Annotated in this window: 47 protein-coding genes and 1 pseudogene (1 of these 48 running past the window's edge); 29 read left to right on the forward strand and 19 right to left on the reverse strand. The window is 73.0% G+C overall.

The annotated features are described in order from the left end of the window. Nucleotides 1-140 precede the first annotated feature (140 nt). A complete protein-coding gene (locus tag ABZ312_RS35240; protein WP_500332010.1) occupies nucleotides 141-2435 on the reverse strand; it encodes a transglycosylase domain-containing protein in 2295 nt (764 codons plus the stop codon). 397 nt (nucleotides 2436-2832) lie between these two features. Between ABZ312_RS35240 and ABZ312_RS35245 the strand changes: the two genes are divergently transcribed. Next, entirely contained in the window at nucleotides 2833-3183 is a 351-nt protein-coding gene (locus tag ABZ312_RS35245) for a WhiB family transcriptional regulator (RefSeq protein ID WP_499604943.1), read from the forward strand. Here the strand turns inward: ABZ312_RS35245 and bagB are convergent. Together bagB and bagA are read right to left on the reverse strand one after the other, a co-directional pair. Then, a complete protein-coding gene (gene bagB / locus ABZ312_RS35250) occupies nucleotides 3165-4607 on the reverse strand; it encodes an ATPase BagB (protein WP_500439495.1) in 1443 nt (480 codons plus the stop codon). The genes ABZ312_RS35245 and bagB overlap by 19 nt on opposite strands. After that, on the reverse strand, nucleotides 4604-5584 hold the full coding sequence (gene bagA, locus ABZ312_RS35255; RefSeq protein ID WP_499513051.1) for a P-loop NTPase family protein: 981 nt from the start codon (nucleotides 5582-5584) through the stop codon (nucleotides 4604-4606). Before bagA ends, bagB begins: the two co-directional genes overlap by 4 nt. A gap of 71 nt (nucleotides 5585-5655) precedes the next feature. On the opposite strand from bagA, the gene sp36 reads away from it, so the two are divergent. From sp36 to ABZ312_RS35275, 4 genes are all read left to right on the forward strand, one after another. Next, nucleotides 5656-5817, forward strand: a complete 162-nt coding sequence (gene sp36 / locus ABZ312_RS35260; protein WP_450400653.1) for a Sp36 family protein — start codon at nucleotides 5656-5658, stop codon at nucleotides 5815-5817. Beyond that, nucleotides 5814-6278 carry a RidA family protein gene (locus tag ABZ312_RS35265; protein WP_500332008.1) on the forward strand — a complete coding sequence of 155 codons (465 nt, stop codon included), beginning with the start codon at nucleotides 5814-5816 and terminating at the stop codon, nucleotides 6276-6278. The genes sp36 and ABZ312_RS35265 overlap by 4 nt, the downstream gene beginning before the upstream one ends. A gap of 111 nt (nucleotides 6279-6389) precedes the next feature. Further along, on the forward strand, nucleotides 6390-7262 hold the full coding sequence (locus ABZ312_RS35270) for an NUDIX hydrolase (protein WP_500332007.1): 873 nt from the start codon (nucleotides 6390-6392) through the stop codon (nucleotides 7260-7262). Then, nucleotides 7259-8083: an MBL fold metallo-hydrolase gene (locus ABZ312_RS35275; RefSeq protein WP_500332006.1), complete on the forward strand. Its 825-nt coding sequence runs from the start codon at nucleotides 7259-7261 to the stop codon at nucleotides 8081-8083. Before ABZ312_RS35270 ends, ABZ312_RS35275 begins: the two co-directional genes overlap by 4 nt. Nucleotides 8084-8187: 104 nt before the next feature. On the opposite strand, the gene ABZ312_RS35280 is transcribed toward ABZ312_RS35275, so the two are convergent. Further along, nucleotides 8188-8862, reverse strand: coding sequence for a Crp/Fnr family transcriptional regulator (locus tag ABZ312_RS35280; RefSeq protein ID WP_431950174.1), 675 nt, complete (start codon nucleotides 8860-8862; stop codon nucleotides 8188-8190). 254 nt (nucleotides 8863-9116) lie between these two features. Between ABZ312_RS35280 and nth the strand changes: the two genes are divergently transcribed. From nth to ABZ312_RS35295, 3 genes are read left to right on the forward strand one after another with little or no spacing between them, the layout of a single operon-like run. Next, complete coding sequence (gene nth, locus ABZ312_RS35285) at nucleotides 9117-9938, forward strand: endonuclease III (RefSeq protein WP_500332005.1); 822 nt, start codon at nucleotides 9117-9119, stop codon at nucleotides 9936-9938. Next, nucleotides 9935-10615, forward strand: coding sequence for an NUDIX hydrolase (locus ABZ312_RS35290; protein ID WP_500332004.1), 681 nt, complete (start codon nucleotides 9935-9937; stop codon nucleotides 10613-10615). Before nth ends, ABZ312_RS35290 begins: the two co-directional genes overlap by 4 nt. Nucleotides 10616-10637: 22 nt before the next feature. Further along, on the forward strand, nucleotides 10638-11840 hold the full coding sequence (locus tag ABZ312_RS35295) for a MarP family serine protease (protein ID WP_500332003.1): 1203 nt from the start codon (nucleotides 10638-10640) through the stop codon (nucleotides 11838-11840). A gap of 41 nt (nucleotides 11841-11881) precedes the next feature. Here the strand turns inward: ABZ312_RS35295 and ABZ312_RS35300 are convergent, their stop codons facing one another. From ABZ312_RS35300 to ABZ312_RS35330, 7 genes are all read right to left on the reverse strand, one after another. Beyond that, a complete protein-coding gene (locus ABZ312_RS35300) occupies nucleotides 11882-12064 on the reverse strand; it encodes a hypothetical protein (protein ID WP_499513058.1) in 183 nt (60 codons plus the stop codon). Between the two features lie 94 nt (nucleotides 12065-12158). Next, a complete protein-coding gene (locus ABZ312_RS35305) occupies nucleotides 12159-13082 on the reverse strand; it encodes an alpha/beta fold hydrolase (RefSeq protein ID WP_499513059.1) in 924 nt (307 codons plus the stop codon). Between the two features lie 12 nt (nucleotides 13083-13094). After that, nucleotides 13095-13577, reverse strand: a complete 483-nt coding sequence (locus tag ABZ312_RS35310) for a phage holin family protein (protein ID WP_500332002.1) — start codon at nucleotides 13575-13577, stop codon at nucleotides 13095-13097. A gap of 52 nt (nucleotides 13578-13629) precedes the next feature. Next, a complete protein-coding gene (gene nhaA / locus ABZ312_RS35315; protein ID WP_500332001.1) occupies nucleotides 13630-15069 on the reverse strand; it encodes a Na+/H+ antiporter NhaA in 1440 nt (479 codons plus the stop codon). A 208-nt stretch (nucleotides 15070-15277) separates the two neighbouring features. After that, complete coding sequence (gene acs / locus ABZ312_RS35320; RefSeq protein ID WP_500332000.1) at nucleotides 15278-17281, reverse strand: acetate--CoA ligase; 2004 nt, start codon at nucleotides 17279-17281, stop codon at nucleotides 15278-15280. Nucleotides 17282-17430: 149 nt separating this feature from the next. Further along, complete coding sequence (locus ABZ312_RS35325; RefSeq protein ID WP_500331999.1) at nucleotides 17431-19725, reverse strand: SulP family inorganic anion transporter; 2295 nt, start codon at nucleotides 19723-19725, stop codon at nucleotides 17431-17433. Between the two features lie 197 nt (nucleotides 19726-19922). Beyond that, nucleotides 19923-20903, reverse strand: coding sequence for an ATP-binding protein (locus ABZ312_RS35330; protein ID WP_500331998.1), 981 nt, complete (start codon nucleotides 20901-20903; stop codon nucleotides 19923-19925). A gap of 179 nt (nucleotides 20904-21082) precedes the next feature. Between ABZ312_RS35330 and ABZ312_RS35335 the strand changes: the two genes are divergently transcribed. Next, the gene (locus tag ABZ312_RS35335) at nucleotides 21083-21913 is read left to right on the forward strand and encodes a Fic family protein (protein ID WP_500439497.1); all 831 of its coding nucleotides are present in this window, start codon (nucleotides 21083-21085) and stop codon (nucleotides 21911-21913) included. 377 nt (nucleotides 21914-22290) lie between these two features. Here the strand turns inward: ABZ312_RS35335 and ABZ312_RS35340 are convergent, their stop codons facing one another. Then, a complete protein-coding gene (locus ABZ312_RS35340) occupies nucleotides 22291-23121 on the reverse strand; it encodes an HAD family hydrolase (protein ID WP_500331996.1) in 831 nt (276 codons plus the stop codon). Between the two features lie 543 nt (nucleotides 23122-23664). Here ABZ312_RS35340 and ssd point away from each other — a divergent pair. The 7 genes and pseudogenes from ssd to ABZ312_RS35375 all read left to right on the forward strand — a co-directional run. Next, on the forward strand, nucleotides 23665-24771 hold the full coding sequence (gene ssd / locus ABZ312_RS35345) for a septum site-determining protein Ssd (protein WP_500439498.1): 1107 nt from the start codon (nucleotides 23665-23667) through the stop codon (nucleotides 24769-24771). Next, nucleotides 24768-25922 carry a TadA family conjugal transfer-associated ATPase gene (locus ABZ312_RS35350; RefSeq protein ID WP_500331994.1) on the forward strand — a complete coding sequence of 385 codons (1155 nt, stop codon included), beginning with the start codon at nucleotides 24768-24770 and terminating at the stop codon, nucleotides 25920-25922. The genes ssd and ABZ312_RS35350 overlap by 4 nt, the downstream gene beginning before the upstream one ends. Further along, entirely contained in the window at nucleotides 25919-26827 is a 909-nt protein-coding gene (locus ABZ312_RS35355; protein WP_500439499.1) for a type II secretion system F family protein, read from the forward strand. The genes ABZ312_RS35350 and ABZ312_RS35355 overlap by 4 nt, the downstream gene beginning before the upstream one ends. Continuing rightward, nucleotides 26824-27600 (forward strand): type II secretion system F family protein, encoded by a 777-nt coding sequence (locus ABZ312_RS35360; protein ID WP_500358291.1) that lies wholly within the window; start codon nucleotides 26824-26826, stop codon nucleotides 27598-27600. The genes ABZ312_RS35355 and ABZ312_RS35360 overlap by 4 nt, the downstream gene beginning before the upstream one ends. A 20-nt stretch (nucleotides 27601-27620) precedes the next feature. Then, a complete protein-coding gene (locus ABZ312_RS35365; protein WP_499513071.1) occupies nucleotides 27621-27809 on the forward strand; it encodes a DUF4244 domain-containing protein in 189 nt (62 codons plus the stop codon). Then, on the forward strand, nucleotides 27796-28143 hold the full coding sequence (locus tag ABZ312_RS35370) for a TadE family type IV pilus minor pilin (RefSeq protein ID WP_499513072.1): 348 nt from the start codon (nucleotides 27796-27798) through the stop codon (nucleotides 28141-28143). The genes ABZ312_RS35365 and ABZ312_RS35370 overlap by 14 nt, the downstream gene beginning before the upstream one ends. Next, nucleotides 28140-28424, forward strand: a pseudogene (locus ABZ312_RS35375) (Rv3654c family TadE-like protein); the annotation flags it as partial. The gene ABZ312_RS35370 and the pseudogene ABZ312_RS35375, both read left to right, overlap by 4 nt. Nucleotides 28425-28459: 35 nt before the next feature. Here the strand turns inward: ABZ312_RS35375 and ABZ312_RS35380 are convergent. Then, on the reverse strand, nucleotides 28460-30865 hold the full coding sequence (locus ABZ312_RS35380) for a DEAD/DEAH box helicase (protein ID WP_500332110.1): 2406 nt from the start codon (nucleotides 30863-30865) through the stop codon (nucleotides 28460-28462). A 135-nt stretch (nucleotides 30866-31000) separates the two neighbouring features. On the opposite strand from ABZ312_RS35380, the gene bldG reads away from it, so the two are divergent. The 5 genes from bldG (at nucleotide 31001) to ABZ312_RS35405 (ending at nucleotide 36969) form a co-directional block, all read left to right on the forward strand. Beyond that, the gene (bldG, locus tag ABZ312_RS35385; protein ID WP_018562186.1) at nucleotides 31001-31342 is read left to right on the forward strand and encodes an anti-sigma factor antagonist BldG; all 342 of its coding nucleotides are present in this window, start codon (nucleotides 31001-31003) and stop codon (nucleotides 31340-31342) included. An 84-nt stretch (nucleotides 31343-31426) separates the two neighbouring features. After that, nucleotides 31427-31921, forward strand: coding sequence for an ATP-binding protein (locus tag ABZ312_RS35390; RefSeq protein WP_499513074.1), 495 nt, complete (start codon nucleotides 31427-31429; stop codon nucleotides 31919-31921). A 310-nt stretch (nucleotides 31922-32231) separates the two neighbouring features. After that, on the forward strand, nucleotides 32232-34655 hold the full coding sequence (locus tag ABZ312_RS35395) for a sodium-translocating pyrophosphatase (RefSeq protein ID WP_500332111.1): 2424 nt from the start codon (nucleotides 32232-32234) through the stop codon (nucleotides 34653-34655). Between the two features lie 173 nt (nucleotides 34656-34828). Next, entirely contained in the window at nucleotides 34829-35395 is a 567-nt protein-coding gene (locus tag ABZ312_RS35400; protein ID WP_499513076.1) for a small secreted protein, read from the forward strand. Between the two features lie 56 nt (nucleotides 35396-35451). Then, complete coding sequence (locus tag ABZ312_RS35405; RefSeq protein WP_500332112.1) at nucleotides 35452-36969, forward strand: DUF7059 domain-containing protein; 1518 nt, start codon at nucleotides 35452-35454, stop codon at nucleotides 36967-36969. 67 nt (nucleotides 36970-37036) lie between these two features. Here ABZ312_RS35405 and ABZ312_RS35410 read toward each other — a convergent pair whose 3' ends face one another. The 3 genes from ABZ312_RS35410 to ABZ312_RS35420 form a co-directional block, all read right to left on the reverse strand. After that, complete coding sequence (locus ABZ312_RS35410; RefSeq protein WP_499513078.1) at nucleotides 37037-37300, reverse strand: TM2 domain-containing protein; 264 nt, start codon at nucleotides 37298-37300, stop codon at nucleotides 37037-37039. Between the two features lie 155 nt (nucleotides 37301-37455). After that, a complete protein-coding gene (locus ABZ312_RS35415; RefSeq protein ID WP_499513079.1) occupies nucleotides 37456-37866 on the reverse strand; it encodes a DUF2752 domain-containing protein in 411 nt (136 codons plus the stop codon). A 5-nt stretch (nucleotides 37867-37871) separates the two neighbouring features. Beyond that, nucleotides 37872-38285 (reverse strand): TM2 domain-containing protein, encoded by a 414-nt coding sequence (locus ABZ312_RS35420; protein ID WP_500332113.1) that lies wholly within the window; start codon nucleotides 38283-38285, stop codon nucleotides 37872-37874. Between the two features lie 275 nt (nucleotides 38286-38560). Between ABZ312_RS35420 and ABZ312_RS35425 the strand changes: the two genes are divergently transcribed. The 5 genes from ABZ312_RS35425 to ABZ312_RS35445 all read left to right on the forward strand — a co-directional run bounded on the left by ABZ312_RS35425 (nucleotide 38561) and on the right by ABZ312_RS35445 (nucleotide 49542). After that, a complete protein-coding gene (locus tag ABZ312_RS35425) occupies nucleotides 38561-38761 on the forward strand; it encodes a hypothetical protein (protein WP_500332114.1) in 201 nt (66 codons plus the stop codon). 161 nt (nucleotides 38762-38922) lie between these two features. Further along, nucleotides 38923-41799 carry a type I DNA topoisomerase gene (topA, locus tag ABZ312_RS35430; RefSeq protein ID WP_500332115.1) on the forward strand — a complete coding sequence of 959 codons (2877 nt, stop codon included), beginning with the start codon at nucleotides 38923-38925 and terminating at the stop codon, nucleotides 41797-41799. A 79-nt stretch (nucleotides 41800-41878) separates the two neighbouring features. Next, entirely contained in the window at nucleotides 41879-44923 is a 3045-nt protein-coding gene (gene tmk / locus ABZ312_RS35435; RefSeq protein WP_500439500.1) for a dTMP kinase, read from the forward strand. Nucleotides 44924-45519: 596 nt separating this feature from the next. Then, entirely contained in the window at nucleotides 45520-48771 is a 3252-nt protein-coding gene (locus ABZ312_RS35440) for an AfsR/SARP family transcriptional regulator (protein WP_500439501.1), read from the forward strand. Nucleotides 48772-48843: 72 nt separating this feature from the next. Then, the gene (locus ABZ312_RS35445) at nucleotides 48844-49542 is read left to right on the forward strand and encodes a DsbA family oxidoreductase (protein ID WP_500332118.1); all 699 of its coding nucleotides are present in this window, start codon (nucleotides 48844-48846) and stop codon (nucleotides 49540-49542) included. Between the two features lie 24 nt (nucleotides 49543-49566). On the opposite strand, the gene ABZ312_RS35450 is transcribed toward ABZ312_RS35445, so the two are convergent. Next, complete coding sequence (locus ABZ312_RS35450; RefSeq protein WP_500439502.1) at nucleotides 49567-51438, reverse strand: sigma-70 family RNA polymerase sigma factor; 1872 nt, start codon at nucleotides 51436-51438, stop codon at nucleotides 49567-49569. Between the two features lie 110 nt (nucleotides 51439-51548). Next, a complete protein-coding gene (locus tag ABZ312_RS35455; protein WP_500332120.1) occupies nucleotides 51549-52247 on the reverse strand; it encodes a TetR/AcrR family transcriptional regulator in 699 nt (232 codons plus the stop codon). Between the two features lie 294 nt (nucleotides 52248-52541). On the opposite strand from ABZ312_RS35455, the gene ABZ312_RS35460 reads away from it, so the two are divergent. Beyond that, the gene (locus ABZ312_RS35460) at nucleotides 52542-53921 is read left to right on the forward strand and encodes an NAD(P)/FAD-dependent oxidoreductase (protein WP_500360298.1); all 1380 of its coding nucleotides are present in this window, start codon (nucleotides 52542-52544) and stop codon (nucleotides 53919-53921) included. A 117-nt stretch (nucleotides 53922-54038) separates the two neighbouring features. Further along, nucleotides 54039-55688: an ATP-binding SpoIIE family protein phosphatase gene (locus ABZ312_RS35465; RefSeq protein ID WP_500332122.1), complete on the forward strand. Its 1650-nt coding sequence runs from the start codon at nucleotides 54039-54041 to the stop codon at nucleotides 55686-55688. Nucleotides 55689-55695: 7 nt separating this feature from the next. Here ABZ312_RS35465 and ABZ312_RS35470 read toward each other — a convergent pair whose 3' ends face one another. Then, a complete protein-coding gene (locus ABZ312_RS35470) occupies nucleotides 55696-56943 on the reverse strand; it encodes an MFS transporter (protein ID WP_500439503.1) in 1248 nt (415 codons plus the stop codon). A 116-nt stretch (nucleotides 56944-57059) separates the two neighbouring features. Between ABZ312_RS35470 and ABZ312_RS35475 the strand changes: the two genes are divergently transcribed. Then, nucleotides 57060-57341 carry the 5' portion of a MarR family winged helix-turn-helix transcriptional regulator gene (locus ABZ312_RS35475; protein WP_499513091.1) on the forward strand. It continues 282 nt past the right edge of the window, so 282 of the gene's 564 nt are visible here — the first part of the coding sequence; its start codon is at nucleotides 57060-57062; the stop codon falls past the right edge of the window.

Raw genomic sequence — 57341 nt, forward strand, 5'->3', positions numbered from 1 at the left:
CGGACGACGGAGAACAACGTGCCGCACTCCAGCATGATCAGCCCGCGCTCCTCCCACACCGCGCGCCGTATGCCGCGCTCGGCGGGCCGGGACCGATCGGTCCCGGCGCCCCTTCGGCGTCACGTCGTCTCCCGCGGGGCTCAGCCCGGCCCGGTGCCGCCCGTCTCGGGGGTGCCGGTCCCGGGACCCGTGGTGCCGTTGTTTCCGCCGCCGCGGCCGTTGCCACCGCCGGTGGTGAAGCCGTTGGCCCCGTCGCCGCCGAGGGTGTCGCCGCCGAAGATCCCGCCGAGCAGGCCGTCGTCGCCGCCGTTGCCGTTGCCGCCGTTGTCACCGCGGCCGTGGTGGTCGTCATCGTCGTTGCGCGGCTTCTCGGGATCCTTGATGGCCACCGTCGGCAGGCCGGGCGAGACGGTGCCGGCCAGGGCGCCGGACATCGCGTCCTTCCAGATCGGACCCGGGGTGTCGGCGCCGTAGACCTCGGCGTGGTAGTGGCCGCCGATGGTGATGTTGGTCATCCTGCGCTTGTGGGCCGGGTCGCCGACCCAGACGGCACCCGCCATGTCCGAGGTGTAGCCCACGAACCAGGCGGCGTACCGGAAGTCCGTCGTACCCGTCTTGCCCGCGCTGTCGCGGTCGCTGAGTCCGGCCTGCTGACCGGTGCCGTCCTCGACCACGCCCTTGAGCAGGGTGCTGATCGTGGAGGCGGTCTGCTCGGACATGGCCCGCTCGCACTCGGTCTTGGGCACCGGCAGCTTCTTGCCGTTCGCGTCGGTGATCGACTCGATGGCGACCGGGGTGCAGTACTCGCCCTTGTTGGCGAAGGCCGCGTAGGCGGCGGCCATCTTCAGCGGCGACATCTCGTTGACGCCGAGGGTGAAGGAGGCACCGAGGCCGAACTTCGTCCCGCCGGCGCGCTTGGTGATGCCGAGGGAGTTGACCATCCGCGTCACGTCGCACAGGCCGGCGTCGGCCTCCAGGGAGACGAAGTAGGTGTTGATCGACTTCGCCAGCGCCTCCCTCATTCCGTACGGGCCGACCTCGTCCTTCCTCTCGTTGGGCACCTTGTCCTTGCTCGTGTAGCGCTTGCCGTCGCAGTCGGTCACGTCCGGGTACGGCATCTCGTTCGGCGAGGGGTAGGACTGGGCCGTCGACATGCCCTTCTCCAGGGCGGCCGCGGCGGTGAAGGGCTTGAACGTCGAACCCGGCTGGTAGCCCGCGCCGCCGCCCATGTTCCGGTCGACGGAGTAGTTGATCTGGGTCTGGTTCTTCTTGAAGCCGTACGGGCGGGACTGGCCCATCCCGACGATCCTGCCCGTGCCCGGCTGGACCAGGGTCACGGCGGTGGCGACGTCGTCGCTCTTGTACACGTGCTGGCTGATCGAGTCCTGGACCGCCCGCTGCGCCTTCGGGTCGAGGGTGGTGCGGACGGTGAGGCCGCCCTGGTCCCAGCGCTTGGCGCGCTCGGCCTTGGTCTTGCCGAAGGCCTTGTCGCTGAGGAAGACCTGGCGCACGTAGTCGCAGAAGAACCCGGCACCGTTGACGGCGGTGATGCAGCCGTTCTTGGGCTCGCGGATCTTGAGGCCGAGCGGCTTCTTCTTCGCGGCGTCGGCCTGGGCCTGCGTGACGTCCTTCAGGTCGGCCATGCGCTGCAGCACCACGTCGCGGCGCTTCTTGGCCTCCTCCGGGTCGTTCACGGGGTCGTACCGGCTCGGCGACTGGACGAGGCCGGCCAGCAGCGCGGACTCGGTGAGCGACAGGTCCTTGGCGGACTTGCTGAAGTAACGCCGGGAGGCGGCCTCGACCCCGTAGGCCTGCTCGCCGAAGAAGGTGATGTTGAGGTAGTTCTCGAGGATCTTCTGCTTCCCCAGCTCCTGCTCGAGCTGGATGGCGTACTTCATCTCTTTGATCTTGCGACCGATGGTCTGCTGGGTGGCCTGCTGGACCTTGGTGGGGTCGTCGCCGGCCTCCTCGATGAAGACGTTCTTCACGTACTGCTGCGTCAGGGTGGAAGCGCCCTCGGAGACACCGCCCTCCTGGGCGTTCTTGTTGAGCGCGCGCAGGATGCCCTTGACGTCGATCGCGCCGTGCTCGTAGAAGCGGGCGTCCTCGATGGCGACGATGGCCTGCTGCATCGACTTGCTGATCTTGTCGAGCCCCACGACCGTGCGGTCGCGCGAGTAGACGTTCGCGATCAGGTCGCCCTTGACGTCCAGGATCCGGGTGCTCTGCGAGAGCGGCGGGCGCTTCAGCTCGCCCGGCAGGGAGTCGAAGCCGGCCGCGGTGCCCTTGGCGCTCAGTCCGAGCGCCCCCGCCGCGGGGAGGGCGATGCCGGCCAGCACCACGCCGGCCAGGACGCTGACACCCAGGAACTTGGCGGCCTGCTGAGCGGTACTGGTGCCGCCGCTGCTGGTGGGGCGCGATCGCTTGTGACCCATGGGGTGCAGCTTACGTTGCCATTCTTAAGACGTGGGCATGCTTGTTCGCCTACTCTGTAACAGACAGGCGCGAACACTGCGCACACGTCTGTCTTCCATCCTCACTCTTGTGGGTGATGAGAACTGCCCGAATTCCTGTCATATGCCAGCCATATGACCTGGATCTCAGGCCCCAGAAGTGGCGAGCTGACCGTTTTGCGGCAATTCGCCCGTTCTGCCGTCGGCTCACTCCGTCGGGTGATCTGCCGCGTACCCATAGTCCGTTCGGGCCATTCAAGATTGGGCCTGAAAGGGCTGTTGCGCCGTGCCCACCTTCCGTAACGTCCTCAACTGGCAACGGTGAATATGCCGCTTGCCGCCGTGGGGGAGCCTCGATTCGGGAGAGGACGGCGCCAGCATGAGCAGCTGGGTTACGGACTGGAGTACGCAGGCCGCGTGCCGCACGACGGATCCGGATGAACTTTTCGTCCAGGGAGCGGCCCAGAACAGGGCCAAGGCGGTGTGCACCGGCTGCCCGGTGCGTACCGAGTGTCTGGCCGACGCTCTGGACAACCGTGTGGAGTTCGGCGTCTGGGGCGGGATGACCGAGCGGGAGCGCAGGGCGCTGCTGCGCCGGCGTCCCACGGTCACCTCGTGGCGCAGGCTCCTGGAGACGGCGCGCACGGAGTACGAGCGCAGCACGGGTGTGCTCCCGCTCGACGACGAGGGCTACGACGGGGACTACGACGACTACGCCGCCGTCGGCTGACCCTGCGCGAGACGTTCGCCGATCGCGCGCAGGCCCTCGAGGTCGTGCACGTCGCCGGGCAGGGCCGCGACGTCCACCATGGGCACGTCCGGGTGCACCGAGACGAAACGCTCACGGGTGCGCCGCTCGCGCGCGACCAGCTGCATCCGTTCGGCGTGCAGGCGCAGCAGGCCGGCGGTGAGGCGGTCGGTGTCCAGCGGGTCCGTGGGCCGGCCCGCGGCGGGGTCCTGTGCGGGCACGGAAACGGTCGAGGAGCCGGTGGGCGATTCGGGAGAGCTGGTGTCCGCACTGTCCGTACTGGGGGTCCCTTCGCCGCCGTCGGCCGTACGGAGTCCAGCTTTCCCGCCGGGCTGATCCACAATGCCGACGCTTTGAAGATTTTCTGCGGATTCGTCAAACTCCCCGGTCAGCCGGGGAGTTGGCGGATATCCGGCGACAGGGGCGGCGTCGGAGGCGTCAGTCGCGTCAGCGGCATCCAGGTCGTCCAGGTCGTCCAGTGCCTCCGCCGCCGCCAGCGCCCGCTCCGCCGTGAGCTGCGCCGCCCCGCTGCCGTGCACACGGTTCAGCACCAGCCCGGCGAGCGGCATGTTCTCCGCCGCCAGCCGCTCCACGAAGTACGAGGCCTCGCGCAGCGCGTCCCGCTCCGGCGCGGCCACCACCAGGAACGCCGTCCCGTTCGCCTGGAGCAGCTTGTACGTGGCGTCCGCCCGGGAGCGGAAGCCGCCGAACATCGAGTCCATCGCCGCCACGAAGGTCTGCACGTCGCGCAGCAGGTGCGCGCCCATGACCTTGCTGAGCGTGCCGGTCATCATCGACATCCCGACGTTGAGGAACTTCACGCCGGCCCGTCCGCCGACCTTCGCGGGGGCCATCAGCAGCCGGATGAAACGCCCGTCCAGGAAGGACCCCAGCCGCTTGGGGGCGTCCAGGAAGTCCAGCGCCGACCGGCTCGGCGGGGTGTCGACGATGATCAGGTCCCACGCGTCGAGCGCGCGCAGCTGGCCCAGCTTCTCCATGGCCATGTACTCCTGCGTGCCGGCGAAGCCCGCGGAGAGCGACTGGTAGAAGGGGTTGTCCAGGATCGCCCGGGCCCGCTCCTGGTCCGTGTGCTGGAGCACGACCTCGTCGAAGGTCCGCTTCATGTCGAGCATCATCGCGTGCAGCTCACCGCCCGCGGACTCGTCGATCCCGGCCACCTTGCGCGGGGTGTTGTCGAGTTCCGTGAGGCCCATGGACTGCGCCAGCCGACGCGCCGGGTCGATGGTCAGCACGACGGCCTTGCGGCCGCGCTCGGCGGCACGGACGCCCAGCGCCGCGGCCGTGGTGGTCTTGCCGACCCCGCCCGAGCCGCAGCAGACGACGATCCGGGTCCTCGGATCGTCGATCAGCGGGTCGATGTCCAATACCGGACTCTCCAGGCTCATGCGACCCCCAGCCCCTGCTTCCGCAGATTTTCAGCCAATCTGTACAACCCGCCGAGATCGACCCCGTCGCCCATCAGTTCCAGCTCGTACGCGGGCAGCCCCAGCGCGGCCAGTTCCTCGCGCTGGGCCCGCTCCAGGGCCACGCGCTCCGCGTGCTCGTGCGCCTGCGCCAGCAGCGGGTCGACGAGCCGCTCCGCGAGGCCGCCGCGCCGCGCGCCGCCCAGCCCGGCCTGGGAGAGCGCCTTGGCGATCGCCGTGCGCTGCCCGTCGCGCGCCGAGGCCACGGCCGCGCCGTCCATCACCACCGGGCGCACCATGTTGATGACCACGGCCCCGGTCGGCAGCCCCGCCTCGCGCAGCTCGGCCACGCCGTCCACGGTCTCCTGGACCGGCATCTCCTCCAGGAGGGTGACCAGGTGCACCGCGGTCTCCGGGGACTTCATCACCCGCATCACGGCCTGCGCCTGATTGTGTATCGGGCCGAACCGGGCCAGCCCGGCGACCTCGTCGTTGACGTTGAGGAAGCGCGTGATCCGCCCGGTCGGCGGCGCGTCCAGCACCACCGCGTCGTACGACCGCCAGCCCGCCCGGTCCTTGCGGCGCACGGCCTCGCAGACCTTGCCGGTCAGCAGGACGTCGCGCAGTCCCGGCGCCACGGTGGTGGCGAAGTCGATCGCGCCCAGCTTCTTCAGGGCCCGGCCGGCCCGGCCGAGCTTGTAGAACATGTCGAGGTAGTCCAGCAGCGCCTGTTCGGCGTCGATGGCCAGGGCGTACACCTCGCCGCCGCCCGGGGCCACGGCGATCTTGCGCTCCTCGTAGGGGAGGGCCTCGGTCTCGAAGAGCTGCGCGATGCCCTGCCGCCCCTCCACCTCCGTCAGCAGTGTCCGTCGACCCTCGGCGGCGAGGGCGAGTGCCAGCGCAGCGGCGACCGTCGTCTTGCCGGTACCGCCCTTGCCCGTCACGATGTGGAGCCTCACACCTGCGAGCCTAACCAGTCGAGGGCGGGGCTACTCGGGGGCGGGGCTGTGCCAGGCATTACAGTCCCCTCATGACGAAGTGGGAATACGCGACCGTGCCGCTGCTGGTGCACGCGACGAAGCAGATCCTGGACACCTGGGGCGAGGACGGCTGGGAGCTCGTCCAGGTCGTGCCGGGCCCGAACAACCCCGAGCAGCTGGTGGCGTACTTCAAACGCGAGAAGAACGCGTGAGCGCGGTCGAGCAGCGGCTGGCGGAACTGGGGCTCGAGCTCCCCGCGGTGGCCGCCCCGCTCGCCGCGTACGTCCCGGCCGTCCGGTCCGGTGCGTACGTCTACACCGCGGGCCAGCTGCCGCTCGTCGAGGGCAAGCTGACCTGCACCGGCAAGGTCGGCGCCGAGGTCACCGCGGACGAGGCCAAGCAACTCGCCCGCACCTGCGCGCTCAACGCCCTGGCCGCGGTCCGCTCCGTCGTGGGTGACCTCGACCGCGTCAAGCGCGTCGTGAAGGTCGTCGGCTTCGTCGCCTCCGCCCCCGACTTCACCGGGCAGCCGGCCGTCGTCAACGGCGCGAGCGAGCTGCTCGGCGAGGTCCTCGGCGAGAAGGGCGTGCACGCCCGCAGCGCCGTCGGTGTGGCCGTCCTGCCGCTCGACGCGCCGGTCGAGGTCGAGATCCAGGTCGAGGTCGAGGACTGACGTCCCGCACCCCTCCGGCGGAGCCGTGCCCCGGCCACCGGAGGGGTACCCCGGGCCCGCCCGGCCCGGGCCCTATCGAACATCCCCGCGCAAGCGCATAGCATCCGCCACATGACCACCACGAACGGCCAGTGGTTCCCGGCGAGCTGGCCCGAGCGCATCCGCGCCCTCACCGCGGGCACCCTGGAGCCCGTCGTGCCGCGCCGTGCGGCGACCGTCCTGCTGCTGCGGGACGGCGACGGCGGCCCCGCCGTGCACCTGCTGCGGCGCCGGGCCTCGATGGCCTTCGCCGCGGGCGCGTACGCCTATCCCGGCGGCGGTGTGGACCCGCGCGACGAGCGCCCGGTGGCCTGGGCGGGGCCCCCGCCGCCGACCTGGGCCGCCCGGCTGGGCGAGGGCCTGGACCCCGCCGCCGCGCAGGCGATCGTGTGCGCGGCCGTGCGCGAGACCTTCGAGGAGTCCGGCGTGCTGCTGGCCGGGCCCGACGAGCGGTCCGTCGTCGCGGACACCACCGGCGAGGACTGGGAGGCCGACCGGCGCGCCCTGGTCTCGCGGGAGCTGTCCTTCGCCGACTTCCTGGCCCGCCGTTCCCTGGTGCTCCGCTCCGACCTGCTCGGCCCGTGGGCCCGCTGGATCACCCCGGAGTTCGAGGAGCGCCGGTACGACACGTGGTTCTTCGTGACCGCGCTCCCGCCCGGCCAGCGCACCCGCGACGTGTCGGGCGAGGCGGACCGCACGGTGTGGCTGCGGCCCGCCGAGGCCGTGGACGGCTACGACCGCGGCGAGATGACCATGCTGCCGCCGACGATCGCGACGCTGCGGGAACTGCTGCCGTACGACTCGGCGTCAGCGGCCCTGGCGGGTGCCGCGGACGGGCGCGACCTCACCCCGGTGCTGGCGCGGGCCGCGCTGGTGGGCGAGGAGATCGTGCTGACCTGGCCCGGCCACGAGGAATTCACCAAGCGCATGGGAGCCGCCGGATGACCTCGGCCCTTCAACCCGGCAAGCCCCGCGCGGAGGTCGGGGGCCGGGCGACCGCCCGCGCGGTGTGCGTGCTCGCGCCGAACCCCTCGCCCATGACGCTGGACGGCACGAACACCTGGCTCGTCTCCGAGCCGGACTCCGAACTCGCCGTCGTCATCGACCCGGGGCCGCTCGACGAGGGCCACCTGAACAACGTGGTCTCCACCGCGCACTCCCTCGGCAAGCGGATCGCCCTCACCCTGCTCACCCACGGCCACCCCGACCACGCCGAGGGCGCGGGCCGCTTCGCCGAGCTGACGGGGACGGCGGTGCGCGCCCTGGACCCGGCACTGCGCCTGGGCGAGGAGGGCCTGTCCGCGGGCGACGTCGTCACCACCGGCGGCCTGGAACTGCGCGTCGTGCCCACCCCCGGGCACACCGCGGACTCGCTCTCCTTCCACCTGCCCGCCGACCTGGCCGTGCTCACCGGCGACACCGTCCTCGGCCGTGGCACCACGGTCGTCGCCCACCCCGACGGGCGGCTGGGTGACTACCTGGACTCCCTGCGCCGGCTGCAGGCGCTCACGATGCACGACGGCGTCGCCACCGTCCTGCCCGGCCACGGCCCGGTCCTCGCCGACGCCCGGGGCGCGGTCGAGTTCTACCTCGCCCACCGCGCCCACCGCCTCGCCCAGGTCGAGACGGCCGTCGAGCGGGGCCTCGCGACCCCCTCCGAGGTCGTCGCCCACGTCTACGCGGACGTCGACCGCGCCCTGTGGCCGGCCGCCGAGCTGTCGGTGCGGGCGCAGCTGGACTACCTGCTGGAGCACGGGCTGATCTGACGTGCGGTGTGCCCGCCCGGCGCCCCCGCGCCCCGCGGACGCTGAGGAGACGCAAGAAGGGGCGCCCACCTCCGGGTGGGCGCCCCTTCGTCCGCGTACGGGCGTCAGCGCGAGCGCTTCGCCAGCCGCTCGACGTCCAGCAGGATGACCGCCCGCGCCTCCAGGCGCAGCCAGCCGCGGCCCGCGAAGTCGGCGAGGGCCTTGTTGACGGTCTCGCGGGAGGCGCCCACCAGCTGGGCGAGTTCCTCCTGCGTGAGGTCGTGGACGACGTGGATGCCCTCCTCGGACTGCACGCCGAAGCGGCGCGACAGGTCCAGCAACGCCTTGGCGACGCGGCCGGGGACGTCGGAGAAGACCAGGTCGGACATGACGTCGTTGGTGCGGCGCAGGCGCCGGGCGACGGCGCGCAGCAGCGCGGTGGAGACCTCGGGGCGGGCGTTGAGCCACGGCTGCAGGTCGCCGTGGCCGAGGCCGAGCAGCTTGACCTCGGTCAGCGCGGTGGCGGTGGCGGTGCGCGGGCCGGGGTCGAAGAGCGACAGCTCACCGATCAGCTCGCCGGGGCCGACGACGGCGAGCATGTTCTCGCGGCCGTCGGGCGAGGTGCGGTGCAGCTTCACCTTGCCCTCGGTGACGACGTACAGCCGGTCCCCGGGTTCCCCCTCGTGGAACAGCGAGTCGCCACGCGCGAGCGTGACCTCCGTCATGGAGGCGCGCAGTTCAGCGGCCTGCTCATCGTCGAGCGCCGCGAAAAGCGGTGCGCGCCGCAGAACGTCGTCCACGAGCTCTCTCCTTGTCGACATCGCTGGGTCGGTCCCCATCATGCCCGACAGCAAAACAGTGCGATCAATCACAAGTCTGTCTTATGTGCTCGTGTGATTGTGCTCCGGGGGTCCGTTTGGGGGCCGGATCGCGGCTCTCCAGGGCGATTGTCGGTGGTGAGGCTTAGGCTGGCCGGGTGTCCGATACGCCAAGTGCGCAGAAGAAACGGCAGGGTGGCGGGGCCAGGAGGGTGACCGCCGCCGCGGATTCCGCTGTGAGCGAACAGCCCGCCCGGGCGACCCCCGGCGGCCGCGCGCGGGCGTCCGGCAAGCCCGAGTCGCGGCTCGCGATGGTCCGCAGGGCCCGGCGGATCAACCGCGAGCTCGCCGAGGTGTACCCGTACGCCCACCCCGAGCTCGACTTCGAGAACCCCTTCCAGCTGCTCGTCGCCACGGTGCTCTCGGCCCAGACGACCGACCTGAGGGTCAACCAGACCACCCCCGCGCTCTTCGCGAAGTACCCGACGCCGGAGGACCTGGCGGCCGCCGACCCGGAGGAGCTGGAGCAGATCCTCCGTCCCACCGGCTTCTTCCGCGCCAAGGCGCGGGCGCTGCTCGGCCTGTCGGCGGCACTCCGTGACATCTTCGGCGGCGAGGTGCCCGGCCGGCTGGAGGACCTGGTCACGCTGCCCGGCGTGGGCCGCAAGACGGCCAACGTGGTGCTCGGCAACGCCTTCGGCGTCCCCGGCCTCACCGTGGACACCCACTTCCAGCGGCTGGTCCACCGTTTCGGCTGGACCGGGGCGAAGGAGCCGGAGAAGATCGAGCAGGACATCATGGCGATCTTCCCGAAGAGCGAGTGGACGATGCTCTCGCACCGTCTGATCTTCCACGGCCGCCGGATGTGCCACGCCCGCCGCCCCGCTTGCGGCGTCTGCCCGATCGCGCCGCTGTGCCCGTCGTACGGCGAGGGCGAGACGGATCCGGAGAAGGCGAAGAAGCTGCTGAAGTACGAGATGGGCGGTGGCCCGGGGCAGCGGCTCAAGCCGCCGCCGGGATTCCCGGGCACGGCGGCGCCGCCGCTGGAGGCGGAGTGACGCAGGCACGACCCGACATCGAGGACGTCACGGTCGACCGCGAGGGGCTGCCGTCCTGGCTCGGCCCGGTGGTCCGCGCGGTCGACGGCGTACGGCCCGAGCAGCTCAGCCGCTTCCTGCCGCCGCCGAGCGGCGGCCGTCCCTCCGCCGTCCTCATCCTCCTCGGCGCGGGGGCCGAGGGGCCCGAGCTGCTCCTGATGGAGCGGGCGGCCTCCCTGCGCTCGCACGCGGGGCAGCCCTCCTTCCCGGGCGGCGCGCTCGACCCGGAGGACGGCGACCCGGAGGGCGAGGGGCCGCTGCGGGCCGCGCTGCGCGAGGCCTGGGAGGAGACCGGCCTCGACCCGTCGGGGGTGCAGGTCTTCGGGGTGCTCCCGCGGCTCTACATCCCGGTGAGCGACTTCGTCGTGACGCCGGTCCTCGGCTGGTGGCGTACGCCGTCGCCGGTGGGAGCGGTCGACCTGGCCGAGACCGCACGGGTGTTCACCGTCCCCGTGGCGGATCTCACCGATCCCGCCAACCGGGCCATGGTGACGCATCCCAGCGGCTTCCAGGGGCCCGCGTTCCTGGTGCGGGAGGCCCTGGTGTGGGGTTTCACGGCGGGTCTGATCGACCGGATCCTCCACCACGCGGGCTGGGAACGACCCTGGGATCGTGCAAAGACGGTCCCGCTGGGTTGATCCTCCATGAGACGGTGTCCCGGTGAATGTGCTGGACATCGTGCTGCTGCTGGCCGCCGTGTGGTTCGCGATCGTGGGCTACCGCCAGGGATTCATCGTCGGCGTGATGTCGGTGGTCGGGTTCCTCGGCGGTGGTCTCGTCGCGGTCTACGTGCTGCCCGCGATCTGGAACGCGGTCACCGACAACGCTCAGCCCGGCACGGTGGCGGTCGTCGCCGCGGTGGTCCTGATCATCGTGTGCGCGTCGGTGGGCCAGGCCTTCACCACGCACCTCGGCAACAAGGTCCGTACGCACGTCAGCTGGTCTCCGGCGCGGGCGATCGACGCCATCGGCGGCGCCCTGGTGAACGTCCTGGCGATGCTGCTGGTCGCCTGGCTCATCGGCTCCGCGCTCGCCACCACGACCACGCTGCCCAGCCTCGGCCGTGAGGTCCGCTCCTCCCGGGTGCTGCTGGGGGTGGCGCAGGTCGTGCCGCGCGAGGCCAATAACTGGTTCGCCGACTTCAGTTCGGTGCTCGCGCAGAACGGACTGCCGCAGGTCTTCTCGCCGTTCGGCAACGAGCCGATCACCGCCGTCCCCGCCCCCGACCCGGCGCTCGCCGACAGCGCGGTCGTCGGCCGCGCGCGGCGCAGCATCGTCAAGGTCGTCGGCACCGCACCGAGCTGCGGCAAGGTGCTGGAGGGCACCGGCTTCGTCTTCGCGCCCCACCGGGTGATGACCAACGCCCACGTCGTCGGCGGCGTCGACAACCCGACCGTGCAGATCGGCGGCGAGGGCCGGGTGCACGACGGCAAGGTCGTGCTCTACGACTGGCAGCGCGACATCGCCGTCATCGACGTACCGTCCCTGGACGCGCCCGCGTTGTCCTTCAGCACCACCGACGCCGGGTCACGCGACGACGCCATCGTCGCCGGCTTCCCGGAGAACGGCGGCTTCGACGTGCGTGCCGCCCGGGTACGCGGCCGCATCCCCGCCTCGGGCCCGGACATCTACCACCGGGGCACCGTCGAGCGCGACGTCTACTCGCTGTACACGCTCGTCCGCCAGGGCAACTCCGGCGGACCGCTGCTCACCCCCGAGGGGCGGGTCTACGGTGTGGTGTTCGCCAAGTCCCTCGACGACGCGGACACCGGCTACGCCCTGACGGCGGACGAGGTCCAGCCGGACGTCCAGGCCGGGCGTACGGCGAACCGGCAGGTCGACACCCAGGGCTGTGCCCTGTAGGGCCTCCGGGGGAGCGGGCCGGTCGGCGAGGGGCCGGGCGGTCAGTCGCTGCGGGTATGCCTCAGCCGGGCGCCCACCCAGCGGGCGCGGCGCCTGAGGATGTGGGGAATGCCGAGGCGGGAGCCTCCGGACCGATGGTCCGGGGCCTGCGTCCCGGTGGTGACCCGCGCTCCGTTGGCGCGGCGGTCGCGTGACACGTCACGGTAGTCGTGCGTCCAGCCCATACCGAGCTGTCTGCCCGGGGTCCATGGTCGGTAACCGCCTGGCGCTCCATCAGTTGGCCTATGCGCCCGGCATTTGGCCGATCGTCATACTGGATTAACGGTCCGGTTCCGGGTCCTTGAGCCAGTTGACCAGCTCGGCCGAGAAAACCGCCGGATCCTCCTCGTGGGGGAAGTGCCCCAGCCCTTCGAAGAGCCGCCAGCGGTACGGCGCCTCCACGTACTCCCCGCTGCCCGCGGCGTGCCGGGACCGCATCGCTGGGTCGAGCGAGCCGTGCAGGTGCAGCGTGGGCACCCGCACCGGACGCTTCATGCGGCGGTTGAACTGGAAGCCGTCCACCCGGGCCAGCGAGCGCACCATCCAGCGGTACGGCTCGATCGAGCAGTGCGCCGTCGACGGGATGAGCATCGCCCGGCGGTAGGCGTCGACCGTCCCGTCCTCCGGCAGCCGGGGCCCCGACCAGTCCCGCAACAGCCGTCCCACCAGCGCCGCGTCGTCCGCGACCAGCTGCCGCTCCGGGACGAACGGGCGCTGGAACCCCCACACGTAGCCGCCGGCCGCGCTGTGCCGCAGGTCCGTCAGCATCGCCGAGCGCCAGCGCCGCGGGTGCGGCATGGAGCACACCGCGAGCCGCCGGACGAGCTTGGGCCGCATCGCGGCCGCCGTCCAGGCCAGGTAACCGCCGAGGTCGTGCCCGACCAGCGCGGCGTCCGGCTCGCCGAGCGAGCGGATCACGCCGGTGACGTCGAGCGCCAGGTTCGCGGGGTCGTAGCCGCGCGGTGTGCGGTCGCTGCCGCCCACCCCGCGCAGGTCCATCGCGACCGCGCGGAAACCCGCGTCGGCCAGCGCGGTCAGCTGGTGCCGCCAGGTCCACCAGAACTGCGGGAAACCGTGCAGCAGGAGCACCAGGGGGCCGTCGCCGAGCTCGGCGATGTGGAAGCGGGCACCGTTCGCGGCGACGTCCCGGTGGGTCCAGGGCCCGTCGATGCGCACCACCGGGGAACTATCAGCGACCGTCATGCCCCGAGCGTGTCACACCTTGGCCTCCACCGTGGCCTCCGTCGTGCCGGAGGGGGCGCTCCGGGGGTGCGGCTTGACGCCCTGCAGCACCGCCGCGGTCTCCTTCGCCGAGGCGATGCTGCGCTCCGGCTTCTTGATCTTCTTGAACTTCGAGCGCGCCATCAGGCCCAGCAGACCGGCCAGCACCAGGTACGCCGCGCCGACGATGAGGAACGACCAGGCGAGGCCGAGCCCCAGGTTGTGGATGCCGTACGCCGCCGCGAAGCTGAGCACCGGCAGCGAGAAGAGGGCCAGGATGCCGGCGGCGCCCACCGCGCCGCCGCCGATGCCGGCGCGCTTCACGTCCAGCCGCAGTTCGGCCTTGGCGAGGGCGATCTCCTCGTGGACCAGTTCGGACAGGTCCGCCGTCGCCGAGGCGAAGAGATGGCCGAGGCTGCGGCTTCCGTTCGGGCTCACGGTCACCCCCACGTTCACGGGCTCGTCCGCTGGGCTCATCGGGTCCTCCGTCGTCGTCATGGTGCGTCAGTCGTCATACGGGGCATTCGGGTTACCCCCTGATCATGCCCGACTCATCCTCGCCGGTGTCCCCGGAGCGCGCCACTTCCGCGAGCCTGCGGTGCTCGGCCGCCTTCGCCTCGTGGATCGCGGCCATGCGCAGGTGGAACTCGGGGTCCGCCCACTCGTAGACGTCCGGCACGCCGTCCCGGTCCTCGTCGCGCTCCTCGTGCTCACAGATGCGGCGGTACCTGTCGTTGCGGAGCTTGAGCAGCACCGCGGCGAGCACCGCCGAGGTGAACGAGCCGATCAGGACGGCCGCCTTGACCTCCTCGGTCAGCACCTGGTCGCCCTCGAAGGCCAGCTCGCCGATGAGCAGGGAGACCGTGAAGCCGATCCCGGCGAGCGTGGCGACGGCCAGGACGTCGGCCCACGCCAGGTCGGGGTTGAGCTCCGCGCGGGTGAAGCGCGCCGCCAGCCATGTGCCGCCGAACACCCCGACCGCCTTGCCGACGACCAGTCCCAGCACCACGCCCAGCGTCTCGGGGCGGCCGAACACCTCCGCGAGCGTGCCGCCGGCGATCGGCACCCCGGCGGAGAAGAGCGCGAAGAGCGGCACCGCGATCCCGGCCGAGAGCGGCCGTACGAGGTGCTCGATCCGCTCTCCGGGGGACTGCTCCTCGCCCTCGCGCCGGTGGCAGCGCAGCATCAGGCCCATCGCGACGCCCGCGATCGTGGCGTGCACCCCGCTGGCGTGCATCAGCGCCCAGTTGACGAGGGCGAGCGGCACGTACACGTACCAGCCGTGCACCTCGCAGCGCAGCAGCACCCGGAACAGCACGAGCCCGGCGAGGGCCAGGGCCAGCGCGACGAGGTTGATGCCCGAGGTGAAGAAGACCGCGATGATCAGGATTGCGAACAGGTCGTCCACGACCGCCAGCGTCAGCAGGAACGCGCGCAGTGCGGACGGCAGCGCGGTGCCGAGCACCGCCAGCACCGCCAGGGCGAACGCGATGTCGGTCGCCATCGGCACCGCCCAGCCCTGCAGGGAGCCGCCACCCGTGGCGTTGACCACCGCGTACACGACGGCGGGCACGGCCATGCCGCAGATCGCGGCGACGACGGGGAGCGCCGCCGCCGACGGACGGCGCAGCTCGCCCGCGACCAGTTCCCGCTTGAGTTCGATGCCGGCGACGAAGAAGAAGACCGTCAGCAGCCCGTCCGCGGCCCAATGCCCCACCGACAGGTCCAGGTGCAGCGCCCCGGGCCCGAAGCTGAAGGCGACGGTGGACCGGTACGAGGCGCTCAGCGGGGTGTTCGCCCAGACCAGCGCGACGACGGCGGCCAGCAGCAGGATCACGCCGCCCACGGTCTCCGTCCGCAGCGCGTCGGCGACGTACTTCCGTTCGGGGAGGGACATCCGGCCCAGGAAGACCGAACGGCGGCGGTTGGTCGCGGTCACGGGGGGTGGACCTCCGGTCGGGCTCGGCATGGCTGATCACCTTGCCGACCAGACTTCCCGGCACGCCCCGATCCACTGTCGCGTTCCCTACGCGCCCGGCAGCTTATCGGGTCGGCGCCGGAGGCTCCGGCGTTCTTCACATTACGGACAATCGCCGGGCGTCGCAGGGCCCCCGCACCCCCGGGGAACGGGGAAGAGGCCCCCGCAGGGGCCTCTTCGGTGCGGTGACGGGGACCGGTCAGTCCTCGCTCGCGGCGCTCGGGAGCTTCGTCTGGATGAGGTCCATGACCGTGGAGTCCGTCAGGGTGGTGACGTCCCCCAGCTCCCGGTTCTCGGCGACGTCGCGCAGCAGACGCCGCATGATCTTGCCGGAGCGGGTCTTCGGCAGCTCTGCCACCGTCAGGATCCGCTTCGGCTTGGCGATCGGGCCGAGCGTCTTGGCGACGTGGTCGCGCAGCCCGGCGATCAGCTCGTCGCCGTCCTCGGCCGCGGCGGTGCCGCGCAGGATCACGAAGGCGACGATGGCCTGGCCGGTGGTGGCGTCGGCGGCGCCGACCACGGCCGCCTCGGCGACCTTCGGGTGCGAGACGAGGGCCGACTCGACCTCGGTGGTGGAGATGTTGTGGCCCGAGACGAGCATGACGTCGTCCACCCGGCCGAGGAGCCAGATGTCGCCGTCCTCGTCCTTCTTGGCGCCGTCGCCGGCGAAGTAGCGGCCCTCGAAGCGGGACCAGTAGGTGTCGAGGTAGCGCTGGTCGTCGCCCCAGATGGTGCGGAGCATCGACGGCCACGGCTCGGTGAGGACGAGGTAGCCGCCGGAGCCGTTGGGCACCTCGTTGGCCTCGTCGTCCACGACGGTGGCGGAGATGCCGGGCAGCGCACGCTGCGCGGAGCCGGGCTTGGTCTCCGTCACGCCGGGCAGCGGGGAGATCATCATGGCGCCGGTCTCGGTCTGCCACCAGGTGTCCACGATCGGGCAGCGGCCGCCGCCGATGTGCTCGCGGTACCAGATCCACGCCTCGGGGTTGATCGGCTCGCCGACGCTGCCCAGGACGCGCAGCGAGGACAGGTCGAACTTGGCGGGGATGTCGTCGCCCCACTTCATGAACGTGCGGATCGCCGTGGGGGCGGTGTAGAGGATCGTGACCCCGTACTTCTGGACGATCTCCCAGAAGCGGCCCTGGTGCGGGGTGTCCGGGGTGCCCTCGTACAGCACCTGGGTGGCGCCGTTGGCCAACGGGCCGTAGACGATGTAGGAGTGGCCGGTGACCCAGCCGACGTCGGCGGTGCACCAGTAGACGTCGGTCTCCGGCTTCAGGTCGAAGACCGCGTGGTGGGTGTAGGCGGCCTGCGTCAGGTAGCCGCCCGAGGTGTGCAGGATGCCCTTGGGCTTACCGGTGGTGCCGGAGGTGTAGAGGATGAAGAGCGGGTGCTCGGCCTCGAAGGCCTCCGGGGTGTGCTCCGCGGACTGCCGCTCGACGATCTCGTGCCACCACACGTCGCGGCCCTCGGTCCAGGCCACCTCCTGGCCGGTGCGGCGCACGACGAGCACCTTCCCCACGCCGGCGGAGCGGGCGACCGCGTCGTCCACGGCGGGCTTCAGCGCGGACGGCTTGCCGCGGCGGTAGCCGCCGTCGGCGGTGATGACCAGCTTGGCGTCGGCGTCGGCGATGCGGGCGGCGAGCGCGTCGGCCGAGAAGCCGCCGAAGACCACCGAGTGCGCGGCGCCGACGCGGGCGCAGGCCAGCATCGCCACGACGGTCTCGGGGATCATGGGCATGTAGATCGCGACCCGGTCGCCGGCCGTCACGCCCAGCTCGGTCAGGGCGTTCGCGGCGCGGCTCACCTCGTCCTTGAGCTCGGCGTAGGTGATGGCCCGGCCGTCACCGGGCTCGCCCTCGAAATGGAGCGCCACCCGGTCGCCGTTGCCGGCCTCGACGTGCCGGTCGACGCAGTTGTAGGCGACGTTCAGGGTGCCGTCGGCGAACCACTTCGCGAACGGCGGGTTGGACCAGTCCAGGGTCTCGGTCGGCTCTTTCGCCCAGGTCAGCCGGCGGGCCTGCGTGGCCCAGAAGCCCAGTCGGTCGTCACCGGCCTGCTGGTAGGCCTCCGCGGTCACATTGGCACCGGCCGCCAGCTCAGCGGGCGGAGCGAACCGGCGCTCCTCCTTCAAAAGGTTGGCCAGGCTCTCGTTGCTCACGCCGTGCTCCTTCGCAGGGTGTCCTTTTGTGTCCCAGGCCATAGCTCACCAGCCGGAGGGGCGGGATGACAAGGGTTCGCGTCAAAAATTGGTTTAGACCTGTCACGGTGGAGCACCCGCACACGGGTCCGGCCCGCCGGCAGGTGCGCGGCGGGCCGGGACGGGCGGGCCGCCCGGTGCGGGCGGCCCGCTCAGACGGTGTCGAGCACCTCCGGCCGTACGGCGGCGAACGTGCCGGTCCCGGCGTCGAGGACGTAGGCCTGGGCCTCGGCGACGTGGAAGTACATGCCGTGCAGCTGGAGCGATCCCTCGGCCACCCTGCGGGCGACGCAGGCATGCGCCATCAGGTGGTCCAGCTGCTGAACGACGTTGACGAGGCAGAGCCGCTCGAGGTCGTCGGCGACCGGGCGGTCGGCGAGGGCGACCTCGCCGCGTCCGGGCCGGCCGGTCCGCTCCATTCGGGCGAGGCTCGGGCGGCCGTGCCGGAGCCAGCGGGCCAGCGGGGTCTGCGCCCCCGGCTCGTGGCCCGCCCCGCCCAGCAGCGCCTGCATGGCCCCGCACCCGGAGTGCCCGCACACGGTGATGCTGCCGACCTCCAGCACTTCCACCGCGTACTCGATGGCGGCGCCCACCGAGTCGCAGGAGGCGTCGGCGCCGGGCGGCGGCATCAGGTTGCCCACGTTGCGCACGGTGAACAGGTCACCGGGCCCGCTCGAGGTGATCATGCTGGTGACCAGGCGGGAGTCGGCGCAGGTGAGGAAGAGCTGGGTGGGTCGCTGCCCCTCGCGGGCGAGCCGCGCCAGCTCGTCCCTGACCAGCGGCGCCGTATTGCGCTGGAAGGCGCTGAGCCCGCCCACCAGCTGTCCGGCGGCACCCGCCTCGGTATCCGGTTTGGTGCAGTGGTGGTTGCGCCACGGCGTCCAGGGGCGGCAGGCGTGCGCGCTCGACGGGACCGTGATCGGGGTGCCCGACCGGCCCGTGAGGGTCGCCCAGCCGCCACGCGCCCGGTGACCCTCGCACCAGTGCTGCAGCGACTCGTACGCCGCGTGGTCCATGAAGGAGCCGTCCAGGGTGATCACGGCGCTGGCGCCGTCCGGTACCTCCGCCAGCGCCCGGGTCAGCCGGGGCACCGCGAGGAAGGTCAACTGCCCGCGTACGTGCACCTGGTGGACGCCGGACTCCTCCGCCACCGTGATCCGGGTGTGCGTCAGCCGGCGCAGCGACAGGAAGACGGCCACGGCGATGCCGGTCAGGACCCCCTCCAGCACGCCGAGCAGCAGCACCGCGCCGAGCGTCGCCGCGTAGACCGGGAACTCCCGGTGGCGCTGCACGTGCTTGATGTGCGCGAAGCTCAGCATCTTCAGCCCGACCACCATGACCAGGGCGGCGAGGGCTGCGAGCGGGATGTGCTCCAGCAGCCCGGCCAGCAGCCCGGCGCACAGCAGCACCCACACCCCGTGCAGCGTCGTGGCCCGGCGCGTCCGCGCGCCCGCGGCCACGTTCGCCGAGCCGCGGATGGCGCCGCCGGCCACGGGCAGCCCGCCGAGCAGGCCCGAGACGACGTTGGACGCGCCCTGCCCGAGCAGCTCCCGGTTGAGGCGGGCCGGGACGGTGTCCCCGGGCGCCCCGCGCCCGGAGCGCAGCTTGTCGATCGCCACCGCCGACAGCAGCGACTCCATGCTCGCGACCAGGGTGACGGTCAGGACGGCGGCGGCGATGCCGAGCACCGGCCCGTGCGGCAGCCCGGGGAGGGCCACTGTGTGCCAGGCGGGCAGGTCGACCCGCGGCACCACGATGGGCACGCCGACGGCGGTCGCCGCCGCGATGGCGGCGAGCGGTGCGGGGACCGTGCGCAGCGCCTTGCCGGCCCGCCCGGGCAGGCGCGGCCAGCCGACCAGCACGGTCACCGTCACTGCCGCGATCAGCAGCGCACCTGGATGCGGGGACGACAACTGCTGCGGCAGGGCGGCCAGGTTGCTGAGCGCCGAGCTGTCCGGGCGTGCGCCGAGCACGACATGGAGCTGGGCGAGGGCGATGGCGGCGCCGATGCCCGCCAGCATGCCGTGCACGATCGCCGGGCTGACGGCGAGTGCCGCCCGGGCCACCCGCAGGGCGCCCAGGGCGAGTTGGGCGAGCCCGGCCAGCACCGTGATGGCGCACGTGGTGCGCCAGCCGTAGCGCTGGACGAGCTCGGCGGTGACCACCACCAGGCTGGTGGCGGCCCCGCTGACCTGGAGCGGCGCACCGCCCATCAGTCCGGCGACGATGCCGCCGACCGCGGCGGCGATCAGCCCCGACTGCAGGGGGGCGCCGGTCGCCAGGGCGATGCCCAGCGACAGCGGGACGGCGATCAGGAAGACGGTGATCGAGGCCGACAGATCGTGCCGCCAGGCGGCGGTCCCGTCGTCGGCGCGGGGCGGTGGCGGCGGCAGGTCCTGCGGCGGGGCCTGCGACTGCTGCATCTGTGGTTCTGGCGTGGGCTGCATGTTCCCGTCTCCTCCGGGGCGGCGCGGCTGCGTCCGGCTGGTGCGCGTACGCGGTCGTGGTCACGGCTGGTGCGGCGGGTGCTCTCGACCTCGAAAGTCACGGAATGTGATTGCTTGATTACTCTCAAGAGTCAGTAAATGGAGAGTAATGCAGACAAAGGGTCCGTGGATGAGGATTCGCCCGAACGGGCGAACGATTACCCGGTGAGGGTGAACCGTTCGCCCAGGACGAAGCCCGGATCGACCTGGGAGGCGAGGTCCGCGCCGGTCCGCGCGTTGCCCCAGCTCTCCGCGTTCTTGAGGTGGAAGTGGACCATCTGGCGGGTGTAGCGCTCCCAGTCCCGCCGCTCGTACGTGGCGTCCGCGGCGTCGTGCATCGACCGCAGCGCGGCGCGGTTGGACTCCTCCAGTGCCGCGAAGCGCGGCGGGCGGCCCTTCTCCATGGCGCGGACCCAGTCCGAGTGCCGGACGGTGACCAGCAGGTCGTCTCCCACCTGCGAGCGCAGGAAGTCCACGTCGTCCGGGCCCTGCACCTTGTTGCCGACGACGTGCAGGGCGACCCCGAAGTCCCGGGCGTACTCCTTGTACTGGCGGTAGACCGCCACGCCCTTCCGGGTGGGCTCGGCGACCAGGAAGGTCATGTCGAAGCGGGTGAACATGCCGGAGGCGAAGGAGTCGCTGCCGGCCGTCATGTCGACGACGACGTACTCGCCGCGGCCGTCGACCAGATGGTTGAGGAACAGCTCCACCGCCCCGACCTTCGAGTGGTAGCAGGCCACCCCCAGGTCGGACTCGGCGAAGGGGCCGGTGACCATCAGCTGCGCCTCGCCGCCGTCGAGGGCGACGGGCCGGGCGCAGGCGGCGTAGACCGGGTTGTCCTCGCCGATCCGCAGCAGGCGGGAGCCCTCGCCGGGCGGTGTGGTCTTGATCATCGTCTCCGCGGACGCGATCCGCGGGTTGGCGCCGCGCAGGTACTCCTTGATCTCCGGGAGGTGGGCGCCCATCGCCGGGAGGGCGGCGGCCTCCTCCTCGTCGAGGCCGAGCGCCGGCCCGAGGTGCTGGTTGATATCGGCGTCGACGGCGACGACGGGGACGCGGGCGGCGGCCAGGTGGCGGATGAAGAGGGAGGACAGCGTGGTCTTGCCGCTGCCGCCCTTTCCGACGAAAGCGATCTTCATGTTCGTTAAGCGTAGTGACGGGGCACGTGTGCTGCCGCTTCCGCCGCCGTAGTTCACCCGTCGGTGGAGATCCGGGTCCCGTCCGGCCCCTCCGTCCGGCACGGCGGGGGGGTGCGGGCCCGCGTGACGATGCCCACTCGCCCACCGGGGCGACGCCGGGGGTGCGTAGGGTCGTGGCTATGGGTACGACAGCTGATCCGCTCGCCGTCCTCGGTTCGCTCCCCGGTGTCGCCGAGTCGGTGGACTCCGTACGGAAGGCCGTGGACCAGGTCTACGGCCACCGGGTGATGCGCCGCCGCTCCGACGAGGTGTCCTCGGAGGCGGCGCTGCGCGGCGCCCGCGGTTCCGCGGCGCTCGCCGGTGCCGACTGGGCGCTGGAAGAGGTGCGCAGGCGCAGCGACTTCTCCTCCGACGACGAGTCGCGCGCGGTGGGTGCCGCGCTGCGGCTCACCGCCGAGTCCGGCCAGTTGCTCTCCGTCTGGCGGCAGTCGCCGCTGCAGGCGCTGGCAAGGCTGCACCTGGTGGCGGCCGGTGGCATCTCACCGGACGAGACGGTCGGCCGGCCGCGGCAGACCGGCGAGAAGGTCGAGGAGCCGCTCCTGGACGTCGCCGAGTTCCCGCTGCCCGAACCCGCGGAGGTCGTCGCGCGGCTCGACGGACTCGCCGACCTCCTGCTGTCCGGCAGCGAGGCGCCGGCGCTGGTCGTCGCGGCGGTCGTGCACGGCGAGCTGCTGTGCCTGCGGCCGTTCGGCTCGTACAACGGCATCGTGGCGCGGGCCGCGCAGCGCGTCGTCCTCGTCGGGAGCGGTCTGGACCCCAAGTCCATCTGCCCGGCCGAGGTCGGGCACGCCGAACTCGGGCGCGCGGAGTACCTGAAGGCGCTGCGGGGCTACGTCTCCGGCACGCCCGAGGGCATGGCGGCCTGGATCTCGCACTGCGGGAAGGCCGTGGGCCTGGGCGTACGGGAGAGCGTGGCGGTCTGCGAGGCCCTGCAGCGCGGCGCCGCGTAGGGAGCGCCGGGGCGCGGGCCACGAGGTCCACGCGCACGAGGTCACGCGCACAAGGTTGCGGCGGCACCGCGCGGGTGCCGCCGCTGGCATGACCGTCGGGTTACCAGGCGTGCACGATGTTTGCCCATCAGGTCGGGAGCTTTGCCCGTCACCTGGTGCGGCCGGCCCGGTCAGCGGGTCTGCGTCGCGTGGGTTCCCAGCTGTCATGCTCGGTCCGTGGGGCCTGATTCGACGGGGTTCCTCGCGGAAGTCCGTGGTCACGCGGGCCGTACAACCTTTCTACTGCACCTTCGGGAGAACTGGAACCCCTCGCCGCAGTTCTTTGCATACGGGGTCTGATCAGCAGGATCTCCCCGAAGGGCGCGCACAGGTGCGTATCAGGACAGTGCGGGCCTGCGTCGGCGGGCCGCGTACCAGACGAGTCCCGCCGTGGCGGCGGCCGCGCCGACCGCGGCCAGTGCGAGGACGGGCCCCGAGGGCATCGTCAGCGCGGGCACGCGCTGGTGCAGCCGGACCGGACGGCTGAAGGTGAGCACCGGCCATTCGCGTGACGCCGCCTCCCGGCGCAGCCCGCGGTCGGGGTTGACCGCGTACGGGTGGCCGACCGATTCGAGCATCGGGACGTCGGTCACCGAGTCGCTGTAGGCGAAGGAGCGCTTGAGGTCGTAGCCCTCGACGGCGGCGAGCTCGGTGATGGCCCGCGCCTTGGCCGGCCCGTAGACGTAGTGCTCGATCCGGCCGGTGTAGCAGCCGTCCTTGACCGCCATCCGGGTGGCGATGACGTGGTCGGCGCCGAGCATTTCGCCGATGGGCTCCACGACCTCGGCGCCCGAGGCGCTGACGATGACGACGTCGCGGCCGGCCAGGTGGTGCTCCTCGATGAGGGAGGCGGCCTCGTCGTAGATGATCGGGTCGATCAGGTCGTGGAGGGTCTCGGCCACGATCTCCCGCACCTGCTGCACATTCCAGCCACGGCACATGTCGGAGAGGTACTTTCGCATCCCCTCCATCTGGTCGTGGTCGGCGCCGCCGAGCAGATACACGAACTGGGCGTACGCGGTCCGCAGCACGGCGCGGCGGTTGATGAGGCCGCCTTGGTAGAACGGCCTGCTGAACGCCAAGGTGCTCGACTTGGCGATCACCGTCTTGTCGAGATCGAAGAACGCGGCGGTGCGCGCCGGCAGGTGGTTTTCCACGAGGATGAGCATAGGGACCCACCATTCGGCGTAAGCTCCTGCGCGTGGGTTTGCCTGAGAAGGCCTTCGGGTACACCATGGAAGTCACGGATCGTTCGCGACCGTGCTAACCCGGTCTGGCTCCTCCCCCCCCGAGTCGGACCGTGGGGACGACCCCCGCTCTCCCCCCCGGCGGGGGTCGTCGCATGTCCGGGGGCATATTCAGGCCATGAGTCCGGACGCGCCCGGCATGTGATCGGCCCCCTGCGGCTTCCGCGGGGGGCCGGTCTTTTTCTTCGCTTGGCTACGTTGAGTGACGGATCACATTCGTTGTGCTGCTCAGGGGGAAGCCACTCGCGCGGGTGGTGGAGTTATCCACAACGGCCTGGTTATCCACGGATTACCACCAAGATCATCAAGTTACGGCGACTCGCGAGACTCTGGCGGCAAATGCCGCGCCGGAGATGTGTGCGGTGCATGTGCCCGATACCGACGGGACGGGCCGGAGCGAGCGAGGGGGACGCCGAGGTGGCCGAATCATTCAACGGTGAAACAAAACGAGCGCGTGACGGGCGGGTGCCCGGGCGGGCATCCGCATGGCCGCGCGGAAAGGACGATCCGGGCGGCGGCCCGCTCATCGTCACCGAGGACGCGGCCCTGTTGGACGACCTGCTGCGCCTGTGCGCCGCGGCGGGTGCGGAACCGGAGGTCGCCTTCGGGGTCCCGCCAGCGCCGGGCAGCTGGGAGGGGGCGCCGCTGGTGCTGGTCGGCGCCGCGGACACCCGCCGCGTACCCGGCACGGCACGCCGCCGCCGGGGCGTGCTCCTGGTCGGACGGGATCTGGACGATCCGGACGTGTGGCGCCGCGCCGTGGAGGTCGGCGCCGAGCACGTCGCCTTCCTGCCCGACGCCGAGACCTGGCTGGTCGACCGGATCGCCGACGTGGCGGAGGGCGCCGTCGACCCGGCCCTGACGATCGGCGTCGTGGGCGGCCGCGGCGGCGCGGGGGCCAGCACCCTGGCCTGCGCGATGGCCGTCACGGCCGCCCGCTCCGGGCGCCGCACGCTGCTCGTCGACGCCGATCCGCTCGGCGGCGGGCTGGACGTACTGCTCGGGGCCGAACGGGTGGGCGGGCTGCGCTGGCCCGACCTCGCCGAGTCGCGGGGCCGGGTCAACAGCGGGGCGCTGGAGGAGTCGCTGCCCCGCACGCACGCCCTGAGCGTCCTCAGCTGGGACCGTGGCGACACCGTCGTCATCCCGCCGCAGGCCATGCGGTCGGTGATGGGCGCCGCCCGGCGGCGCGGCGGGGTGGTCGTCGTCGACCTGCCGCGCCGCATGGACGAGGCGGTGGCCGAGGCGCTCGCCCAGATCGACGTCGGGCTGCTGGTCGTCCCCGCCGAGCTGCGCGCGGTCGCGGCCGCCGGCCGGGTCGCGTCCCGGATGGCCATGGTGCTGCGGGACCTGCGTGTGGTCGCCCGCGGCCCCTTCGGCTCGGGGCTCACCGACGAGGCGCTCGCCGAACTGGTCGGGCTCCCGCTCGCCGGTGAGCTGCCGACGGAGCCCGGCCTGCCCGCCGCCCTGGACGGCGGCGAGGCACCGGGCGGCAGCGGCCGGGGCCCACTGGCCGGGTTCTGCTCGGCCTTCCTCGCGGCGGCGCTGCCCGGCGGGAGCGTGGCCGCATGAGCGCCGACGTCATGACGCCCGCCCTGCTCGACGCCGTGCGGCTGCGGCTGGCCGCCTCCGGTGACGAGCCCACCCCGGCCGGCGTGGCCGCCGCGCTGCGGGCACAGGGCCGGCTGCTGGGCGACACCGAAGTGCTCGACGTGGTGGCCGCCCTGCGCTCGGAGATGGTCGGCGCCGGGCCCCTGGAGGGGCTGCTCGCCGAACCGGACGTCACCGATGTGCTGGTGAACGGGCCGGACGAGGTATGGGCCGACCGGGGCGCCGGACTGGAGCGCACCGAAGTGCGGTTCGCGGACGCGGCGGCCGTGCGCAGGCTCGCCCAGCGGCTCGCCTCCGCGGCCGGACGGCGGCTGGACGACGCCCGGCCCTGGGTCGACGCCCGGCTGCCGGACGGCACCCGGCTGCACGCGGTGCTGCCACCGGTGGTGGTCGGCGCCCCGTGCCTGTCCCTGCGGGTCGTCCGCACCCGGGCCTTCGCCCTGGACGAACTGGTGGCCGCGGGCAGCATGGACGGCGGCACGGCCGCCCTCCTGCGGGCGGTGCTGGACGCCCGCCTGTCGTACCTGGTCTCCGGCGGCACGGGCTCCGGCAAGACCACGCTGCTGAGCTGCCTGCTCGGCCTCGTCCCGCCGGGCGAGCGCATCGTCCTCGCCGAGGACTCCGCCGAGCTGCGGCCGCGCCATCCGCACGTCGTCCGGCTGGAGACCCGGCCCGCCAACCAGGAGGGCGCCGGGCTGGTCACCTTGCGGGACCTCGTACGGCAGGCGCTGCGCATGCGGCCGGACCGGCTGGTGGTCGGCGAGGTGCGCGGGCCCGAGGTCCTGGATCTGCTGGGCGCCCTCAACACCGGCCACGAGGGCGGCTGCGGGACGGTCCACGCCAATGCCGCGGGTGATGTGCCCGCCCGGCTGGAGGCGCTGGGCGCCGTGGCGGGCTTGGACCGGGCCGCGCTGCACAGCCAGTTGGCGGCCGCCCTGTCGGTGGTGGTGCATCTGGTGCGGGACCGCTCGGGGCAGCGGCGGGTCGCCGAGATCCACGTCCTGGAGCGCGGGCCGGACGGGATCGTCGGCACGGTGCCGGCCCTGTGCGGTGGTGAACGCGGCCCGGGATGGGGCCGGTTGGCCGCACTCTGCGCAAGGGGGCGGTCATGAGCGCCGCGGTGCTCCTCGCCACCCTGTGCGCGGGCACCGCCGCCTGGGTGGCGTGTGCGGGGGGCGAAGTCCTGCGTAGGGCAAGGACGTTGCTCAGTGGCGCCTCTGGGGCCCGCGGGATGGCCGGCGGGCTCCTGGGGCCGGGCGGCCTCGAAACCCGCCTCAGCGGGCTGCTGGAGCCGTTCCGGGTGCGGTACGGCTGGCGCCTCGGCCGCGAAGTGCTGTTCCTGCCGGGCGGGTTGGTCGCGGGACTGGCCGCCGGGTCGGCGCTGCCGGTCCTGCTCGGGGCGGCCGCGGTGCCGTTCGCCGGGCGGTGGATGCGCGGGCGGGAGCGGCGCGCCACAGCGGAACGGCGGGCCCTGGCGGTGGGCGCGCTGTGCGCGGCGGTCGCCGGCGATCTGCGGGCAGGACTTGCACCGCCCGCCGCACTGGCCGGTGCGCTGGGCCGCGAGGGCTGGCCGGAGCACCCCGGACTGTCGGACGCGGCGCTGCCGTTGCTGGCGGCCGCCCGTTTCGGCGGTGACGTGCCCGCGGCGCTGCGGTCGGCCGCCCGGCTGGAGGGCGCCGAGGGGCTCTCCGGTGTCGCCGCCTGCTGGCAGGTGGCGGTGGACGGCGGCGCGGGGCTCGCCGACGGCCTGGACCGGATCGCGGCCGCCCTGCGTGCCGAACGCGACCAGCGGGAGGACCTGAGGGCCCAGCTGGCGGCACCCCGCTCCACCGTCGCGCTGCTGGCCCTGCTGCCCGTCTTCGGGCTGGTCCTGGGCGCCGGTCTGGGTGCCGATCCGGTGGGCATCCTGCTGCGCACACCCGCGGGGCTGGGCTGCCTGGCCGCCGGCGGGCTTCTGGAGTGGGCCGGGCTCGCCTGGGCCGCGCGCATCGTCCGGACCGCGGAGGGCGGGTCATGAGCGGCGACGCCGTCCACAGGCTGGGGATCGTCGTGGCCGTCGCTGCCACCGCCCTGTGCGTCGCGGGCGCCCTCGCCGCCACCCGGAGGGAGCGCGCCGCGCGGCGCAGGCTGCGGTTGCTCCTGGGCACGGCACCGCCGGCCCGGCGCGGCCGCGGATGGCCGGGCACGGCCTCCGCCCGGGAGTGGGCGGCGGTCGCCGGGGTCGTCCTGGGTGCGTTCGCCCTGGTCGGCGGAGTCCCCGGCGCGGTGGCCGGGCTCGGCGCCGCGTACGCGCTGCGCCGACGGCAGCGGCGGCCCCGGCCCGCCGGGCCCGCGGACCAGGCCCGGGCCGCGCGGCAGCTGCCACTGGCGGCGGATCTGATGGCCGCCTGTGTCGCGGCCGGAGCCGGGCCCCGCGAGGCGGCCGAGGCCGTCGGGCCGTCGCTGGGAGGGCCGCTCGGCGAGGCGCTCACCCGCGCCGCCGCCGAGCTCCGCCTGGGTGGCGACCCCGTGCAGTGCTGGGGCCGGCTGGACCGGCTCGGCTGCCGGGAGCTCGCCCGGTGCATGGAGCGCGCCACCACGACGGGAGTGCCGCCGGTCGAGGAGATCGCGCGGCTCGCCGCCGGCTGCCGCGCCGAGCACGCCCGTTTCGGGGCGGCGCGGGCCCGCCGCGCCGGAGTGCTGATCACCGCCCCGCTGGGGCTGTGCTTCCTGCCGGCCTTCCTCCTCGTGGGGGTCGCGCCGGTGGTGATGGGACTGGCGGGGGCGATCCTCGCCGGCACGACGATCTGAAGGGGGATCCCATGCGAGTCATGCGTTGTCTGAGGAAGCTGAGCCGCCGGTGCCGCACCGGCGAGGGCGGGATGACCACGGCCGAGTACGCCGTGGGCACGCTGGCGGCCTGCGGTTTCGCGGCCGTGCTCTACAAGGTGGTCACCTCGGGCGCGGTCAGCTCCGCGCTCAGCGGGCTCATCAAGCGGGCCCTCGATGTGGCGTTCTGAGCGCCGCCGTGACGCCGGCTATGTCACGGCGGAGGCGGCGGTGGTCATCCCGTCGCTGGTGTTCCTCACGGCGCTGCTGCTGTGGGGGCTGGCCGCGGCGGCCGCGCAGATCCGCTGCGTCGACGCCGCACGGGCCGGAGCCCGTGCGGCGGCTCGCGAGGAGCCGGACGGCGCGGTGCTGCGGGCGGCCCGCACGGCGGCTCCCGCCGGGGCCGCCGTCTCGGTCCGCCGGGGCGGAGACCTGGTCCGGGTCACGGTCGAGGCCCGCTCCCTGTCCCTCACCCTCCACGGTGAGGCGGTCGCCGCCGTGGAGGGAACGGGGGAGGGGCCGTGAGCCGCCGGCGAGCGAGCGACCGGGGCTCCGCGACGGTCTGGACGGCCCTCCTGGGAGCGCTGCTGGCGCTGGCCGCCTGCGCCGTGCTGGCCTTCGGCGCCGCCGTCGCGGCACGGCACCGCGCGGGGGCCGCCGCGGACCTCGCGGCGCTCGCCGCTGCGGACCACGCCCTGCGCGGAGGCGCGGAAGCCTGCGCCGTGGCCGGACGGGTGGCGGCCGCCCAGCACGCCCGGCTGGTCCGCTGTGCCGTCAGCGGTGAGATCGCCGACGTCACGGCCGCGGTCGGGCCCGCCCGGGTCCGCTCCCGGGCCGGGCCTCAGGACTCCGGATCCGGGGCGGGCGCCGGTACGGCGGGGACGGGCTCCGACGGGCCCTCCGTCGCGAGGAGCACGTCGAGCAGGCGTACCGCGGCCTGCTTGTCCAGCGGGTCGTTGCCGTTGCCGCACTTGGGCGACTGCACGCAGGAGGGGCAGCCGAACTCGCACTCGCAGGAGGCGATCGCCTCGCGGGTGGCGGTGAGCCAGCTGCGGGCGGTGCGGAAGGCCCGCTCCGCGAAGCCGGCGCCACCGGGATGGCCGTCGTACACGAAGACGGTCGGCAGTCCGGTGTCCTGGTGGAGCGGCACGGAGACCCCGCCGATGTCCCAGCGGTCGCAGGTGGCGAAGAGCGGGAGGAGGCCGATGGAGGCGTGCTCGGCGGCGTGGAGGGCGCCGGGCAGCTCCTCGGGGTGGATATCCGCCGCGTCGAGCTGATCGTCGGTGACCGTCCACCACACGGCACGGGTGCGCAGGGTGCGGGGCGGCAGGTCCAGCTTGGTCTCGCCCAGCACCTCGTTGGTGATCAGCCGTCGACGGAGGAAGGAGACGACCTGATGGGTGACCTCGACGGAGCCGAAGTGGAGGCGGGCCTCGCCCCACTCCTCCACCAGGTCCTCGTCGAGGACGGAGATCGCCGTGGTGTCGCGGGCCATCGTCGAGTACGGCGGGTCGGCCCGCTCCACCAGCGCGACGGAGTCCTCCAGGTCCAGGTGCCGGACGAGATAGGTGCGGCCCTGGTGCAGGTGGACCGCGCCCTCGTGGACGGTGGTGTGCGCGGCGCCCGCGTCGACGGTGCCGAGCAGGCGCCCGGTCCCCGCCTCGACGACCTGGACGGGCTTGCCGCCCTCGCCGCGGATGTCGGTGAGGTCGGCGGCCCGCTCCCGCCGCGTCCAGTACCAGCCGCCGGTGCGGCGCCGCAGCAGTCCGCGGCGCTCCAGCTGGGGCAGCAGCGCGGCGGTCTCGGGCCCGAAGAGCTCCAGGTCCTCCTCGCCCAGCGGCAGCTCTGCCGCGGCGGCGCACAGGTGCGGGGCGAGGACGTAGGGGTTGTCCGGGTCCAGCACGGTCGACTCGACCGGGCGGCGGAAGAGCGCGTCCGGGTGGTGCACGAGGTAGGTGTCCAGCGGGTCGTCGCGGGCGATCAGCACCGCCAGCGCCCCCTGACCCGAGCGTCCCGCACGACCTGCCTGCTGCCACAGGGAGGCCCTCGTGCCCGGGTACCCGGCCAGGAGCACGGCGTCGAGCCCGGAGACGTCCACACCCAGCTCCAGGGCCGTCGTGGAGGCCAGTCCGAGGAGCCGCCCGGTGTGCAGGTCCCGCTCGATGGCCCGGCGCTCCTGGGGCAGGTAACCGCCCCGGTAGGCGGCGACCCGGCGGGTCAGCCGGCGGTCGATCTCGGCGAGGCGTTCCTGGGCGATGACGGCGATCAGCTCGGCGGCCCGCCGGGAGCGCACGAAGGCGACCGTGCGGGTGCCGTCGAGCACCAGGTCCGTCAGCAGGTCGGCGGCCTCGGCGGTGGCCGTGCGGCGCACCGGGGCGCCGTGCTCCCCGCTGAGCTCGGTGAGCGGGGGCTCCCACAGGGCGAAGGCGACCTCGCCGCGCGGTGAGGCGTCCTCGGTGACCTCGGCGACGGGCACGCCCGTCAGCCGGGTGGCCGTGGCGCCGGGGTCGGCGGCGGTCGCGGAGGCGAGGAGGAAGACGGGATCCGCCCCGTAGCGGGCGCAGACACGCCGCAGCCTGCGTATGACCTGGGCGACGTGCGAGCCGAAGACGCCCCGGTAGGTGTGGCACTCGTCGATCACGACGTAGCGCAGCTGCCGGAGGAAGGAGGACCACCGGGAATGGCCCGGGAGGACACCCAGATGGAGCATGTCGGGGTTGGTGAGCACGTAGGTCGCGTACTGGCGGACCCACTCGCGCTCCTCGAACGGCGTGTCGCCGTCGTAGACCGCCGCGCGCACCGCCTTGCCCAGCGGGGCGGCGAGTTCGGCCACGGCACGCCGCTGGTCGGCCGCCAGGGCCTTGGTGGGCGCCAGGTAGAGCGCGGTGGCGCCCCGGCCGTTCGGCGCCTCGGAGCCCTCCACGAGGGCGCTGAGGACCGGCACGAGGTACGCCAGGGACTTGCCGGAGGCCGTCCCCGTGGCGACCACCGCGGAGGTGCCGGCGAGGGCGTGGGCGGCCACCTGTGCCTGGTGCTCCCACGGCCGCTCGATGCCGGACGCGCGGACCGCGTCGATCACCTCCGGGCGGATCTGATCAGGCCAATCGGCATGGCGACCCGCCCGTGGGGGCAAGTGCTCCGTATGGGTGATGCGCGCGGCCCTGCCCGCCCCCGTGGCAAGCCGCTCCAGGAGGGCGACGGGGGAGGTGCGGCCGTGCGCCGACTGCGGAAGATGATCCTGAGCCATCGGCACTCAGTGTGTCACTGGCATGACGGACAATCGCCGTAAGGCGTCGTGCATGCCCGCTGGTAAGTGATTGAATGCCATCGCGGCTGCCGATCCATGGGGGGCGACCGCTCGATGCAAGGTGCTGGAGGATCCGTGGACCTGTCCCTGTCGACTCGAACCGTCGGCGACCGTACGGTCGTCGAGGTCGGCGGCGAGATTGATGTGTACACCGCACCCAAGCTGCGCGAGCAGCTGGTGGAACTCGTGAACGACGGTAGCTACCACCTGGTCGTGGACATGGAAGGCGTGGACTTCCTGGACTCGACGGGGCTGGGCGTGCTGGTCGGCGGGCTCAAGCGGGTTCGCGCGCATGAAGGCTCGCTGCGCCTGGTGTGCAACCAGGAGCGCATTCTCAAGATTTTCCGTATCACCGGCCTGACCAAGGTGTTCCCCATCCACACCTCGGTCGACGAGGCCGTCGCGGCGACCGACTGACGTTCGGCGCCGGACCGAGGGGCTCCGGGCGACGCCGACGCCCGGGCCCCTGTGTTGCCCGCCCACAGGCACGAGGGGGAGGCCATGCCCACCGTAGAACTGCTCTTCAGTGCACTGCCGGAGCACGTCCGCACCGCACGACTGGTGGCGGCTGCGGTAGCCCGCAGGGCAGGGGTGGACGAGGCTGTCCTCGACGAGGTCCGGCTCGCCGTCGGTGAGGCGTGCAGCCGGGCCGTCGGGCTGTACCGCAGCAGTGGTGCGGACCGTCCGGTGCGGGTGGTGCTGACCGAGGAGGAGAAGAAGTTCTCCATCGAGGTCGGCGAGAAGTCCCCCGAGGCGGACGAACGCCCCGCCGACGCCGCCAGTGTGCCCTCGGCGCGTGGTGACAGCCCCGCCGAGCACTCCGAGCCGCTTCCCGACGGCTCGCCCTCCTCGTCCGACTCCTCCGAGGCGGAGGACGAGGGCCAGATGGGTCTGGCCGTCATCAGCGGCCTCGTCGACGACGTCGAGGTCTTCTCGGGAGAGTACGGCGATGTCATCCGGATGAGCTGGCCGCTGAACCCGGCCGCGCTCTCCTAGCCGCCCAGCCCCCCTTCACGCACTCCTGCCGAGCTGCCTGCGCGCTTCTGCCGCAGGTCGTCTCGGCGTGCGCGGATTCACCCGGTGGTTGATCCACTTACACGGTGACTGTTCACCTTTTCCGGTGATATCTGCGGGCGATCTCCTTTGCTATATCCCCGGCGGCGGCGAATTTCGTTTCCTGCGCCCTGTTTTGATCTAGTTCGGCTCCCTACAATCCGTCCATCTTTGCTCAGCTCACAAGCCTGAGCGTCGTGGCTGCTATGTCGCCGGAGCCGCGCGCCCACGTGCCAAACGTCAAGGAGGACGAATGGCGGGGCCACTTACCCCTCACCTGCAGGACATCGCCCAACCGCTTGCCGCATCACCCGTACTGACCGACGGCAACCGCAATCTCGTGCTCGTCATCGTGGTGGTGGCACTGGCCGCCCTGGTGCTCGCCGTGGTGCTGGTACGTCAAGTGCTCAGTGCCGACGAGGGCACCGACAGCATGAAGAAGATCGCGGCTGCCGTGCAGGAAGGTGCAAACGCCTACCTCGCACGGCAGTTCCGCACTCTGGGAGTCTTCGCGGTCGTCGCGTTCTTCCTGCTCATGCTGCTGCCCGCGGACACCACGTCGCAGCGCATCGGCCGAAGCGTGTTCTTCCTGGTGGGCGCCGGCTTCTCGGCGGTCACCGGCTACATCGGCATGTGGCTGGCGGTGCGCAGCAACGTCCGCGTGGCCGCAGCCGCACGAGCCGCGACCCCGGCGCCGGGTGAACCCCCGGCGGACCTGACGACCGTCTCGCACCGCGCGATGAAGATCGCCTTCCGCACCGGCGGCGTGGTCGGCATGTTCACCGTGGGCCTGGGGCTGCTGGGCGCCTCCGTCGTCGTGCTGGTCTACAAGGCCGACGCGCCCAAGGTGCTGGAGGGCTTCGGCTTCGGCGCCGCGCTGCTGGCCATGTTCATGCGTGTCGGCGGCGGCATCTTCACCAAGGCCGCGGACGTCGGTGCCGACCTGGTCGGCAAGGTCGAGAAGGGCATCCCGGAGGACGACCCGCGCAACGCCGCCACCATCGCGGACAACGTCGGCGACAACGTCGGCGACTGCGCCGGCATGGCGGCCGACCTGTTCGAGTCGTACGCCGTCACCCTGGTGGCCGCGCTCATCCTCGGCAAGGTCGCCTTCGGCGACTCCGGCCTGGCCTTCCCGCTGCTGATCCCTGCGATCGGCGTGCTCACCGCCATGGTCGGCATCTTCGCGGTGGCCCCCCGCCGCAAGGACCGCAGCGGCATGACCGCCATCAACCGCGGCTTCTTCATCTCCGCGGTGATCTCGCTGGCGATGGTGGCCGTCGCGGCGTTCGCGTACCTGCCCTCGACGTACGCGGAGCTGGCCAACGTGCCCGGCGACATCGCCTCACACGGCGGTGACCCGCGCATCCTCGCGCTGGTCGCGGTCGCCATCGGCATCGTGCTGGCGGCGCTCATCCAGCAGCTCACCGGGTACTTCACCGAGACCAGCCGGCGCCCGGTGCGGGACATCGGCAAGACGTCGCTGACCGGGCCCGCCACCGTCGTCCTGTCCGGCATCTCCGTCGGCCTGGAGTCCGCGGTGTACTCGGCCGTCCTCATCGGCCTCTCGGTGTACGGCGCCTTCCTGCTCGGCGGTGCCTCGATCTGGCTCGCCCTGTTCGCCGTGGCGCTGGCCGGCACCGGTCTGCTCACCACCGTCGGCGTGATCGTGGCCATGGACACCTTCGGCCCGGTCTCCGACAACGCCCAGGGCATCGCCGAGATGTCCGGCGACGTCCACGGCGAGGGCGCCCAGGTGCTCACCGACCTCGACGCGGTCGGCAACACCACCAAGGCGATCACCAAGGGCATCGCCATCGCGACCGCCGTGCTCGCGGCGACCGCGCTGTTCGGGTCCTTCAAGGAGGCCGTCGACACCGCGGTGCGGGAGGCGAACATCTCCGCCGCCGACCTCAGGTGGCTGGACCTGGACATCTCCCAGCCGAACAACCTGTTCGGCCTGCTGCTCGGCGCGGCCGTCGTCTTCCTCTTCTCCGGACTGGCCATCAACGCCGTCTCCCGGTCGGCGGGTGCGGTGGTCTTCGAGGTGCGCCGGCAGTTCCGCGAGCACCCCGGGATCATGGACTACACCGAGAAGCCCGAGTACGGGCGCGTCGTGGACATCTGCACCAAGGACGCGCTGCGCGAGCTGGCCACCCCCGGTCTGCTCGCCGTGCTCGCCCCCATCGCCGTCGGCTTCTCCCTCGGCATCGGAGCGCTGGGCTCCTACCTCGCCGGAGCCATCGGCGCGGGCACGCTCATGGCGGTCTTCCTCGCCAACTCCGGTGGTGCCTGGGACAACGCCAAGAAGCTCGTCGAGGACGGTCATTACGGCGGCAAGGGCAGCGAGGCCCACGCCGCGACCGTCATCGGCGACACCGTGGGCGACCCGTTCAAGGACACCGCGGGCCCGGCCATCAACCCGCTGCTGAAGGTCATGAACCTGGTGGCGCTGCTGGTCGCCCCTGCGGTGGTCCAGTTCTCCTACGGCGACGAGGCCAACCTCGGCGTGCGGATCGGCGTCGCCGCGGTGTCCCTGGTGGTCATCGTGGGTGCCGTCTACATCTCCAAGCGTCGCGGCATCGCGGTCGGGGACGACGAGGGCGCCGACGCCGGCCACGACGACACCGAGACCACGAAGCGATCAGCCGACCCGAACGCGACGGCCACGGTCTGACGTAGTGAGAGCTCATCTCGGTACGGCGGCGGGCGTCATCCTCCGGGGTGGCGCCCGCCGCCTGCGGGCACGTCAGATGCATCACCCTCTTCTTGGTTCATAAGGGGCAATAGTGGGCGCATCGAGTGGAAGCGATGTGGCCCGCGGACAGGAGCCGTGTAGGTTCCGGGGCCGTGAACACCAAACTCGCGGCTGCGCTGTCCGTCACGGCTGTGATCCTCGCGACGGGGTCGCTGTCGGGATGCGGCGACGGCGGTAACGAAAAGCTCGACGCCTGGGCGAAGACGGTCTGTGACCAGGCGTCCGCCCAGGTCAAGAAGATCAACGACGCGAACACCCACATCAGCAACACCCCGAGCAACGCCAAGCCGCAGGACGTCCGGAGTGCCGACTCCACGGCGTTCGGGCAGATCTCGGAGGCCTACAAGGCGCTCGCCGGGATCGTCGGCAAGGCCGGCGACCCGCCGGTCGACGACGGCACCAAGCTCAAGCAGGACGCGGTCAACGACCTCAACTCGCTGTCCACCGCCTACGCGAACCTGCGCAAGCAGGTCGACGCGCTGCCCGTCTCCGACCAGGCGAAGTTCGCCGACGGGCTGAAGGGCGTCTCCGACAACCTGGCCAAGGTCAGCAAGAGCGGCGAGCAGGCGCTCGACACGCTGCGCCAGGGCGAGGTGGGCCGGGCCATGGCGAAGCAGCCCGGCTGCCAGGACTCCGGCGCGAAGCCCTCGAAGTCCTGACCGTTCGAGGGCGGGTGGGGCCCGCCGGGCGCCCCGTCGCGGGTGACAATGGCAGCGTGAGTACGCAGCCGCCCCCGCAGCCCCTGCCCGCCCCCGACCGCGCCGACCGCCTCCGCGACGCGCTGCGCGCCGCGGCCTTCACGGCCGACGGCTGCCTCGACCTGCTCGGGGCGACCGCCTACGCCGCGCTCTCGCGGGCGGAGACCGTACCCGCCCTGCGCGCCACCCGCGGCGGCAGCCCGCTGGAGAGCCTGGTGCGGCTCTTCCTGCTGCAGCAGCCAGTCCCGTACGCCCGGCTGCGCGACGTGCTGCCCCTCGACGCGGCCCTCGAGGACGGCTGGCTCGTCCGGGACGGCGACGAGGTGCGCGCCACCGTGGACGTCCGCCCCTACGGGGGCGACGGCGGCGAGGACTGGTACATCGTCTCCGACCTCGGCTGCGCGGTGGGCGGCGCCAACGGCATCCGCACGACGCCCGGCGTGGACCGCGCGGACCTGGTGCTCGGCGTCGGCGGTGCGTCGACCACGCTCGCCGGGATCACCGTCCGCACGCCCGTGGCCCGGGCGCTGGACCTCGGCAGCGGCTCCGGCGTCCAGGCGCTGCACGCCTCCCGGCACGCCACCCGGGTCACCGCGACCGACCTCAACCCCCGCGCCCTGCACTTCACGCGGCTCACCCTCGCCCTGTCGGGCGCGCCCGAGCCGGACGTCCGGCAGGGCAGCCTCTTCGAGCCGGTCGGCGACGAGCGCTACGACCTGATCGTGTCCAACCCGCCGTTCGTCATCTCCCCGGGCAGCCGCTTCACCTACCGCGACGGCGGCATGGCCGGCGACGACCTGTGCCGGACCGTCGTCCGGCAGGCCGCCGACCACCTCACCGAGGGCGGGCACCTGCAACTGCTCGCCAACTGGGAGCACGCCGAGGGCGAGGACTGGCGCGACCGTGTCGGCGCCTGGGTACCCGCGGGCTGCGACGCGTGGATCGTGCAGCGCGAGGTGCAGGACGTCACGCAGTACGCGGAGCTGTGGCTGCGCGACGGCGGTGACCACCTGGCCGGGCCCGAGGCGTACGCCGCCCGCTACGACGCGTGGCTGGACGCCTTCGAGCAGCGCAAGACCAAGGCCGTGGGCTTCGGCTGGATCACCGTGCGCAGGAGCGGCTCCGACCGTCCCGTCGTCACCGCCGAGGAGTGGCCGCACCCGGTCGAGCAGCCGCTCGGGCCGCACATCGCGGCCTGGTTCGGCCGCCAGGACTTCCTGCGGGCCCACGACGACGCGGCGCTGCTCGACGAGCGCTTCAGGCTGGCGGACGAGGTGGTGCAGGAGCAGGTGGGCCTGCCAGGCGCCGAGGACCCGGAGCACGTCGTCCTGCGGGCGAACCGCGGCATGCGGCGCGCGACGAGGGTGGACACGGTCGGCGCGGGCTTCGCGGGCGTCTGCGACGGGACGCTGACGGCCGGTCGGATCCTGGACGCCATTGCCCAGTTGCTGGGCGAGGACCCGGTGGTGCTGCGGGACCGTACGCCGGAAGCGATCCGGCTGCTGGTGGAACAGGGCTTCATCGAGCCGGTGTGAGCGGGAACGCGGCGGCCCGCCTCCGCAGCGGAGAGCGGAGGCGGGCCGCCGGGGTGCGTCGCGGGGATCAGCCCTGCAGGACGCGGCCCTTGGAGTCCGTGCGGTCCTTGCTGGTGAAGAAGAGGATCGCGTCGATCAGGGCCCAGAAGCCGAGGCCACCGCAGGTCAGGAGCTGGGCGATGGCCATGCCGGTGTGGCCGGTGTAGAAGCGCCCGATGCCCAGACCGCCCAGGAAGAGCTGCAGAAGACCAGCGGTGATCTTCGACTTGTCGGACAGCGGACGGCCGGCCGCGTCGTAGCCGTGCGGGGCGTCAGTGGTGGGCGTGGCCATGAAGGTCGCTCCTTGCGCGAATGGGGACGAACAGGCAGGAGCGCACGCTTCTTCAGGATCCGGCCCCCCGCCTCGGATGGCCACATATTTACATCAGATGATTGACATCCGTCCCGATGATGAACAGCCGTCACGGAACTGTGATCACCGCGTTGTCAAACCGCGTTGCGTACGACGGCCCAGGCCACGGCGATCCCCAGGACCGCCATCTGCGCACGTCGTCCGAGCGTGGGGCGGTAGGAACGGCCGCGCAGCCCCTCCGTCACCCACCGCGCGTACAGATAAAGGGGAAAGGGGCTCGCCAGGAGCAGCAGCGCGTTGTCGTGGAAGGCGGCCGACAGGTCGCCGTGCATCAGGTCGTAGACCATGCGGGTCGCGCCGCAGGCGGGACAGAGCAGCCCCGTCAGGAAGTTGAAGGGGCATCGGGGCAGCCAGTGCCCCTCCTGGTGCGGGTCGGTGCCCCACAGGTAGGCGGCGCCCGCCGCGCCCGCGACGAGCGACGCCACGGGGGCCGTGGCCGGTCGTCCGGCCACGGCCCTGAGGCGGTTCCAGGTCACGGAGGTCATCATCCTCAGCTGCGCAGGATCCGGCCCTGGGAGTCGGTGCGGTCGTTGCTCGTCAGGAAGAGGATGCCGTCGATCAGCGCCCAGATGCCGAAGCCGCCGCAGGTGAGGAGCTGCGCGATGCCGATGCCGATGTCGCCCACGTAGAAGCGCCCGATGCCCAGGCCGCCCACCAGCAGCTGCAGCACGCCGGCCACGACCTTGGACTTGTCCGACAGCGGGCGGCCGTACATGTCGTAGCCGTACGGGGCGTTGGGGTCGCCGGTGTAGGCGCCCTGCGGGTATCCCTGCTGGGGGTAACCCTGCTGCGGGTAGCCGTAGCCGGGCTGCTGGCCGTAGCCGCCGGGGCCGGGCGGGGGCTGTTGCGGGTAGCCGTAACCGTCCGGCGCGGGCTGGCCGTACGGGTTGTTCGGATCGGACATCGCGGGACTCCCCCTGAGAGAACGTTCGGTGTATCCGGACATCTTGTCAGGCAAGTCAAGGCGGTCAGGGGCGAGGAGGGCGGCATGGGGGAAGGGGGGACGGCGAGCGGGGAGGGGCCACGGCCGGGCCCGGTGGAACCGGGCGGGAGCGAAAGGATCCGGCCACGCCGTTTCGGACGGAGTTCACCGTGGGTTCTTCCGGTCGTCGCCCCGGCGTGCCACTCTCCGTGGCTGCGGGGGCGTCGGTCGTGGGGCACGAGAGGGACCTGGGGGACATGTACATGGAAACCGTGCCAGGGATCTTCGCCGGGACGGTGTTCGCGGTATTCGGGGCAGCCCTCCTGGCCTGGACCGTCACCCGGTCGCTGCGGCACCTGCCGGTGGTCCAGGGAGGGGGCCCGGCGTCCGCCGCAGTGGCAGGTTTCTTCGGGGTTGTTTCGCTTCTTGTCGGGGTCTGGCTGTTCCTGATCCTCTGAGCTGGGCAAATCGGACATGGACGGCAGTCCGTGCGGCAGACAGGACGGTTGTCGGGTTACCGTTCGAGTGGCGTTGCGGACTTTTCCCGTTTGACACGGGACCGGGATGTACGGTCACACTCCGCAGCGAGACCACCTTCGACCCGGAGAGAAGAGCGAAGTTGTCCCCGACCCGCGAGACCGCACAGGGCAGCGGCCGCCGACTCGTGATCGTCGAGTCGCCTGCCAAGGCGAAGACGATCAAGGGCTACCTCGGCCCCGGCTATGTCGTCGAGGCCAGCGTCGGGCACATCCGCGACCTCCCGAACGGGGCCGCCGAAGTGCCGGCGGAGTACAAGGGCCAGCCGTGGGCGCGGCTCGGCGTCAACGTCGACAGCGAGTTCCAGCCGATCTACGTCGTCAACGCGGACAAGAAGGCCCAGGTCAAGAAGCTGAAGGACCTGCTCAAGGAGTCCGACGAGCTCCTGCTCGCCACCGATGAGGACCGCGAGGGCGAGGCCATCGCCTGGCACCTGCAGGAGGTCCTCAAGCCCAAGGTCCCGGTCCGCCGGATGGTCTTCCACGAGATCACCAAGGACGCCATCCAGGAAGCCGTCCGCAACCCGCGCGAGCTGAACCAGCCCCTCGTCGACGCCCAGGAGACCCGCCGCATCCTCGACCGCCTCTACGGCTACGAGGTCTCGCCGGTCCTGTGGAAGAAGGTCATGCCGCGCCTGTCGGCCGGCCGTGTCCAGTCCGTCGCCACCCGGCTCGTCGTCCAGCGCGAGCGTGAGCGCATCGCCTTCCGCTCCGCCGAGTACTGGGACCTGTCCGGGACCTTCGCCACCGGCCGGGCCGGTGACGCCACCGACCCGGGCACCTTCGGCGCCAAGCTCAGCGCCGTCGACGGCAAGCGGGTCGCGCAGGGTCGTGACTTCGGCGCGAACGGGCAGCTCAGGGACGGTGCCAACGTCCTCCACCTGGACGAGGCCGCCGCCCGCGCGCTCGCCGCCGCCCTGGAGGGCGCCGCCTTCTCGGTCCGTTCGGTCGAGTCCAAGCCGTACCGCCGCTCGCCGTACGCGCCCTTCCGCACCACGACCCTGCAGCAGGAGGCCAGCCGCAAGCTCGGCTTCGGCGCCAAGGCCACCATGCAGGTCGCCCAGAAGCTGTACGAGAACGGCTTCATCACCTACATGCGTACGGACTCCACCACGCTGTCGGAGACCGCGATCACCGCCGCCCGGGCCCAGGTCACCCAGCTCTACGGCGCCGACTACCTGCCGGACAAGCCCCGCGTCTACGCGGGCAAGGTCAAGAACGCCCAGGAGGCGCACGAGGCGATCCGCCCCTCGGGTGATCGTTTCCGCACCCCGGCCGAGACCGGCCTGACCGGCGACCAGTACCGCCTGTACGAGCTGATCTGGATGCGCACCGTCGCCTCCCAGATGAAGGACGCGGTCGGCCAGTCCGTCACCGTCAAGGTCGGCGGTCGCGCCGCCGACGGCCGGGACGCCGAGTTCTCCGCCTCCGGCAAGATCATCACCTTCCACGGCTTCATGAAGGCCTACGTCGAGGGCGCCGACGACCCCAACGCCGAGCTCGACAGCAGCGAGCGCCGGCTGCCTGCCGTCACCGAGGGCGACGCCCTCACCGCGCGGGACGTCACCGCCGACGGCCACGCCACCAAGCCGCCCGCCCGCTACACCGAGGCCTCGCTGGTCAAGGAGCTGGAAGAGCGCGAGATCGGACGTCCGTCGACGTACGCCTCGATCATCGGCACCATCCTCGACCGCGGCTACGTCTTCAAGAAGGGCACGGCCCTGGTGCCGTCCTTCCTCTCCTTCGCCGTCGTCGGCCTGCTGGAGAAGCACTTCGGCCGGCTCGTCGACTACGACTTCACCGCGCGGATGGAGGACGACCTCGACCGCATCGCCCGCGGCGAGGCACAGGCGGTGCCGTGGCTGCGCCGCTTCTACTTCGGCGAGGGCGACACCCCCGTCGGCGGTGCCGCGGACGCGGGCAACGGCGACGGCGACCACCTCGGCGGCCTGAAGGAACTCGTCGAGGACCTCGGCGCCATCGACGCCCGCGAGGTCTCCTCGTTCCCCGTCGGCAACGGCATCGTGCTGCGCGTCGGCCGCTACGGCCCGTACGTGGAGAAGGCCGCCGAGACCGAGGGCGAGACCGGGCAGCGTGCCGACGTACCCGACGACATGCCGCCGGACGAGCTGACCGTCGAGCTCGCCGAGGAGCTGCTGGCCAAGCCCAGCGGCGACTTCGAGCTGGGCGCCGACCCGGAGACCGGCCGCCAGATCGTGGCCAAGGACGGCCGCTACGGGCCGTACGTCACCGAGATCCTGCCCGAGGGCACCCCGAAGACCGGCAAGAACGCGGTCAAACCGCGCACCGCCTCCCTCTTCAAGACGATGTCCCTCGACACGGTGACGCTGGAGGACGCGCTCAAGCTGATGTCGCTGCCGCGCGTCGTCGGCGCCGACGCCGAGGGCGTCGAGATCACCGCGCAGAACGGCCGCTACGGCCCGTACCTGAAGAAGGGCACCGACTCGCGCTCCCTGGAGACCGAGGACCAGCTCTTCACGATCACCCTCGACCAGGCCCTGGCGATCTACGCCCAGCCGAAGGTGCGCGGCCGCGCGGCGGCCAAGCCCCCGCTGAAGGAACTGGGCACCGACCCGGTCAGCGAGCGCCCCGTCGTCGTCAAGGACGGCCGCTTCGGCCCGTACGTCACCGACGGCGAGACCAACGCCACACTGCGCCGTGACGACGACGTCGAGACGATCACGCCCGAGCGCGGCTACGAGCTGCTCGCCGAGAAGCGGGCCAAGGCCCCCGCCAAGAAGACGGTGAAGAAGACGGCGGCCAAGAAGGCCCCGGCGAAGAAGGCGACCGCGACAAAGACGGCGGCGAAGAAGACGGCCGCCAAGACCACCGCGGCGAAGAAGACCGCGGCGGCCAAGACGACCGCCAAGAAGACCGCCGCCAAGGCCACGACCACGGCGAAGAAGGCCGCCTCCGCGGCCGCCGAGCCCGCCGAGTAGTCCCCGCGGGGGCCGCACGGCGGGTGCGGTCCCGGCAGGCGCCCTCCGGGACGGCACCGTGTCCCGATAGGCTGGCGGAATGACGCGATCCGAGCAGCCAACGGACACGTTCGCCGACGAGCTCGAGGCCGACTCGCGGCAACGCGCCGTGGGTGCCCTGCTGAAGATCCCTCCCCTGCGCAAGCTGTGGGGCGCTCAGCTGACCGGCACCGTCGGCGACCGGCTCGCCCTGCTGGTCCTGGTCGTCCTGACGGCGCAGGCCGCCGTCGGCGCCCAGGCCTTCGGCGGCGGATACCGCGGCGCGGCCTTCGCGGTCGCGGCCGTCTTCGGGGCGCGGGTCCTCGCCGCCCTGCTCTTCGGCGCCGTACTGCTCGGCCCGCTGGGCTCCCTCACCGGGCCCGGCGGCGTGCTGGACCGCCGGTGGACGATGATCGGCTCCGACGTCGTACGCCTCGCCCTGCTGATCGTCGCCCCGCTGTGGATCGACTGGGTGCCGGCCGACGCCGTCGCCTGGCTGCTGGTCACCGTCTTCGTCACCGGGGTGGCCGAGCGGCTGTGGACCGTCGCCAAGGACGGCGCCGCCCCCGGGCTGCTGCCCGCGTCCGCGCCCGGCGCAGGAACGGTACGTCCGCTGCCCGACCGCCTCGACGCGCTGCGCCGCCTCGACCAGCGCACCGGCTTCGTCGCCTTCCCGATCGCCGCCGCGGGCCTCGTCGTCGTCACGCTCGTCGGCAACCTGATCGGCCTCGGCGTCGACTGGTTCGGCCTGCACCAGGCCGCGCTCGCCTCCTACGTCGCCGCCGGGCTGTTCGCCGCCTCCGGCGCCGTCCTGTACCTGCTGGAGCTGCCGGGCGACCAGGCGACCCCGCTCCGCTCCCCGCTGCAGGGCCTGCGCAGCAACGACCGCGGGCGCACCGGCGCCGTACCGCTGCTCGTGCTCGGCACCACCAGCGTCGCCGGTGCCATCGCCGCCGCCGTGGCGCTGGCCGTGCTGCACGCCGCCGACCTCGGCGGGGGCCCGGTCGGCTACGGGCTCCTGGTGCTGGCGCTCACCGCGGGCCCCGTACTCGGCATCCGGATCGCCCCGCACACCTTCCCGGGACTGTCCAGGCGCCGCCTGCTCGCCATCGCCATCGCCGTCACCGGTCTGGCCCTGCTGCTGACCGGCATCGTGCCAGACCCGACGACGGTGCTGCTGCTGGCGCTGCTCGCCGGCACCGCGGCCGGGATCACCGCCAACACCGGGCACGTCCTCATCGACCAGGAGACCGAGGAGTCCCGCCGGGCCCGCGCCACCGACCACCTGCACGCGGTCGCGCGCCTGCTCATGGCGGTCGGCGCCGTCGGCGCCCCCCTGCTGGCCGGGGGCATCGGCCCGCACCGCGTCGTCAACGGGCACTTCACCTTCGACCACGGCGGCGCCGCCTACGCCCTCATGCTGATCGGCGCCCTGCTGCTGCCCGTCGCCGCGCTCGTCCTCGGCAAGACCGACGACCGCCAGGGCGTCCCCCTGCGCCGCGACCTGCGCGAGGCGCTGCGCGGCGGCGACCCCGAGCAGGCGCCCGCCCCCACCGGCTTCTTCATCGCCGTCGAGGGCGGCGACGGGGCCGGCAAGTCCACCCAGGTCGAAGCCCTCGCCGAGTGGATCCGCGGCAAGGGCCACGAGGTCGTCGTCACCCGCGAGCCGGGCGCCACGGCGGTCGGCAAGCGGCTCCGCTCGATCCTGCTCGACGTCTCCAGCGGCGGGCTCTCCCACCGCGCCGAAGCCCTGCTGTACGCCGCCGACCGCGCCGAGCACGTCGACACCGTCGTACGCCCCGCGCTGGAGCGCGGCGCGGTCGTCATCTCCGACCGCTACATCGACTCCTCCGTCGCCTACCAGGGCGCCGGGCGCGACCTCGCGCCGACCGAGATCGCCCGCATCTCGCGCTGGGCGACGGACGGTCTCGTCCCGCACCTGACCGTCCTGCTCGACGTCACGCCCGAGGCGGCCCGCGAACGCTTCACCGAGGCGCCCGACCGGCTCGAGTCCGAGCCCGCGGAGTTCCACGACCGCGTGCGCTCCGGCTTCCTCACGCTCGCCGCGGCCGACCCCGCGCGCTACCTGGTCGTCGACGCGGCCCAGGAGCCGGAGGCCGTCACGACGGTGATACGGCACCGTCTCGACGAGATCCTCCCCCTGTCGGAGAAGGAGGTCGAGGCCCGCGAGGAGGCCCGCCGCCAGGCCGAGGAGGACGCCCGCAGGCGCGTCGAGGAGGAGGCCGCCCGCAAGGCCGAGGAGGAGCGGCTCGAACGCGAGCGCCAGGCCCAGCTGGAGAAGCTGCGCGCGGAGGAGGAGGAACGCCGCCGCCGCGCGGAGGAGGCCGCCCGCCTCGAGGCCGAGGAGGCCGCCGCGGAGGAGGCCCGCCGCCAGGCCGAGGAGGCCCGCAGGCAGGCGGAGGAGGAGCGCGCCCGCCGCGAGGCCGAGGAGCGCGTCCGCCGCGAGGAGCAGGAACGCCTGCGCCGCCAGGCCGAGGAGGAGGCCCGTCTCCGCGCCGAGGCCGAGGAACGCCGCCTGGAGCGCCAGCGCAAGGCCGAGGAGGCCCTGATGCGGGCCGAGCAGGCCCGCGTCGAGGCGGAGGACACGACGAAGACCGTGGAGACCCCGCGGCCGCCGGCCCCCTCGGCCGGGGCGGCCGGGGACGCGGAGACCGCCGTGCTGCGCGCGGTGCCGGTCGATGACGCGACGGCGGTCCTGCCGCCGGTCAAGCCGGCCTTCCCGGACTTCACGAAGACCGCCGAGACGCCGCGGCCGCCGCGGCCCGCCGCGCCCACCGAGCCCACCGACGCGGAGGAGACGGCCGTTCTGCCCCCGGTCACTCCCGGCGCTGCGGACGACACGGCCGTCCTGCCGCCCGTCCCCTCCGCGGACCGTGTGCCGCCCGGCATCTTCCGGCCCGAGGAGGCGGCTGCGGCGCCGCGTGACCCGGAGAACGAGCGCACGCGCGAGATGCCGTCCGTCCCCGCGGAGGGGCGCCGCCCCCGCCCCCGCCCTTCATGGGCCGAGGAGACCCCCCTCGACGACCTCCCCTCCCTCGCGGACGAGCTCCTCGGCCCGCGCGACGAGGACGACGACCGGAACTAAGCCCTCCGGGGGGCACCGTTCCGCATGCGGTGCCCCTTGCGGCCGGGTGTGCGGGTGCGGCGCCGTTGTGGTTGCGGTTGTGGTTTCTCCCCCGCCCTCCCGCCCTCCCCCCAGCCTTCGGCCGGGGGGACCCCCATGGGGGCATCCCGCCACACCCCCTCCTGCCGGCTTGGGCGGCTAACGGCCGGACGGGGTTCAGAGAGCGGTCCGGGGTTGCCGCAGGTGCCTTAGACGCCCCCCACCGGCCGTCATGCGCCCCGACACACGGGAGGGGGTGTGGCGGGGTGCGCCCGGAAGCGACGAGCGGCGGACCCGGTGCCGAATACTGCAGGGCCAAACCGCGAGCGCTGTGGGGGTCCCCCCGGCCGAAGGCTGGGGGAGTGCGCCGGCGCGGCCCCGACTCCGGCACATGGTGCGCAGGCCCGCACTGACCGCGCCGGGCAATCGGGAGGGCGGGCGGGGGGATGCCCGCCGCAGGCGCCACGCACCGACACACGAACGACGGGCCGTACCGCGAACCCCGGTCCGCGAAGCGCAACGCACCCGCATGGGGAAACGGCTTCGCCTCGCAGAGCCCGCACCGTAAGAATGGCCCCGTGCGGTACCTGATCCTCGGCGCCACGGAGGCGCGCAGCCCCACCGGCGCGCCCGTGCCGCTGGGCAGCGGCAAGCGGCTGCGGGCCCTGCTCGCCGCACTCGCGCTGCACGCCCCGCACGCGGTGTCCACGGACGCCCTGATCGCCGAGGTGTGGGGCGGCGAGGGCGACGAGCCGCCCCAGGACGCTCCCGGCGCACTGCAGGCGCTCGTGTCGAGGCTGCGCCGCGCCCTCGGGTCCCAGGACAACACGATCGCCTCGGGCCCCGCCGGCTACCGCCTGGTCACGGCCACCCCGGACGACGTCGACCTCCACCTCTTCGAGCGCCTGGCACACGAAGGCAGTGCCGCCCTCGACGCCGGTGACCCCGACGCCGCCGCGGAGACCCTGGAGGCCGCGCTCGCGCTGTGGCGCGGCCCCGCCCTGGCGGACCTGCCCGACCGGGGTTCCGCCGCCGCCCGGGCGGAGGACCTGCGGCTGACCGCGACGTACCGCCGCATCGAGGCGTGCCTGGTGCTCGGCCGCGCCGGTGAACTGCTGCCGCAGCTGCGCGGGCTGGTCGCCGAGCACCCGCTGCACGAGCCGTTCCGGGCGCAGTTGATACGGGCGCTGCGCGCGACGGGCCGCTCCGCCGACGCCCTGGCCGCGTACGAGGACACCCGCCTGGCCCTCGCCGACCGCCTCGGCACCGACCCGGGCGCCGAACTCAAGACCCTGCACGCCCAGTTGCTGTCGGCCGAACCGCAAGCGCCGGCCCCGACGGCCACTGCCGCCCCCGCCCCCGCCGCCCCGCCCCGCACCGGAAACCTGCGGGCCCGCCTCACCAGCTTCGTCGGCCGCGAGGCCGAACTGGGCGTGCTGCGTGCGAGCCTGACCGACGGCAGGCACCGCCTGGTGACGCTGACCGGCCCCGGGGGCTCGGGCAAGACGCGGTTGTCGCAGGAGGCCGCGGCCGCGGTGGCCGGGGCCTCCGCGTACCCGGACGGGGTGTGGCTGGCGGAGTTCGCCCCGCTGGACCGCCCCGCCGCCGTGCCGGACGCGGTGCTGAGCGCGATCGGACGCCGTGACACGGCCGTGCTGGCCGCCGCCCGAGAGGTGCGCAGCGCGGGCCAGGAGGCCGACCCGGCCGCCCGGCTCCTGGAGCACTGCGCGCAGCGCCGCATGCTGCTGGTGCTCGACAACTGCGAGCACGTCATCGACGCCGCGGCCGCCCTCACCGACCAGTTGCTCGCCGCCTGCCCCGGTGTGACCGTGCTCGCCACGAGCCGCGAGCCGCTGGGCCTACAGGGCGAGACGGTGCGCCCGGTCGAGCCGCTGCCGTTGCCGACCGCGCACCGGTTGTTCGTGGAGCGCGCGGCGGCCGTGCGTCCCGGGTTCGACGCGGACCTCGACCACACGGCGGCGGTGGACGAGATCTGCCGCCGCCTGGACGGGCTGCCCCTGGCCATCGAGCTGGCCGCCGCGCGGCTGCGGGTGCTCACCCCGCGGCAGATCGCGGCCCGCCTCGACGACCGTTTCCGGCTGCTGACCGGCGGCAGCCGCACCGCGCTGCCCCGCCAGCAGACGCTGCGCGCGGTCGTCGACTGGAGCTGGGACCTGCTCGGCGAGGCGGAACGCACGACGCTGCGCCGGCTGAGCGTCTTCGCCGGCGGCTGCACGCTGCAGGCGGCGGAGGCCGTGTGCGGGGAGGAGGCGCTGGAGCTGGTCGGCCAGCTCGTGGACAAGTCCCTGGTCGTCGTCGACCACGGCGCGGAGGAGGTGCGCTACCGGCTGCTGGAGACGATCCACGAGTACGCCGCCGAGCGCGCCGCCGGTGATCCCGCCGACCTGGCGGAGGCGGCCCGCCGCCACACCGCGTACTTCGCGGACTTCGCCCGCACCGCGGACTCCGGCCTGCGCGGCCCCGATCAGTTGGTCTGGGCGGCCCGTGTGGAGGCGGACCTGGACAACGTACGGGCCGTGCTGCGCCGGACGATCGACGCGGGGGACGAGGCCGAGGGGATCGAACTGGCCCTGGCCATGGGCTGGTTCTGGTGGCTGCGCAACTTCCGCGACGAGGCGCGGGAGTGGCTCGTCCGGCTCATCGGGCTTGCCGAACTCCCCGACGATCCCGGCGCCCCGGGCTTCTGGTCGCGCATGAACCTGCGGCTGCTCCACCTCTTCGTGGTCAGCGACACCATCCCGCGCGAGGAGATGCAGAGCCGGGAGATGCTGGCGCTGGCCTCGCGGATCGTCGAGGTGTACAGCGTGCCGGGCCCGCACTCGGCGCGCTTCCCCGGCATGCTGTGGCCGTTCTGCGACTACGTCGTGGGCCGCCACGAGGCGATCCGGGGGCACGCGGACACGATGGTGGCCACCTGCCGCGCGTACGGCGGCGCGTGGGAACTGGCGGCGGCGCTGATGTTCCGTACGCACATCACGATCGACCTCCCCGGCGGGCTCCCCCGGGCCGACGCGGACTGGCCGGAGCTGCTGGAACTCAGCGAGCGGCTCGGGGACCGCTGGATGCGCGCCCAGGTCTGCGAGGCCGGTGCCGAGATGGCGCTGGCGTACGGCGACTACGCGGCGGCGCGGGCGGACCTGGAGGAGGCCCTGCGGCTCGGCGGTGAACTGGGCGCGCACGTCGAGGGCATCTTCGTCCGTTCCCGCATGGGTGAGGTGGCCCACCGCGAGGGCGACGACGCCCGCGCCGAGGAGCTGCTGCGCCAGGCGGCCGAGGAGGCCGAGCAGTACGGGGTGTGGGACGCCCGCGCCTACATCCGAGCGCTGCTGGCGACGATCGTGCTGCGCCGGGGCGAGCTCCGGGAGGCCCGGGAGCTGGTCGACCTCGCGCACAGCGAGGGCCGTCTGGGCACGCCCCCACCGGACTTCGAGCTGCTCGTGGCGAGCCTTTCGGCCCGGGTGGCCGCCGCCGAGGGCGACACGGCGGGTGCCCTGGCCGGGCTCGCGGAGGCACTGCGCGCGGGACTCGACGGCTTCTGCGCCGAACCGCGTCTGGCGGCGGTGGCCGAGTACGCCGCCGAGGTGCTGGTGGCCGTCGGCGATCCCGTACGGGCCGCCCGGCTGCACGGTGCGGCCGACGGCCTGCGCGCGGACCTGCCGCGCCCGGTCCCGGAGGAGGAGGGGGTGCGCGCGGTGGAGGCGGCGGCCCGTGCGGCCCTGGGGGACGAGCCGTACGAGCGGGCCCGCACCGCAGGCCACGGGCTGGGCGGCGAGGGCGCCTACGCGCTGCTGGCCGAGGTGATCGCTTAGGGGAATGGCCGGGGACGGGCTCTTCGTTGCAGGCTTGAGGATTCAACTGACGGTTTTGGTGACGGAGAGAGCATGAAGGTCGAGATCTACAGCGACATCGCCTGTCCCTGGTGCTACGTCGGCAAGCGCCGCTTCGAGCGGGCGCTGGCCGCCTTCCCGCAGGCCGACCAGGTCGAGGTGGTCTACCGCCCCTTCCAGCTCGCCCCCGACAAGTCCGACACCCCCGAGCCCCACCGTGCCTACCTCGACGAGCGCTACGGCCCGCAGTCCGCGGCGATGGACGCCCGAGTGGCGGAGCTCGGCCGCGCCGAGGGCCTCGCCTTCGACTTCGACCGCGCCATCGAGAACAACACGCTGCTCGCCCACCGCCTGCTCTGGCACGCCCTGGACGCGTACGGCGCCAAGGAGCAGGCCGCGCTCAAGGACCGGCTGCTCGTGGCGCACTTCGCCGAGGGCGCCGACGTCGGCGACCGCGGCACCCTGGCCGCGCTCGCCGCCGAGGCCGGGCTGGACCGCGACCGCGCGGCCGCCTTCCTCGCCTCCGACGAGGGCCTCGCGGAGGTGCTGGCCGAGATCGACGACGCCCGCAGCATCGGTGTGAACGCCGTCCCGACCTTCGTCTTCGAGGGCAAGTGGGCCGTCCAGGGCGGCCAGGAGACCTCGACCTTCCTGCGCGTGCTGGAGCAGGTCGCCCAGGAGACCGGCACGGTACCCGCCGCCCCCGCGGCGGACGCCTGCGCCGACGGAGCGTGCGAGGTCCCCGCCGGCTGAACCGGCGGGGAGCGGCGGCACAACTCAGTCGCAGGTGATCCGCGACACCGCCCAGTCCGCGACGTTCACCAGGTGGAACCTGCGCGTCGGCTCGACCGTCAGCCGGATGCGGGCGTTGCCGGCGATCGGCACGTGCACCGGCACCCCCGGGTCACCACCGCGCAGCACCTCGGAGCGCCACAACCGCCCGTGGTCGCCGTGGACCGAGAAACGCGCCGCGCCGAAGCCCAGTGCGACGTCGTCGATGCCGACGACGGCGTCGAAGGCGGTGCAGGAGCGGTTGAGGTCGATGGTGACGGTGGACGGCGCACCGACCGTGACGCCGTCGGGGTAGCGCGTGCCGTCGATGCCGAGGCCCCAGCGCTGCCAGACCCAGTCGCCGAGCCGGATCGTGGGCCGGTCCGACCGGCCGAGGACGCCGTGCCCGAGCGCGCTCAGCCGGTAGACCACCGGCTCGGGCGCCTGGGTCGGCGTCGGCGTCGGTGTGGGCGTGGGCGTCGGCCCGGGGGTACGGCTGGGGTACGGCGCCGGGGGCTCGCTGGGTGTGGGCGCCGGCTCCTCGACGGGGCGCGCCGAAGGCGTCGGGGTCGGGGTGACGGCCCGTACGGGAGCCTGGACGGGCGGCGTCGGGCTCGGCGCCGGGGAGCGCCGCGACGGCGAGGGGGTCGGTGTGGGGGCCGGCGCCGGTACGACCGGCGCGGCCGAGGGCTTGCTCTCCACCTGCGGCGAGGGTGTGCTGTCGTTCCCGGTCAGGGCGATCGCCACCACGGCACCGGCCGCCGCGAGCGCCAGCCCAGCGGCAACGGTGATCTTCACCGGTGCGGCGGCCCCTTCGGCGGCCGCCGCACCACCGGCACCCGCCACCGCACCACCGCCCGAAGCGCCGCCCGACGCTGCGGCGGCCGCGGCACCCGCGCCGGCACCGGCCGCCGCACCGCCCGCGGCGATGCCCGCCGCCTTCGCCGCGTACGCCGCGCCGAACCAGCCGACGACCGCGACCGGCAGCAGCCCCTTGAGCGCCGCGTTCACGTCCGCCAGCTCCGCCGCCGCGAGGCGGCACTTGGCGCATTCCTCCAGGTGCTTGCGCAGCTCCCGGTCGGCCCGCATCCGCAGACCGCCGCGGGCGTGCGCGCCGAGCCGGTCCGCGTAGCGCGCGCAGGCCCCCTCGGCGGTCAACGAGGACGAGACGTGCGCCTGCAGGTAGGCCTGGCGCAGTCCCTCGCGGGCGCGGTGTGCGAGGACGGCCGTCGCGTTGGCCGTCAGGCCGAGCAACGGAGCGACCTTGCTGGGTGACTCCTCCTCGACCGCGGTGTGCCACAGCACCGCCTGCCAGCGCTCGGGGAGCGTACGGAAGGCCTGGATGGCCAGCGAGCGTTCGGCCTCGTGCATCGCGCGCACGTCCGCGCCCAGCTCCTGGGCGCCCTCGCCCGCCGCGGCACCGGCCGACGTGACCGCGAACACCGCGAAGTCGTCGACCAGTTGCTCCCGTTTGGCGGTGCTGCCCCACGACGCGGCCACCCGCCGCACCGTGGTGAGCAGGTAGGCCCGCACGGCGGCGTCCGGGCCGCTGCCGCCGCGGATCGCCTGCAGCGTGCGGGCGAAGACCTCGCCGGTCAGGTCCTCCGCGGTGTGCCGGTCACGGCAGCAGCCCCGTGCGTAGCGCCGCACGGCCGCCACGTGCCGCCGGTACAGCTCCTCGTACGCGCTGTCGTCGCCGCCGCGCACACGGGCGACCAGGTCGGCGTCGGACAGCTGCGCCCCGGGGGTGTCCGGGGCCTCGGGGAGGCGTTCCGCGAGCGGATCCCGCTGCCCGGGTACACGGCCGGACGGCGGGTCCGCACCGGAGTCCGCCCCCGCCTCCGCGGGTGGACCGGACTCCCCGTTTCCTTCATCCACGGGCGTAAGAGTGGCACACCCGTACCGTCCGACGAGCTGTCAAGCACCAGAACCACCCGTCCGGGGAGTTTCACCCCCCGGACGCGGGTCATCACCTGAACGGGTCAGCCTCACGCTCCCGGACGGGAGCGCAGCCCCTCCAGCAGGATGTCCAGCAACCGGCCCGAGGCGGCCGCCTGTTGGGCGGGGTCCGGCAAGGACGGCGCCGAGGTGGCGATGACCAGCAGCACGTCGGCCACCGACACGTCCGCGCGCAGTTCACCGGCCGCCCGCGCCCGCTCCACCAGCTGTCCGACGACGTCCAGCAGCGTGGCCACACCGGCGCCCGAGGCGACGTCCTCCCCCGCCCCGCGCTGCTGCGGTACGCGCGCCCCGTCCGAGGTACCGGCCGGCTGCACGTGCAGCACCTGCGGCGGCAGCAGCCGCCCGGCGCCGGAGGCCACCGACGTCCGCAGGAAGCGGGACAGCGCCGACCAGGCCTCCTCCTCCTGGCCCAGGGCCGCGCGCGCCTGCTCCGTCAGGCGTGCCGTCTCCTCCTCGGCTATGCGCCGCACCAGCACGTCCTTGCTGGGGAACCGCCGGTAGACGGTGCCGACGCCCACCCGGGCCCGCCGCGCCACGTCCTCCATCGGCGCGCCGTACCCCAGCTCGCCGAAGACCTCGCGGGCGGCCCGCAGCACGTGCTCGAGGTTGCGTTGCGCGTCCACGCGCAACGGCGACGTACGACTGCCGCCGACACCCCGTACGACCGTTTCCGGATGACCGCTGACGGTCGCGGTCATCGCCCATTGAGGGTCCTGGATATGCATATGTGTATCCCCCGGTTAATCGCGTCTCCCCCCGGAGACTCCCCACCCCATGATCGCCGGGAGACGGCGGACGACGCCGCACGGGCACCCCGGCCGGATACGAACATAGTTGAGCCCCGGTCAAGAATGAAGGGGGAGTCCACCCACGATCGGAGTACCACGGCCGCCGATTCTCCGTTCCGGCACTTCACACCGGTCGGCAACCCGCCCGTGACCTGCCGGAGAACAGGATTCGGCCATTCATTGCCGTACGCCCTGTGGACAAACCCCGATGGCCCATTGCCTCATGGGACGATGGCAGCACTCAAGGGGCCGTCCGGTGCGGCAGAAGAATCCGGGATCCCACGCATCCTGGTCGTCGGCGGCGGTTATGTGGGCATGTACACCGCTTTGCGGCTGCAGCGCAGGCTGAAGCGCGACGAAGCGGAAATCGTCGTGGTCGAACCGCAGCCTTATATGACCTATCAGCCCTTCCTGCCCGAGGCGGCGGCCGGCTCCATCTCGCCGCGCCACGTCGTGGTGCCCCTGCGCCGGGTCCTGGACCGCTGCACGCTGGTCGTCGGCGAGGCCCGGCGCATCGACCACGGCAAACGGGTCGCCACCCTCACCACCCTCGCCACCAAGGAGGAGGGCTCCGCCGCGCTGGAGCTGCCGTACGACCACCTGGTGCTGGCACCCGGCTCGGTCTCCCGCACCCTGCCGATCCCCGGCCTCGCCGAGCACGGCATCGGCTTCAAGACCGTCGAGGAGGCCATCGGGCTGCGCAACCACGTCCTGGAGCAGCTCGACATCGCCTCCTCCACCCGGGACGTCGAGGTCCGCGAGGCCGCCCTGACCTTCGTCTTCGTCGGCGCCGGCTACGCCGGCGTGGAGGCCCTCGGCGAGCTGGAGGACATGGCCCGCTACGCGGTGCGCTACTACCACAACGTCGAGGCCGACGACCTGAGGTGGATCCTGGTGGAGGCCACCGACCGCATCCTCCCCGAGGTCGGCGAGGAGATGGGCCGGTACGCCGTCCGTGAGCTGCGCGGCCGCAACGTCGACATCCGCCTGAACACCCGGCTGGAGTCCTGCGAGAACCGCATCGCCGTCCTCGACGACGGTTCCCGCCTCCCCACCCGCACGCTGGTGTGGACGGCCGGGGTCAAGCCGCACCCCGTGCTCTCCCGCACCGACCTGCCGCTCAACGGGCGTGGCCGGATCAAGTGCACCGCGGACCTGCGGATCGCCGGCACCGAGGGCGCCTGGGCCGCGGGCGACGCCGCCGCCGTCCCGGACGTCACCTCCGACGACCCCGAGGCGCTTTGCGCGCCCAACGCCCAGCACGCCCTGCGCCAGGCCCGGGTCCTGGCCGACAACATCGTCGCGACCCTGCGCGGCGAGCCGCTGACCGACTACCGTCACGAGTACGCGGGCTCGGTCGCCTCACTCGGCCTCCACAAGGGCGTGGCACAGGTCTACGGGCGCAAACTCAAGGGCTACCCTGCCTGGTTCATGCACCGCGCGTACCACCTCAGCCGGATGCCCACCTTCAACCGCAAGGCGCGCATCCTGGCCGAATGGGTCCTGTCCGGGCTCTTCAAACGGGAGATCGTCTCGCTCGGCTCGCTGGAGAACCCCCGCGCCGAGTTCGAGCTCGCCGCGGAGACCGGCCGCAAGCCCGACGCGCCCTGACCGCCAGTGCGGATGCGGTGGCCGATTCCCCCGGAGCGGTGGGTCGGCCACACTGGACCCCGTGACCAAGCGTGCGTCAGCACCTGCAAAGAGTGACAAATACGAGGAATCGGACGTTTGAACCTCACGCGTTGGAGCGCCCGGCTCCCCGGAACACAACGACGCAATGCCCAGGCGGCGGCCGCCGGTGCCGAACCCCCGTCCGGCGGAGCGGTCCCCGCGGCGCGCGGCGAGGCCGCCGAGCACCCCGACGCGCCGGCGCACACCCTCGACGCGCTCCCCGTACGCGAGGTGCTGGGCCGGCTGCCCGCCCTCATCGCGGTCACGCACGGGCCCACGCACCACCTCGGGTACGTCAACGAGGCCTGGACCGAGGTCTTCGGCCCCCGCACCGCAGGGGAGCCGGCCCGCGAGTCCCTCCCCGAGCTCGCCGAGCTCGGTCTGCTCCCCCTGATGGACCAGGTCTTCCGCAGTGGCAAGCCCCGCACCGTCAAGGCCCGCAGGGTCGCCACCGCCACCCGGCAGGGCTACTTCACCCTCACCTGCAGCCCCGTCCCGGTGAAGGACGGCGGCGACACCGGCGGTGTCCTGGTCTTCGCCACCGACGTCACCGACCAGGTCCAGGCGGCCGAACGCCTCCGCGAGAGCGAGCGCCGCCTCCACGCGACCGCCGTCACCCTCCAGCGCAGCCTGCTCCCCCAGGAGCTCGAACAGCCCGACGACCTGCGCGTCGCCGCCACCTACCAGCCCGGCGGCACCGACGCCGCCGTCGGCGGCGACTGGTACGACGTCATCACCCTCGGCGCCGGCCGCACCGCCCTCGTCATCGGCGACGTCATGGGCCGCGGCGTGCGCGCCGCCGCCGTCATGGGGCAGCTGCGCACCGCCGTCCGCGCCTACGCCCGCCTCGACCTGCCCCCGCACGAGGTCATCCAGCTCCTCGACGGCCTCGCCGCCGAGATCGACGCCACCCAGATCGCCACCTGCGTCTACGCCGTCCACGACCCCAGCGAGGGACGGCTGGCGTACGCCTCCGCCGGCCACCTGCCGATCGTCGTCCGCGACGCCGACGGAACCGTCCGCCGCGCCGACGAACCCACCGGCCCGCCGCTGGGTACCGGCGGCTGGGTCCACACCTCAGGCTCCGTCCCCCTCGGGCCCGGTGCCACCGCCGTGCTCTACACCGACGGCCTCATCGAGCGCCGCGGCGAGGACATCGACGAGGGCGTCTCCGCCCTGATGAACGCCCTCGCCGGTGCCACCGGCAGCCCCCAGGTCATCTGCGACCGCCTGTTGCGCGCCCTCGGGGTCACCTCCGAGCACGCCGACGACGTCGCCGTGCTCGTCATGCAGTACCCGCAGCACGAGGGCAATGACTCCGAGCTGTTCCGCAACGCCTCCCTGGAACTGCTGGGCGGCATCGAGGCGGCCCCCCGTGCCCGCGCCTTCGCGCAGGGCGTGCTGACCTCCTGGCGCTTCCCCGTCGAACTCGTCGACCTCGGCGTCCTCGCCGCCAGCGAACTGGTCGCCAACTCGCTCCAGCACGGCGTCCCGCCCATGCGGCTGCGGCTGCGCCGCACCGACCGGCGCCTGATCATCGAGGTCACCGACGGCGACGACCACCTGCCGCGCCGCCGCCGCGCCGAACCGGCCGACGAAGCCGGCCGGGGCATCTCCATCATCGCCACCATCGCGTCCGCCTGGGGATCCCGGCGGACCCCGGGCGGCGGCAAGGCGGTGTGGTGCGAGTTCGCGCTCCCCACCTGAGGGAGGATCACGCCGCCAGCACGGGCTCGTGCAGCGGCGCGTCCTGCCCGACCGTGAGACGCCGGCCCAGCCGCACCGAGAGCACGCTGACCGCCAGCGAGCACGCGACCAGCATCACGATGTACTCGGCGTACATCCCGCTGCCCGCCATGAGCCCGCCGACCGCCGGGCCCACGGCCAGCGCCAACTGCTTCACCAGCGCGAACGCCGAGTTGTACTGGCCGACCATCCGCTCCGGCGCCATGTCCGCCACCAGCGGTGCGACCGTCGGCGACAGCATCGCCTCGCCGAGCCCGAACAGCGCGTACGTGCCGATCAGCATGGCCGTCGCGATCCCGTGCGCGGAGCCCGTGAGCCCCGCGAGACCGGCGACCACCCACGCCAGGGCCCACAGCAGACCGACCGCCGCGATCACCCGGCTGCGCCGCCGCCGTTCCACCGGGCGCAGGACGAGGAACTGCGCCACCACGATCGCCGCGGTGTTCGCCGCGAGGGCGACGCCCAGCGTCGCCGGCGACACCTTGGTCACCTCGACCGCGTACGCCGACAACCCCGACTCGAACTGCCCGTAGCAGGCGAAGAACAGCACCCCGCCCAGCACGCACAGCTGCACCATCGCCCGGTCGGCGAACAGCGCCCGCCAACCGCCGGCCGCCTGGTCCGTCGGCGCCGCCTCCATGCGCGCCGCCTTCGGCAGCCGCACGGAAGCCGCGACGACACCGAGGACCACGAACATCGCGGCCTCGATCGAGAACAGCAGCGTGAAGGAGTCCGGCCGCGAGGTGTCGACCAGCAGCCCGCCCAGCAGGCCGCCGACACCCAGCCCGAGGTTGCTCAGGAAGAACTGCGTCGCGAAGGCCCGCGACCGCGTCTTCGGCGTGGAGCACCACACGATGAGCGTGGCCAGCGCCGGCTGCATCACGGCGATGCCCGCGCCCATCACCGCGGACGCGGCGATCACCAGGGGGGCGCTCGAGGCGAGCCCGAAGCCCATGGAGCCCACCGCCGCCGCGCACGCACCGGTCAGCAGCACGGGCAGCGGGCCGCACCGGTCGATCGTCCGACCGGTGAACGGCAGCACGGCGAGCGCGGCGACGGCGAACGCGGACAGCACGACACCCGCCGTGCCCGCTCCCAGTCCCCGCACCTGCGCCACGTAGACGAACAGGAACGGGACGGTGAAACCGTTGCCGAACGCGCTCAGCGCGTTGCCCAGCTGGATCCGGCGCAGCGCGGCGCCCATCGCGGTGGTCACACTCACCCCTTAGCTCAGTAGTCCTCGAACTTGAAGACTTCAACTTTAAACTTCGAAGCTAAACAGTACATGCCGGAAGTCTTTAGGGCCAACGAGTTTCGTGGGACACTCCTGCCATGACGAGTGCAGCCGACGGCCCTGCCGGCACCCCGCAGGAGCTGGACCTCGATGAGCAGATCGCGATCTACCAGCGCGAATACCCCGAGGTGGACCCCCAGGTCGAGAAGATCGTCACGGCCCTGGGCAGGCTCAACCGCCGCATGAACGTGGGCTACAGCCGGCACCTGTCGGCCGTCGGCATCACCAGCGCCGAGTGGGAGGTCCTCAAGGCCCTTGTGGTCGTGGGCCGTCCGTACCGCCTCGGCCCCGGCGACCTGGCCAAGCGACTCGGTCTCACC

Origin of the sequence: Streptomyces sp. NPDC006207, assembly GCF_040613835.1 — a bacterium.
Classification (GTDB): Bacteria; Actinomycetota; Actinomycetes; order Streptomycetales; family Streptomycetaceae; genus Actinacidiphila.

What these genes read in the sequence shown, in the direction of transcription:
- ABZ312_RS35240 (WP_500332010.1), bottom strand. Translation starts at nt 2,435, where the DNA reads ATGGGTCACAAGCGATCGCGCCCCACCAGCAGCGGCGGCACCAGTACC.
- ABZ312_RS35245 (WP_499604943.1), top strand. Translation starts at nt 2,833, where the DNA reads ATGAGCAGCTGGGTTACGGACTGGAGTACGCAGGCCGCGTGCCGCACG.
- bagB (WP_500439495.1), bottom strand. Translation starts at nt 4,607, where the DNA reads ATGAGCCTGGAGAGTCCGGTATTGGACATCGACCCGCTGATCGACGAT.
- sp36 (WP_450400653.1), top strand. Translation starts at nt 5,656, where the DNA reads ATGACGAAGTGGGAATACGCGACCGTGCCGCTGCTGGTGCACGCGACG.
- ABZ312_RS35270 (WP_500332007.1), top strand. Translation starts at nt 6,390, where the DNA reads ATGACCACCACGAACGGCCAGTGGTTCCCGGCGAGCTGGCCCGAGCGC.
- ABZ312_RS35275 (WP_500332006.1), top strand. Translation starts at nt 7,259, where the DNA reads ATGACCTCGGCCCTTCAACCCGGCAAGCCCCGCGCGGAGGTCGGGGGC.
- ABZ312_RS35300 (WP_499513058.1), bottom strand. Translation starts at nt 12,064, where the DNA reads ATGGGCTGGACGCACGACTACCGTGACGTGTCACGCGACCGCCGCGCC.
- ABZ312_RS35305 (WP_499513059.1), bottom strand. Translation starts at nt 13,082, where the DNA reads ATGACGGTCGCTGATAGTTCCCCGGTGGTGCGCATCGACGGGCCCTGG.
- ABZ312_RS35310 (WP_500332002.1), bottom strand. Translation starts at nt 13,577, where the DNA reads ATGAGCCCAGCGGACGAGCCCGTGAACGTGGGGGTGACCGTGAGCCCG.
- nhaA (WP_500332001.1), bottom strand. Translation starts at nt 15,069, where the DNA reads ATGCCGAGCCCGACCGGAGGTCCACCCCCCGTGACCGCGACCAACCGC.
- acs (WP_500332000.1), bottom strand. Translation starts at nt 17,281, where the DNA reads ATGGCCTGGGACACAAAAGGACACCCTGCGAAGGAGCACGGCGTGAGC.
- ABZ312_RS35325 (WP_500331999.1), bottom strand. Translation starts at nt 19,725, where the DNA reads ATGCAGCCCACGCCAGAACCACAGATGCAGCAGTCGCAGGCCCCGCCG.
- ABZ312_RS35330 (WP_500331998.1), bottom strand. Translation starts at nt 20,903, where the DNA reads ATGAAGATCGCTTTCGTCGGAAAGGGCGGCAGCGGCAAGACCACGCTG.
- ABZ312_RS35335 (WP_500439497.1), top strand. Translation starts at nt 21,083, where the DNA reads ATGGGTACGACAGCTGATCCGCTCGCCGTCCTCGGTTCGCTCCCCGGT.
- ABZ312_RS35340 (WP_500331996.1), bottom strand. Translation starts at nt 23,121, where the DNA reads ATGCTCATCCTCGTGGAAAACCACCTGCCGGCGCGCACCGCCGCGTTC.
- ABZ312_RS35350 (WP_500331994.1), top strand. Translation starts at nt 24,768, where the DNA reads ATGAGCGCCGACGTCATGACGCCCGCCCTGCTCGACGCCGTGCGGCTG.
- ABZ312_RS35355 (WP_500439499.1), top strand. Translation starts at nt 25,919, where the DNA reads ATGAGCGCCGCGGTGCTCCTCGCCACCCTGTGCGCGGGCACCGCCGCC.
- ABZ312_RS35360 (WP_500358291.1), top strand. Translation starts at nt 26,824, where the DNA reads ATGAGCGGCGACGCCGTCCACAGGCTGGGGATCGTCGTGGCCGTCGCT.
- ABZ312_RS35365 (WP_499513071.1), top strand. Translation starts at nt 27,621, where the DNA reads ATGCGTTGTCTGAGGAAGCTGAGCCGCCGGTGCCGCACCGGCGAGGGC.
- ABZ312_RS35370 (WP_499513072.1), top strand. Translation starts at nt 27,796, where the DNA reads ATGTGGCGTTCTGAGCGCCGCCGTGACGCCGGCTATGTCACGGCGGAG.
- ABZ312_RS35380 (WP_500332110.1), bottom strand. Translation starts at nt 30,865, where the DNA reads ATGGCTCAGGATCATCTTCCGCAGTCGGCGCACGGCCGCACCTCCCCC.
- ABZ312_RS35390 (WP_499513074.1), top strand. Translation starts at nt 31,427, where the DNA reads ATGCCCACCGTAGAACTGCTCTTCAGTGCACTGCCGGAGCACGTCCGC.
- ABZ312_RS35395 (WP_500332111.1), top strand. Translation starts at nt 32,232, where the DNA reads ATGGCGGGGCCACTTACCCCTCACCTGCAGGACATCGCCCAACCGCTT.
- ABZ312_RS35410 (WP_499513078.1), bottom strand. Translation starts at nt 37,300, where the DNA reads ATGGCCACGCCCACCACTGACGCCCCGCACGGCTACGACGCGGCCGGC.
- ABZ312_RS35415 (WP_499513079.1), bottom strand. Translation starts at nt 37,866, where the DNA reads ATGACCTCCGTGACCTGGAACCGCCTCAGGGCCGTGGCCGGACGACCG.
- ABZ312_RS35420 (WP_500332113.1), bottom strand. Translation starts at nt 38,285, where the DNA reads ATGTCCGATCCGAACAACCCGTACGGCCAGCCCGCGCCGGACGGTTAC.
- ABZ312_RS35425 (WP_500332114.1), top strand. Translation starts at nt 38,561, where the DNA reads ATGTACATGGAAACCGTGCCAGGGATCTTCGCCGGGACGGTGTTCGCG.
- tmk (WP_500439500.1), top strand. Translation starts at nt 41,879, where the DNA reads ATGACGCGATCCGAGCAGCCAACGGACACGTTCGCCGACGAGCTCGAG.
- ABZ312_RS35445 (WP_500332118.1), top strand. Translation starts at nt 48,844, where the DNA reads ATGAAGGTCGAGATCTACAGCGACATCGCCTGTCCCTGGTGCTACGTC.
- ABZ312_RS35455 (WP_500332120.1), bottom strand. Translation starts at nt 52,247, where the DNA reads ATGCATATCCAGGACCCTCAATGGGCGATGACCGCGACCGTCAGCGGT.
- ABZ312_RS35460 (WP_500360298.1), top strand. Translation starts at nt 52,542, where the DNA reads ATGGCAGCACTCAAGGGGCCGTCCGGTGCGGCAGAAGAATCCGGGATC.